Below are 57,255 nucleotides of genomic sequence, written 5' to 3'. Positions count from 1 at the left end.
TCCAGAACCTCGAGCCGGCCTGCGTAGCCAGCTGTTGGGACGTCCAAATCGACGTCCATTTTGCCGTCTGCTCCCACGTAGGCCCTCCGTCTCTCGCGATCGGAGGGATTCTTCGCACATTCACCTCATGCCCCGCACGAGGGGAGCGGCGTGGCGCTTACCAGGGATCGCGACCAGCAACGACATGAACTCGAAGCGATCTTATAGCCGCTCCCTAACGTGGGCCAGGAGGCCGACATTAGCAAATGCCTCGCCCAAATGCCAAAGCCGGTGGCGACCACTGCGACTAGAGCGAAATGAATTGAGGCTGAATCGGCGGGAGATTCCCTTAGACGCGCAAATCTGATTCAACCTTCTTGCTGGGCAAGGAGGTCAGCATGGATGGGCAAACCTTACTCGATGGATCTTCGCGAACGGGTTGTTGCATCGGTTGAGCAGGACGGGCTGTCACGACGGCAAGCCTCGGCGCGCTATGAGGTTGGTATCAGCACCGTGGTCAGATGGGTGAGCCGGTTCGCGAGACGAACAGTCTTGCGCCGGGCAAAATGGGTGGGCACAGGCCGAAGAAGATTGCTGGCCCGCATCGGGACTGGCTGCTGGTGCGCTGCCGAGCCGCCGATTTTACGCTGCGTGGACTGGTGGCCGAATTTGGCGAGCGCGGCTTGAAGGTCGATTACCGCTCGGTGTGGGAGTTCGTCCACGCCGACAAGCTCAGTCACAAAGGCGCAGCTGCCAAGCGAACGGTCGAGGCCGTCTGCGATGCCATTGGACATATCCCCGGCACCGGCACTTCAACCGAATGCAGAACTTACTTCATCGAGGCCGGCTATGCGCCAACCTAAATTCATCCCGGCTAGCCAAAACCGTCGCACTGCGGTCGGCGTCTGACGCCGATGAACGCCTTTCAATTAATCCTGTTGGAGTGATGCGACGCCTCAACATTCTTAAGCCAGCCAGGGTCCAAAGCCTTTCGTGCGTGTCCTTGTGTTGCTCGCGCCGACCGGCGGCACTGAGCTATCAAGCCAGGCTTCCATGCCCGCCGCCCATCCGGGTCCACGCCGCAGAGAGTATGCGCAGTCGCGTCGTTTAGTCGAGGCTCGTAAAGGGTGAGCGACGCGATCGAGCCGCAGCGTAGGTGCGCGGTGATCGTTCCGGCAATCGTCGATAAAGATCATCAATTAGCCGGGCCAGCAGCAACAGGCCACCATGGTTCTCCCAAGGAAAGGGGTTTCCATTTTCGTCGGCCATTTCCAGATCAAAATCCGAATCGCTCGTTGAGTCTTGACCCACCGAGCGCGGTAAACCGCGCCTCAATCTCCGGACTCCAGCAAGCCTCCCACGAAGTTCGCCTGCCGGAGAAGGTAAAGGTCTGCTCTCCAATAAGTTGGTTCAAGATCAGCTCCGGCTTCTGCGGTGACTGGATCTCGCAAAACTCAGCAATTTTGCGAATGGTCTCGAGCTGAACTTCGTGCCCTTGGTCACCTATGATCTGCTCATAGGTCAATCCAAGAACATCCTCCTCATCTGCCCACGGCACCAACGGGTGACAGCGTTCGTTGAAAATGAAAGGCGCAATCTCATCAAAGTACTTCAGCATTTTCTCGGGCCCGTTCGGCTCATGGCGCCACTTGATCTCAGCCCTCCCAGGCGGGCACCAGTCGCTGTTCCCGACATATCGCATCTGCGACACAATTGCCGCACGCATTTCACGCGAAAGGAAGATGACTTTGAAATCCGCCAAACAATGGCGAATGCCCATGTCGCACGGCAGATGCCCATAGCCAAACTGACCGGGCTGAATAAAGCGAGATGATATCTCGATCGGTATCCACAGGATGTTTTCAGAATGAGTGAACCGAGCTCTCTCGACATCCACAAAGCGGAAGTCTCCCAGATATTCTTTATTAAAGAACACATCGGACTGTTCAAGCCCGAGCATGGTTAGCAGACGGGCATATAGGTGGGTGCCCGCCTTCGGAATGGAACAAATCATAACCCGCGCGCTTGTGGCGCCGCCCGTCGGCTTAATTGACCAAGCTTCATTTGAGCAGGGGTAAAGCGGAAAATTTTGACCCGCGATAACGCGCAGCTCTTCTGGAAGCGGGTGGACCATTGCGTATCTTCTCACTTTTGCAAGGTGTTAAGCAATCAAGGTAGCAAATGCGGACTGTGGATACATTCGGAGACTGCCAGCTTGGCCCCAGGCAGTCGCGCCCTGTTGTCGCCGCCCATGAGTGACGGAATTATTGAGAGCGTCGGCCATGTGCGACGATTCTGGCCAGCTCGCTGCGCTGGTATTCCGATAACTGAGAGCGAAGGAGATCGGCACGCCGTTGGCTCGCCCCGCTTGGCGATCGTCGCTGAGAGACAATCATACGTCATGTCAAAACTCAGAGTCGCCCGAAGACGCCTACGAAAGCTGCCGATGAGCTAATTACCGACGACACTTCCGCGTTCACTAGGGATCTAGCCGGCTTTTCATTGTCCTGCCTCTGTCTTGGATCGGACCGTGAACTTCTTTCCAGGAGAAAGCAAGCAATCGGTGAATCTTGCCCGCCGAGTAGATGCTATGGGGGGAGCGGCGAGGGTGTGGCATCCTTCGCTGTTTCAACCACCATCAGAAGGAGGCGTCCCATGTCGCAATCTTTTGACACGAGCCGCTCCCTTACCGCTCTTGAACAGGATAACACGATCATCGCCGTCATCGAAATGAGCAAGGCGAAGTGGCTCGTCGCCGCGCTTATTCCAGGTCTCAAGCGCCAGCCCCTCAAGAAGATCGATGCCGTCGCGCCAGCACTGTTGAAGCTACTGCAGCGCTGGCGCGACGAAGCCGGCCGGGCTGGGCACACGGTCCAGCGGATCGCCGTCGCCTACGAGGCGGCCGGCGACGGCTTCTGGCTGGCGCGCTGGTTGCGGGCGCACGGCATCGAGGCCTATGCCATCCATCCCTCAAGCGTTCCGGTGTGCGCGAGCACCAGCGCGCCAAGACCGATCGTCTCGACACCGAGCTTTTGATGCGCGCTTTTCTCGGCTGGCTGCGTGGCGAGAAGCGCCATTGCTCCATGGCGGCAATCCCGACACTCGAAGAGGAGGACGCGCGGCGGCCGAACCGCGAGCGGGGGACCCTGGTCGGCGAGCAGACGCGGCTCATCAACCGCATCAAGGCGATCCTCGCCCGCTTCGGCGTCCGCAGCTTCCGGCTGAGCCTGCGCCAGGCGGCGGACAGGCTGGAGAGCATCCGAACGGCGGAGGGAACGCCGCTGCCGGACAACACCCGCGCCGAGCTCTACCGCTTCCTTGAGCGGCTCAACCTCGTGCGTGCGCAGATCCGCGCCATCGAACAGGAGCGCCTGCGCCGGCTGGCGGCGGCTCCGGCTGCGGCGAACGGCCCGCACGCGATGATTCGCCTGCTCGCGCGGATCATCGGCGTCGGCGTCGAGACCGCCGACATGCTGGTCAACGAGATGCTGTCGCGCAAGCTGCGCGACCGCCGCGCCGTGGCGCGCTACGCCGGCCTCACGGGGTCGCCGGACGAGAGCGGCAATACCCCTCGGGTCGGTTGAATACCCAGAAAATCAACGGCCCTCTCCACCAGTCGAGCCCAAAGTGCTGACTTCGCCGAGAGTACCAACTTTGAGACAGAGCCAGTCAAGGTGGCACGAGTTTTGAGCTGCCCGGGTACAAAGCAAGGGAAGCTGCCGAATAGCTTCCTGTGGTGCGAAACGCAACGGATGAAATGAAGGAAAGCAGACAGCATGTCAGATCTGATACGGATCCTTGTGAGGATAATTCTCACCACACAAACGCCGGTCACGAGTTTGAAGCCGCCTTTCTGAACTCAACGTGCCGAGGGTGTCACGGCACCCGGTTTTCCTCTCAGGGGCGAACTCTCAGCTCTTGAGCGTTCCGCCGTGGGCCGAGCCTCCGCTCGGACGCGTAAAAGCGATCGAAAGGTGGGTTGGTTCGGCTCTGCATTCGCGAGTGGCCGATGGCCGACACCACGATGAGGTTGGCGTCTGGAGGACTATATGAACAAGCATGGAAGCTTAGTCTCGGAAGCAAATGCAACGCGCATTCACCAGAACGACACTTCTCTCGCCCTCTTCGGAGGGATTCCTACAGTGCCGGCCGGGCGAGTTGTCCCTTGGCCAGCCGCCAAACGCAAGCATCTGAAGGCGCTCGCCAGTGTTGTCAAAAGCGGCAAATATCATCGAGTTAATCACCCTATTGTCACTGAGCTCGAAAAGCGCCTAGCGGAGTGGTCGGGCAACTGGTCTGTGCGCGCTGTTGGAAGCGGCACAGCCGCTATTCACGTGGCCCTCGACTACTACCGGAATCGAGGCCGCCGAGCTGTCACCTCGGCTTTGAACTGGCCAGGAGCCGTCGGCCCCATCGCGATCAGCGGACTCGAGCCGGTGTTTGTCGATGTAGAGCCAAACCTTGCGGGAGTTGATCAGAAGATGGCGGCCGCTCTCATCGAGCCCGGCGACGCGGTGGTGCTCATAACTCATCTGTTCGGAAATAACATTTTGGTTCCGGATCTTAGGCTGGCTGCGCGAGCGAGTGACGTGGCCATTATTGACGATGTTTGTCAATCGATTGGCGTTGCGAAAAACATTGTCAATGGATCTTACTTAGAGACCGACGCACTTGCTCTTTCAGGAAATGGGGCCAAACACCTCGGAGCGGGTGAGCTTGGGTTTGTTCTGACAAGGGACCCTGCTCTGATTCACCATGTCGATAAGGTTTCGCTGACAAGCTCGTCGCGATGTGGAGCTAGAATTTTCTCCCCGAGTTCGAAAGGCTACAATTACCGACCCAACGTATTCTCTGCTGCTATAGCCAATCACAGGCTCAAGCGCCTAGACCGGCAGCTCAAAAAGAGGCGAAGCAACGCAATGTTCCTCTGGCAGGAAATTGGCCATCTCTCAGGGCTTCTGCCTCTTTTCGATCCAGCAGTTGATCAACAATCAATGCTTAGTCTCCCGCTGCGTCTTGAGCCGGAAAAGCTCGGTTTTCTAGCTGGCCCTTCGGCCAGGGATTTCATCGTTAAGCTCCTTCAAGCCGAGGGAGTTCCGGTCATGGTTTGGCTAACGAAGCCCGTTTTTGACTATCTCCCGGATGTCAGCAAAAGATGGTCAAGGACCGATTTCCCAAACACGATGATGCTACTGAACACTATGTTTTGCGTGTCGGAGATCGCTCCGCCAAACGGCGCAGAAGTGATGAAATTGTACGCAGCCGCATTTCAAAAGGTCTGGGCAGCGCTTCCAAATCTAACCTCAAAATTCCCTTAGATCGTGTGTTTGGCCAGAGGGCAGGAGGGCGAGACGATGGACAGCTTAATAAAGGGCTTTCTGCCATATGGCTTTTCAATTGTTGTGAAATTCGGCGGGAGCATCATGCGTGATCTTGCGGTGTGTAAGCTTGCACTGGCTGAACTTGAGCGTCTCGCCGGTGACGGCCATCGAATACTACTTGTTCCGGGCGGCGGCATCCCAGACAAAGCAATTGAAATGATTGATGCGGCCAAGCCATTGGAGTCGTCTACGGCGCATCATGCGTGTGCGCTAGCACAGGACCAAACGGGGTATTTGCTTGCGGACGCCGCCTTCTCTTCCAAGCTTGTTCCATCGGCCAGCCTAGGTGAGTGCCGAACTCTCGCGAGAGTCGGAAAGATTCCAGTCCTGCTACCTTCCCGTTTGCTGTTTGCAGCTGATCCAGTGGAATGGAGTTGGGATGTTACATCCGACGCCGTTGCCGCGTGGGTCGCTTGGCTCACCGGAGCACCACGGCTGGTGATTTTGACAGATGTTGATGGCGTGTATCGTGGTGGAGCAACCGAAGATCCCGCTGCACTTATAGAGCAGATCGCTGCTCAAGATCTTGTCCTTCTCGGCCACACGTCGGTTGACGCGTGCGCGGTCCAGTTCATGGCACAGAAACGCCTCCCCGGCGTGGTGATTAACGCTCGTCATTCTTCTCGTCTCTCCGATTGGCTCGAAGGGAAGCGCGTTAAAGCGACCAATATCACCGTCGGAAGCAGGAAAGCCTATATCGGAACCGAGGATCTGGGGGGGGCGGCATGATGCCCTCCACGGCACTAGTAGTTTATGGCCCAGAAGTCGCTCGCTCCGGAATCACGTGGCTGCTCGACGAGTTTATTCGCAGGCGAACCGGCTTGGAACTCGCGGAGCGATTCTTTTCAATCCACAATCGTAGATCGATCGATGCGTTTTATACCCTGACACATTCCACCGGCGGGAACCATTGGCCATTGGTGCTGGACTTGTTCGACATGCGTCCGGTTTGCGCCACAATCTGGAGCGGACCTAATGCACTGCACCTATCGCAAGGACTAAAGGGTAATACACAGCCGGCCCATGCTAGAAGCGGCACCGTACGTAGTCTCTTTTTTTGCGACAATCCCGTGACCAACCTCCTCCATGTGAGCGACAGTCCAGAAGTAATGCAGGCCGAGCTGACAATACTTCGGCGCCAATTCTTGGGCAACGAAGTAGCCGCTTGGAATTCCCTCGATACCGGCCAAATCGCCCATTCATCTTTCCAGATGTTGTTACACGTTCTTGGCGACAGGGGATCTGTGCCGATGCCGGACAATGGGGGTGATGGTAGCGCCTTTGCTCACGCGAGATCAAGTTACGGCAAAGCACTCCTACTCGCATCAAAGAGGGGCCTGACAACGGCCGTCCACCGGTACCTTCAGGGGGATCGAGCCGGTCTAGAAGGTATTGTTCAGCATGCGTCTGTCCGCTCATCTTGGGATCGCCTCGTTCTTGAGGCCGGTCTGTTTTCAATGCCTCTTTGGCATTCCCTGCTGAAGCGAACCGTCGATGCCGTCGAGCCGGAATCAGGTAGCGACGACTACCGTATCCATCTGGGGGAGCACATATGAGCGAACTCGATAGTATCAGGACAATGCTTCGGACAAGCCAACAAGGCAACTTTCCGCGCCATTTGCAGGAATTCGGGCTTGATCTGATCGTACTGGAAGGGGTTTTTCCTCCTGAGAGTTTCGAGGGTTGGCGTTGGATCAGCGAGAATTTCCCCCCATTCGCCGGGAAGACCATATTGGAAATCGGCTGCGGCTTCGGTCTTCCCGGCCTTCTGTTGGCAAAAAGTGGTGCGCGGTCGTTAGTAGCTTGCGACATCAACCAGAGGGCGGTCGCGAACACATTGGAGAATGCGAAAAGAAACGGCATCAAGAACGTGGAAGCTATCGAAAGCGATTTATTCACAAACATCCCCCGTCGCAGGAGATTCGACATTGTATTTTGGAATTACCCGTCGAACTTCGCTGCAGAAGACTACAAGTATGTGGATGACATCGAATGTGGCGCGATTGATCCAGGGTATAATTTGCTCAAGCGCTTTTTGTCGGAAGGCCCAAATTTCCTTACAAAAACAGGTCGTATCGTTCTAGGATTCGGGACTAATGCCCGTGACGATCTCCTTGAACACATTGCGGCTTCGAATGATCTCACAACTGTGATGCTGCGGTCCGGAACCTATCCCCACGTGAAGGTAGTTTACAGGCTGTTCTCAATATCCAAGAAGGATATAAGGATATGATTTCCGACCTGATGCACACTGGATTTGTCGCTATTTCGCCCAATCGGTGCAAAGATAGTTGGGTGGCCGGCAGCAGCGTCCTTTCGCAATTCATCCATCGTGTGCCGAGTGATGTTGACATTCATCATGTCAATTTGGACGCATTTACGGAAGCTGTGGACAAGGATACAAGGGCTCTGGCGTACGCCGGGTTCTCCATCGCTTCACAGCGACCTGCCGGCGCGGAGTTGGAGATCGTGTTTTTGAGGTCGAACGGGACCTTGGCGCTGAATTGGGTTCTCGAAGAGGAACGACCAACGGCGTTAGTTGATGATCCGCTTCTTGGGACACGGGCGAGCTTCGCGGACGTCATCGCGCGAAAGATTGAGATGTACTTGGAGGACTATCATTCGAAGCATCGGGATGATCTGCTTGCACTCCTGGATCATTCCGCCTTAATGGCTCCCGAAATCAGCCGGGACAAATTGGTTGCTATGATTTCCGCGCTAGTCCAGGGCTCGCAGGACACGGGTCAAATCCAATCTTCTTGCCCGCACAGATGGATATCTGACCACATTTGGCCAGTCACGGAACGATCTTTCATAGACTAGACTAAGACTATACATGTGAACCTAAAGGTCGGCACATGAGGTCTGCTCGGCCGCTCTGACAGAACTCCTGACGGACGAGAGAACTTCGTCCACGGCTTGATCCGATAGCGGAACCTTCATCCATCATGTCGCTCACCGAACCATTCATTGGCTTTCCGGCTTTCCGCAAGCTTCCGGCTTCGCCAGATTGGGGCGCTCCCTTTTGCGTCGCCTCTTCCCCTTACGCGTGATCATATCTGCCGTTGACAAGAGCAGGGTGTTGCCGCCTGTTCGGCTCAGTCGGCGAACAATTCCCTGTAACCTGCGGTCGCCATCCAGTTCGCTCTCTCGAGATTGCTTCGCGCGGCTTTCCGCGCGCGCTCCGGTTCTTCCACCGGATCGATGCCGAGGATTCTGAGCCATCTCCTCATAGCTGGCGTTGTCGGCAGATGCATCGACAAACCTTAGATAGGTCCTGAAGTGCTCCCTATCGTAGGTGGTCAGGCTGTCGGACCAAGGGACTTCCTCTTTAAGGCCTGGTTCAACGTCTGGGTATTTCACCATCACATCGGGCTCCGGAAGTAAGAATCGGAAGTCGAGAATTTCCTTCGACACGCGGGCTAAGCGGAGAGGAAACATCGTCTCCAAGACGAGGTCCCGATTAAGGTCCGCAAGCCCCCGCTCGAGGCGATGTGCGCATCTGCGGGGCAAATCAGGCCCAGGTTAGAAAGGAATCGCAAAAGGCTCAATACCATGCGGCTGCACATCTGTTTTCGAGGACTGCTCGGACAGGGCTTCGTAAAGAACCTCCAACAGGATGAGAAGCGTAGTCGGTCCTGCGCAACCGCTCCCGCGAACTCGGAATCAGCTCAAAATCGTCTTTTGATCCGCGTCATGACGACGGGGCTTGACCAATCCCCGCTGCTTGACTCGCCGACCCATAGTGCAGATTGCCTGCGTGTTTCGGCAATTCCCGGACACAGCCCTGGAGTGTACCCCACCCCTGTCCGGCTTTTGCGAAATGCGCAGATTGCCGGCAATCGAAAAGGCCCGACAGCAGTTGACACCCTCTTTCGAGCCACGGCACGATCAACAAAGTGGTCGCTTCGCATCCTCGAGCTATTGCGCTGATGATACCGTCTGGACCCAGCACCGTTCCGGCTAGGCCGTGGCTTGCCAAATAGGCTAAAATGTCTGTTGCGGCGGGTGCTCGTCGAGTTTACTCACGCTCGTCCCCCTTGCCTGATCTCATCTCCGGTGCTGGGGGCTGGCAGCAAGCACCAGGTGGCGCGGCTCGACCTTCGCAGGAAACGCGGCGGTTCATGTTCGCCGCCTCTGGCTCGAGCACGTGCCCAAGGTGAGATTCGGGTATGGCGTCGAAACTGGCCGGATTAGCCTAGTCAGGCGTTCAAACTTCCCTCACCTGCAGACACTGGCAGAGATATTCGCTCAGCAATACAACAGGCGGAACATGCATCGCCGACCCGGACTGTGGCCAAGCTCCAGCCGAGGTAAACAAGACCGCCTCGTCGGCAGTCTGAGCGATCGGGCAGTCCGCGCGGGTCGTAATGGCAATCGTGTATGCTCCGGTTTTGCGCGCAATTGCCAGAAAAGCCCTGGTTTCCTCAGTGTGGCCAAGCGAGGAAACGCCAAGAGCAAGGCCCGACGAGCCAAGTCTCCGCGCAAGAGCGTGAGACATGGTGGCGGACCCCGAGGAATGCGCGGGGAACCCTAGCCAGATCAGCCGCATGGCCAAAATATCAGCGCAGACTGAAGACGGCCCCGCGCCAAACACTTCGACGCGACGGGCCGCTCGGACGCGGTTGGCAAGCCCAGTAATTTGAAGATCGTCAAAACCTCGAGCGGACGCGGCAATTGAGCTTTGTAAAGCAGTACTGAGAGCGGCGACCCCCGGTGCTACGTCTATATCTTCTGGTGCGGCGCGTTCAGCCAGCTCAATCAGCGTTACCCGCTCAATGTCGCCGCTGAGCGCAATCTTAAACTCGCGGAATCCCGAGAGTCCCAGCCTTCGGCAAAATCTTATTATTGAAGCAGGCCCAGTTGCGGTGTCGTGCGCTAGGTCGGCGATGGACATCGTTAGAACAGCCTTCGGATCTTGCTCAATATACAGAGCTATACGTGCGAGCGCATTCGGAGCCGTATTGATTACATCATGGATCATGTCTAGCAGTGATTGCTGTGTCCGTCGGGGCTCTTGCATACTGTCCTAAGGTGTGCGATTCAATTGGAACTCAACTCCCCTACCCGAAGGCAAGGGAAATCCCCTGAATAACTCGAGTCTGCTGCAGGTGCATTGACGCAGATCAAAGACAAGTTCGATGCCGGATTTCCGGCCTGCTTCGCTCGCGGCGGCAGCCATTCCGAGCACCACGCTTTAGATGTCAGTGCGGATTCCGACGACAACGGCGTTCCGACCCAAAAACCGGATTCTCCATCGGTGTCCGCGAATTTCTGGTACACGCATTCCAGCTGGAGCACAGGTTCATGCCGACCTGATGGCAAAGTTTGTGTAAGCCAGCCAAGGTGGCCCGCTGTGTGGCAGCCAGATCGACCAAACATCGCATTCTCCAGCGGCGCAAGTCCCCCGGACGAGGCCGGAGTCGCACCTTTCGGGGGCCAACCTGCTCCGCTGAGCCCTCCGTTGGTCCTAGCGCTTTAGGTCTTGTGCACTCTTACGATTGACTGGGTCTGAGCCACTCCCACGGCTACGAAGACGAACCCACCTTGGCGTTCTTCACCTATGTAACGCAGTATCGGCGCAGATTGGTTCAAGCTGCAAGATGGATGCGATTGCGCCCCGCCATCTTGGCGGAATAGAGAGCCGTATCAGCCCGAGCCAGCATATCTCGGTGGTGGTGTCGCCCGCGCGAGCAGTAGCGACTCCAGCCGAGAAGGTGTATCCAAATTCTAACTTCTCCCTGAGCGGCCGTGAGTTGTGAACACAGTTGAGCATCCTTGCGATGATCAGCTCCGCTGCAGCAGCTAATGTGTTTGGCAACACCAGGACGAATTCTTCTCCGCCCACGCGGCGAAACAGTCGGATCGTCTTACCTCTTTGTTCCCCCGGTCGACGAGTGCCGCCCTGAGACCCTCGATAAGGGATGCATCTTCGGAGTAAAGAGGACGCCCTATCGGCACCTACGCAAACTGTTGTTGAACGACCTGGCTGCAGCGCCGAGGCGCCCAAGATCGCCCCGCCGCCACCGGCGTGCGGCGGCTCTGCTTCCCTTGATGAGCCCAGTTGAGGGATGGAGGCCTGCGGCACGCGACCGCTTGAATTGCCGGTATCGCCGAGCGGTCCCGCAATGGCATATCGTTGAGCATGGCTGAGCGTCTTCTGCCTCTGCTCGCGCGACCAGTCGCAGCATGCGCCGAGCCGCTTGAGCTGCTTGAAGATCACACCGCCCGATTCCGCAGAACCAGGTTCGTACCGCGCAACTGGGAGAACACCTATTCAACTGACCGCCAAGCAGCACGCCGGTTTGGCCTTGTGCAGGGCCGTGGCGCCGGCCTGGATCAACAGGCGACCCGCGACTTCCCACATCGAAAAGGGGCCCATGCGAGCAGCATGAAGGCCGACGAGACGCCGCCGAGCACCGCGACGTTGCCTTGCCGAATGCGACAGCCAGTTCCTTGAGACGCATCGGCTGCCCGGCGGAACAAGCTCGACGGCGTGCGCCTGGTTGAAGATCGCTTGCAGATTTCTCCTGCCAAAACCACGGTCCCGCCGATGCCGAAGCGCTCGCCGACCGGCGCTCGGCCATGATGCCACGCATTCGCATCACCGAACTTCTGCACGAAGTCGCCCGCGAAACAGGCTTCATGACGGCGTTCACCAATCTGCGCACCGGCGAAAACTGTCCCAACGAGAGCGCACTGTTGGCCACCATCCTTGCCGATGCCACGAATCTCGGCCTGTCCCGCATGGCTGCCGCAAGTCAAGGAGTCACCTGCGACCAACTCGTCTGGACGCAGGATGCCTACGTCCGCGAAGAGCCGTGGTTTTGGCAGGAGAAATCTGCAAGCGATCTTCAACCAGGCGCACGCCGTCGAGCTTGTTCCGCTTGAGGCGGTGCGCAAACTTTTTCAGCCGCCAATCGAGCTTCCGGCCGCGCCGATCGAGCCATTCGTCGGCGGCTGACGGCAACCCAAGTTTCGAAACGATCGGTGCGGCCACCGGCTCGGGCAAGAGATAGCTGTCGAAACGACGGTACGCGGAAGACCGTTCCACCCACACGTCCCCAGAACGCAGCTTGTTGCGCAAATGGGCGAGCATTGCCGTTTCATAGAGCGGGCGATTGATCTTGCCATCCGGGCCGATCACCAGCTTGCGCCAGTCCTTCTTGAACGGCATCAGCGCATCGGGCGGAACATCGCGTTTGCCCGATCTCTTCAGTTCGCGGAGCATACGGATTCCGGCGATCGTGCGGGCGCTTCTCCGCCCGCCTTTGAATTCCAAGGCCTCGATCAGCGTCGAGGCGAACGCCAGATCGACCTGCTCAGTCTGGAAGAAAAGATCGATACATCCTCAGCCGCAGGCGAGCTCGTGTTCCGTGTATTCGGTGCGATCGCTCATTTCGAGCGACGGCTGATTTCCGAGCGCCACGAAAGATGGCGTGGCTGCAGCACGGGCGAAAGGGAGACAACCCGGTCGGCAACCGCTCGACATGTAAAAGGTCGAGGCCGCCATCAAGCTGATCAAGGCCAACATGTCGCCGACCGAAGCTGCGAGGCACTGGGTCTCGGCCGATCGACCGTTTATCGCCGAAATGAGGCGACTGGGCATCAGTCGGCCAGCGTAGTGAGCACTTCCGACGCTTTGCAAACTCTCGCTCTGGGAACTTCAAGGGCAAAGCGTGACCCGTTTTCGTCGTTGACTGCGGGCCTCTGGCAGCGGTTCGAGCAGATTTTCCGCAATTTCGGCTGGGATGTGATGATCCTGCGCCATGGTGCGCAGCAAGAGGCAGCCTTCACTGAGCCGGGGGGGCGAGAAGCTGCGTGAGTGGATCGAGCGGTGTCCCAACCAGCTCTATGCGGTGCTGGCTTCCAAGGGGGTGCTGCCTGGCGCAAGCGGCTCCTCGACGAGATCGGAGATCAGGGGCCGGTCGCCGCCCTGATTGAACGCCGCTCCGACGACGCGTTGCAGGCACTCATGACGAACCTTGGCGGGCATGACATGCCGAGCCTCCTCGAAGCCTTCGAAGCGGCTTCCAGCCATGACCGGCCCGTCTGCTTCATCTGCTACACCATCAAGGGCTACGGTCTACGATGGGCATAAGCCTGTAGGTGCGGCGCGTAACGCGCTTTACGACTTTGCAAAGCAGGTTGGCATATTAGAGGATGCGACCTCTGCGATGCAGTGGATTGCTACCTGCAAAGCGGGCACCGCAAAAGTCTAAATCCTATTCGCCGATGCGACTGGGGCGAGGCGCGAGTAACATTCGGTTTAGCATTCGGCCTGTCGCCGCAGACTGGCTGTCAAGGAGGGAAGGGGGAGGGGAGATGGCCGGCTCGAGCAGATTCGAAAGGCCAGTCATTGTGCAGGTCGGCCGCCATGGCTCAGAGCGTATCGTGCTCGACGTCAATGACGCCGCCGCTATCTTGCTGCGGGATATTGGTCGTCAGACCGAGAAGAGTAGGATAGCAATGGACGTGTGTCTGCAGGTGCTGCGTGGGAAGGCTCGGTCGCCAGCTGCTCGAGGCGCTTTCGTCGTGGCCGCACTCGAAGCAAAGATACTGCGCGGCGATTAAACCGAGCTCTGGCACGGGTCATCTCTTCGGCCTCTCGCTGCCTGGTACAGCCGTCGGATATGACCCATCAGAGCGCGGCAAGGGAGTTTGAAGCGCGTCGTCGCCGTGCTCGCGAGCGACCCGCAAGCCCAAGCGATAGGCCAACTGGCCAACTGCGCTGCGCCCTCGGCTCGCGTTGCCGCCTATCCTGTTTGCGGATTGAGACGCATACTCCTGGAGCGCCGGACAGCAGACTTTCTATTCGTTGGAGGCTGAGCGGGAGCCGGCGCAGCGCTGCGGCCCGATCCGGCGTGGAGAGCGCGGGCGGGGCTTGGCTTCTCAACGAAAGCACCGGCCCAAACTAAACTCATCACATACCGTCGCTATGTTATGGCAGCTGCACTATATCCCGCTTTCGCCGGCAAGGGGCTCGGAACGAAACTCCGGAGTAGCCGGGAACGGTCGAATCCGGCGCAAAGGTGTGGACGGAATCAGGCCGGCGTCACCACGGCTTCCTCAATGACGCCGTGATGAACTTATCCTACGGCATAGTCAGGAGCTCCTCGTCAGCGCGATGATCACCGCTCGGCACCATTCCCAGAACGTTCAAAGCAAATGTAGCCCTGCAAGTCGCTCTTGAGCGATATGCCGGTCAGGGCGATTTGATAGCTGCTTCAGGCCATCGCTTCGCGATGCGGTTTTGTTTTGTGTTGCCAGCCCCCGCTCGCGGGGTGGGCGACGCTCCTTTCTAAGCCCGCTGCGGCGTGCCGCAATGCCTGCTTGGCTCACATTCTCCACTCCGTTGCGGCCCTCCGGGTGCGGCCCGCCTCGTTCAGCGGGCCAAGCCAGTCGCTTTCTGCCGCCCACCCAACTCACGGGGGAAGGCGCGGGAGATTAGCGACCGGAAACGAAGATCATGCGCAGACCGGCAAGCGTGGTGCCCGTGGCGAAGTGGGCGGGAACAAGAACGAGGCTCCAAGGGCGAGCCTTTATTGCGAGATCACCGACCGCATCATCGCAGATCTGGAGCGGGGCTCGCTGCCTTGGGTCAAACCCTTCGGGCAGCGCCAAATCAGCTCTTGGCTTGCCGAAGAATGCCGCCACCGGTCGCAACGTTCCGGCATCAACATCCTGATCCTGTGGGGCGCGCTGATCGAGCGCGGCCACCCCGGCCAGAACTGGCTCACCTTCCGGCAGGCGCTTTCGCTTACGGCAATGTCGAAAAGGCGAGCACGGCTCGACTATCGTTCATGCCGATCGCTTCATCCCGAAGAACGAGAAGGAACGCGCTAGAAAAGAAGACACCGAGCCGCAGGCGGTGCCCTTCCTCAAGCGTTTCACCGTCTTCAATGTCGCGCAGTGCGAGGGCCTGCCCGAGCAGTTTTTACACCCAGTCTGAGCCGCTGCCCAAACGCGAAATCATCCCGCAGGCCGAGGCGTTCATCGCTCCCAGCGGCGCAGAAATTCGCATCGGCGGCAATCGCGCCTTCTACACGCCGGGCGGCGACTTCATCCAACTGCCGCCGCAGCCCGTTTGTTTGCCGAGGCCTCGCGGACAAGCGACAGGCAAGGTACGCGTTCAACCCAAATCCCTCCCTGGCCGAGCAGTTCGCCATACTGGCGGCATGACAGCGGCCGGTCTCGACCACCTTCATGACGCAGAAAAACTTTGCAACACAACCCATCCGCCGCCGCCAGCACCTGCTTGCGTGTCGCTTCGGAGGGTCGGCCGGTTCCCGAAAGCACGTAAGATGCCGTTGCGACCGACGCCTGCCACCGCCGCGACTTCCTTGATTCCGGACCGTTTCAGGGAATGTGCCGCCGGCCGGTAACGTCAAGCGGCAACGAGCCGCATGATCGTATCGATATTGAACTGGATGCGCTGCTCCAGGGCGTCCTTGGCCATCAGGTCCCGCTCGTAGATGATCGAACCGGTGAAGCGGTTTGTCAGGTAGTAGTAGCCGACGGCCGCGATGGTGATGTTGAGCTGCACGGGATCGATGCCGTCGCGGAGGACGCCCGCCTTCACCCCGCGCTCAAGGATGCTCGAGACCAAGTTCACGAGCTTCCTGCTGGAGACCTTGACGATCTCCGACTTTTTCAGGTGCTTGGCTCGATGGAGATTTTCGCTGTTGACGAGCGTCAGAAATTCCGGGTTCTTCAGGTAGTATTCCCAGGTGAAGCGCACCAGTTTTTCGAGCGCTGCCTTCGGGTCAAGATCTTCCAGGTGCAGCTTCTGCTCGGCGTTGCGAATATCGAGATAGGCCTCTTCGAGAATGGTCTGGAACAGGCCCTCCTTGCTCTCGAAATAGTGGTAGATCATGCGCTTGTTGGCCTTCGCCTTCTCTGCGATGTCGTCGACGCGCGCCCCACCCAAGCCTTTCTTTGCAAATTCTTTTTTTGCCGCCTCGAGGATGCGCGCTTTGGTGGCTTCCGCGTCGCGGATGCGCGGTTTTCGTCCCGGTTTTTCGTTTCGTTCGCCCGTCATGTTTTGCGCCTGCCCTCTGCCGCGGTCGGGATTTCTTCCCTGCAACTCATACACGCGCGTCGCCGTCCGTCACAGCCGTTCGACGCGATTGCTTGTCTTGTCTTGATCATACTGAAACCGCTTGACTTGGGCAAACTAAAAGAAGTAACTGGTTAGTGCGTTAAATGGCGTAGGTCACGCCGGAGCGCCTCGCCCGAAGGCAAGGCTCTCCTGTCGACAGCAGCGCCAGTCGTGACGCGCGAAGCGTTTCAATCGAGGATTGGGAGGAACCAATGTCGACCTTTATCAAGGATTTCATCGAGCGCGAGACGATCAGCCGTCGCAATTTCCTGTTCGCCGCGGCGGCAGGTATGGGTGCGGCTGCCGTTCCGGGGCCTTGGGGCGGTGGTGTGGCCCGCGCCGCTCTGACGGACCCGGCGATTGCCTGGAGCTACCGCGACCGCGCGTCGGCATACTGGAACTCTGTCGTCTCCGGCGGCGAGGCCTTCGTGGAATCGCTCGGCAAGCCGAAAAGTGCACTCATCAGCCTTATCAACGAGGGCTCGACGGAAAAGTCGCTCGCTGACATCAAGGCCTTCCTTGCCAAGAACAATGGCAATTGCGCCATTGCCTGCGATGCCAATGACAGCCCGAACGCCCGTCCGGTCGTCGAGGCCGTTCAAGCTGCCGGCGCCTATGTGTCGACGATCTGGAACAAGACCGACGACCTGCACCCCTGGGACTTCGGCGACAACTATGTCTCGCACATGACCTGGTCGGACGAAAAGCCGGCGGAAGAAACCGCCCGCATTCTCTTCAAAGCCATGGGCGGTGAGGGTGGCGTGGTCCATCTCGGCGGCATCGCAGCCAACAATCCGGCCGTCGAGCGCCTCAACGGCCTCAAGAACGCACTGAAGGACTTCCCGAAGGTCGAGCTGCTCGATGCCGAGCCGGCCGACTGGGACACCCAGAAGGGCGCGGCACTGATGGCCTCGTTCCTGACGCGCTACGGTGACAAGATCAAGGGCGTGCATTGCGCCAATGACAACATAGCCTACGGCGTCATCGAGGCGCTGCGTGCCGAGGGCATCGAGAACATGCCGATCGTCGCCTATGACGGCAATCCGGAAGCCGTGCAGATGGTCATGGATGGTCAGCTACTCGCCACCGTCTTCACCAATCCGCATTGGGGCGGCGGCATCAGCGCTGCACTCGCCTACCATGCCGCCATCGGCACCTTCAAACCTTCCGAGGAGCCGAAGGAGCATCGTGAATTCTATGGGCCGACGGTCCTCGTTACGGCGAAGGACGCGGCCGAATTCAAGGCGAAGTACCTCGATTCCGTGCCGACCTACGACTGGAAGGACTTCTGGGGCCCGTCCAACGGCCAGATCCAGTATAAGTCCTGATGATGGGTACGGCGGCAGCCCTACGCGCTGCCGCCACGTCTCCTACGAAATTCATTAGAGGGGTGTCTGACGTGACACGTCGCCTTTCGCGCGAAACCTTGATCAAGTGGGCGCCGTTACTGGTGCTGATCGCGCTGCTGATCTTTTTCACCGCACTCAACCCGACCTTCTTTTCCTTGCGGAACTTTGCCCGTATCGCGATCGCGGCGGCCCCGGCGCTCATGGTCGCCGTCGGCATCACCTTCATCATCGTCATGGGTTCGATCGACCTTTCCATGGAGGGAACGGTCTCGCTCACGGCGGTCTCCTTCGCCTTCATCTTCGCCCAGCTTGGCGGCACGCTCGCCGGCTTCGGCTGGATAGCCATTCCGCTTGTGCTCGTGCTCGGCGGCATGCTCGGGCTCTTGAACGGGCTGGTGCATGTGAAACTGAAGATCCCGTCCTTCATGGCAAGCCTCGCCATGGGCTTTGTCGGCACCGGTGCCGCGATCCTGCTGACCGGCGGTGATATCGTGAAGGTCAGCGATGCCACCTTCCGCGGCCTGCTCACGGTGCGCTGGCTCGGCTTCCCGCTGATGGTCTATGTCGCGGCCCTCTTCCTGTTCGTCGGCAGGTTCATCCAAACCCACACGACGCTCGGCCGCAATTTCTACGCTGTCGGCGGCGGCGAGGACCTCGCTCACGCCTCGGGCCTCAACGTCACCCGCGTCCGCGTCACCGGCTTTGCGCTCGCCGGCGTCTTCTACGCCATCGCCGCGATCCTCGTCGTCGCCCGCATCGGGCAGGCGGAATCTGTGACGGGCGCAAACTTCATGTTCGTCTCCATCACCTCTGTGGTGGTCGGCGGCGTTGCGCTCTGGGGCGGCATCGGCGGCGTGTGGAACGCGCTTGTCGGCGTGCTTATCGTCAACGTCATCGACAATGGCATGGTCGTCATCGGTCTGCCCGATTTCCTTCAGGACGGAGTGCTGGGCCTCCTCGTCATTCTTGCGGTGGTGCTTTCCACCGACCGCAAGATGGTTTCCTTCGTTAAGTGAGGAGCGCCATGTACGAGCTGAAAGCCGTCGACAAGAAATTCCCCGGCGTCCACGCGCTGAAGTCTATCAATTTCCACATCAAGCGCGGTGAGATCGTCGGTCTCGTCGGTGAGAACGGCGCCGGCAAATCCACGCTGATGAAGGTCATCTACGGCGCCTACCAGCCGGATGGCGGCCAGGTCCTCATCAACGGCGCGTCCGTCCGCTTCGCCAATCCGCGCCAGGCGATGGAAAAGGGCATCGGGATGGTGTTCCAGGAACAGTCCCTGATCCCGAACCTCTCTGTCATGGAGAACATCTTTCTCGGCTACGAGCGCCAGTTCGTCCGCTTCGGCGTGGTCGACTGGAAGGCGATGGCGAGCGCGGCCAAGGCGCAGCTCGCTAAGGTGAAGCTCGACATCGACCCGGTGACGGTGACCTCGAAGCTCTCCTTCGCCCAGCGCCAGCTTGTCGAACTCGCCAAGGTTCTGACACTGGAGGAGCGGGTGAAGGGCGACCTCGTCATCCTGCTCGACGAGCCGACCTCGGTTCTATCGAAGGAAGAGGTCGAGCTGCTCTTTAAGCTTGTGCGGGAGCTGACGACGCGCGCCTCCTTCATCTTCGTTTCGCATCGCATGGACGAGGTGATGGAGCTCTCCGACCGCATCTATGTCATGAAGGACGGCGAGGTGGTCGACGTGGTGGAGCGGGGCGGCGCGACGACGGAGGCCATCCAGCACAAGATGGTCGGCCGCAACGTCGACAAGCAATATTACCGAGAACACCTGCAGAAGCCGTTCGATGGCTCGAAGGTGCTGGTCGAGATGGCGGGCGTCGGACTGCCGGGCAGCATCCAGGATATCTCCTTCAAAGTGCATGCCGGTGAAGTCCTGTGTCTCGTCGGCACGGAAGGTTCCGGGCGCGAGGCGATCCTGCGCACGATCTACGGCATGCTGACGCCGGCGACCGGCCATCTCAAGATCAAGGGCGCTGACGCCAATCGCTATTCGCCGCGCCAGTCGGTCGCCCATGGCGTCGGCTATGTGCCCCGCGAACGCAAGATCGAAGGCATCGTCGCAGGCATGAACGTCTACGAGAACATGACGCTTTCGCAGATGCGAAACCATTCGAGCGGTGGGGTCTTGCGCGTTAGCGAGGAGCGGGCGCTGGCCCGCGACTGGATCAAGAAACTGTCGATCAAGGCACATTCGGAATTGGCTGATTGCGGCAATCTCTCGGGCGGCAATCAGCAAAAAGTCGTGCTCGCCAAATGGCGCTCGGGCGGCTCCGATATCATGCTGCTAGACCACCCGACCCGCGGTCTCGACATCGGGGCCAAGGAAGATGTCTACGATATGATCCGTGCCATAAGCGCCGCGGGCGTCGGCATCGTGCTGGTCGCTGATACGCTCGAAGAGGCGATCGGGCTGTCGCACACCATCATCGTCGTAAAGGACGGGCGAATCCAAAAGCAATTCGCCTGTAAGCCGGGCGCCAAGCCCACGCCCTTCGACCTGCTGCACTATATGATGTGAGGGAAGAGATGGATATTCAGCGCCTCAAACCGCACCTGCCCTGGATTACGCTGGTCATGCTGGTGGCGATCGTCGGCGTCAACGATCCCGGCTTCCTGCGCCCTTCGAACCTGCTCGGCATCGCCGGGGATATCGTGCCGCTCTTCATCATGGCGCTCGGGCTCACCTTTGCTATCTATATCGGCGGCATCGATCTTTCGGCCCAGTCCATGGCGAACATGGTGACGGTCGTCGCCTCGGTATATCTCGCCTCCATGGGGGGGTGGGTCGCCGTGCTGTGCGTGCTTGCCGGCTTCCTGCTCGGCATGCTCTCCGGTTATGTGACGACGCGGCTTTTCGTGCCGTCCTTTATCTCCACGCTCGCTGTCGGCGGTGTCGCCTTTTCTATTGCGCAATGGCTCTCCGGGCAGCGCGCACTCAACATGGATGCCACACAGCGCAACGAGACCTTCGGCTGGATGATCAGCCGTACCTGGGGCGTGCCGCATGAGCTGCTGATTGCCGCGGCGCTCGTCGCGATCTGCCTCTTCATCGAGCGACGCACGACGCTTGGCCGTGCCCTGAAGGCCGTCGGTGCCGGCGAACTCGCGGCCGCGGCCTCAGGCCTTAATGTCGCCCGCTACAAGATTCTTGCTTTCGCGATCTCGGGCGCACTCGCCGCCATTGCCGGCCTCCTCTTTGCGGTAAAGCTTTCGGGCGGTGCGCCGACGATCGCCAACGGCTTCCTGCTGCCGGCCATCGTTGCGGTGCTCGTCGGTGGTACGCCGCTGACAGGTGGCGTCGGCGGTGTCGTCAACACCGTGGTCGGTACGCTCATTGTTGCCGTCATCCGCGCCTCGATGCTCTATTTCGAGATCGACGCGACGCGCCAGCAGATGGTTTTCGGCGTCGTGCTGATCGTCGCCATCGCGCTGACCATCGACCGCGCAAAGCTGCGCACCGTGAAGTGAGGATCTGGCCATGAGCACCATGCGCGCCGCTGTCCTCACTGCGCCGAAGCGCTTCGAACTCCGCGACGTTCCGGTGCCGTCCGTCGGGCCGGATGATGTACTGGTGCGGGTAACGCGCACAGGCATTTGCGGCACGGATATCCATATCTTCAACGGCCACTACGCCGCTGACCAGTTGCCGCTGATCCCCGGCCATGAGTTCTGCGGCACGATTGCTGAGATGGGCACCAATGTGCGCCATCTGGCGCCTGGTACGCGCGTGGTCGTCGACATTAATATCGGCTGCGGCACATGCTTCTGGTGCCGGCGTAATGAGGTGTTGAACTGCGCCGAGGTCACCCAGGTCGGCATCGGCAGGGATGGGGCTTTCGCCGAATTCGTCGCCGTGCCCGCGCGCCTCGCGATCCCCGTTGAGGCTAACATCGCTGACGAAGTTCTCGTCCTCACCGAGCCGGTCGCCTGCGTCGTCCGCGCCGCGCGCAAGGCGAGGGCGACCTTCGGCCAGTCGGTCGTAATCTTCGGCGCAGGGCCGATCGGCAACCTGCATGTCCAGATGATGCGGCTCGTCGGCGCGGCCCCCATTATCGTCGCCGATCTGTCCGCCGAGCGCTCCCGGATGGCTCTCGAAGCCGGCGCGGATGCGGCGGTGTCCGATCCGGCCGAGCTCAAGAAAACCGTGCTGCGGATGACCGGCGGACGCGGCGCGGATCTGGTGGTCGAAAGCGTCGGCAACAGAAAGCTCTATGAACAGGCTTTCGACCTGACGCGCCGCGGCGGGCACATCGCCTTCTTCGGCATCACGTCGCGGGGCGAGACGGTCCCCCTCGATATCCTCCGCACGGTTCTGGAGGAGACGAGCCTCAAGGGCTCCGTCGCGGGCATGGGGGAGGATATGCATGACGCATTGACCCTTCTATCGCATGGCCGGTTCCGCACGGATGATTTCACGAAGGCGAGCTACTCTCTGGAGAATATCCAGGCGGCTTTCGACACCCTCGGGGAACGGCCGCACGACCTGAAGACGCAAATCGCCATTGCGGCGTAAGACCTATCGAAGTGGAGGTATCCCGTGGACCAGAAAAACCCGATCCTTTCTGCCCCGGCCGCAGCGCGCACCTTCGGCTTTTTCCTCGATGGCGAGTGGAAAGACGGCGCGCAATACTTCGAACGCACGTCGCCCGGCCACGGCACGCCTGTCACGCGCACGGTTCGTTGCACGGTCGATGATCTGAACGCCGCCGTCGCCGCGGCACGCCGCGCCTTCGAAGATCGCCGCTGGGCTGGCCTTTCGGGTGCGGCCCGCGGAAGCGTCCTGTTGCGCGTTGCTGAAATCTTGCGCCGCCGTCGCGACGAAATCGCCTATTGGGAGGCGCTGGAAAACGGCAAGCCGATCTCCCAAGCGCGAGGTGAAATCGATCACTGCATCGCCTGCTTCCAAACGGGCGCCGGTGCGGCGCGCATGCTGCACGGAGACAGCTTCAACTCGCTCGGCGACGATCTCTTCGGCATGGTGCTGCGCGAGCCGATCGGCGTCGTCGGCCTCATCACGCCCTGGAACTTCCCGTTCCTGATCCTCTGCGAGCGCGTGCCCTTCATCCTCGCCTCTGGCTGCACGATGATCGTGAAGCCGTCGGAAGTGACCGCTGCAACGACGCTGCTGCTCGCCGAAGTGCTGGCGGAAGCGGGCCTTCCGGCCGGTGTCTACAACGTCATCACCGGTGCCGGCCGCAGGATTGGCCAGGCGCTGTCCGAGCATCCTGACGTCGACATGCTGTCCTTCACCGGCTCGACAGCCGTCGGCCGCTCCTGCGTCCACGCGGCAGCCGACAGCAACTTCAAGAAGCTCGGCCTGGAGCTTGGCGGCAAGAACCCCATCATCGTCTTCGCCGATGCCGATCTGGAAGACGCCGCCGACGGCGCGGCCTTCGGCATCAGCTTTAACACCGGGCAATGCTGCGTCTCCTCCTCGCGCCTGATCGTCGAGCGCTCCATCGCCGCCGAATTCGAAAAGCTGCTCGTCGAAAAAATGAAGAAGATCCGCGTCGGCGATCCGCTGGACGAGGCGACTCAGGTCGGGGCCATTACGACAGAGGCGCAGAACGCCACGATCCTCGACTACATCGCGAAGGGCAAGGCCGAGGGCGCAAAACTTCTCACCGGCGGCGGGCCGATCAATCTTGGTCGCGGCCAGTATATCGCGCCGACGCTGTTCTCCGGGGTTTCCCGGGACATGGCGATTGCCCGCGACGAGATTTTCGGCCCCGTTCTGTGCGCCATGCATTTCGATACCTTGGAAGAAGCCGTTCAGCTCGCCAATGACACCGTCTACGGACTAGCGGCGAGTGTCTGGACGAAGAATATCGACAAGGCACTGATGGTGAGCCGCCGGGTTCGCGCCGGGCGCTTCTGGGTCAACACGATCATGGCCGGCGGTCCCGAAATGCCGCTCGGCGGCTTCAAGCAGTCCGGCTGGGGCCGCGAGGCGGGGATGTATGGGGTAGAGGAATATACGCAGGTGAAGTCCGTTCATGTCGAGATCGGCAAGCGCACGCATTGGATCGCATGATGGCCGCTGGCTATGACTATGTGATCGTCGGCGGCGGTACCTCCGGGTGCGTGCTGGCGGCGCGGCTTTCGGAAAACCCGTCCGCGCGAGTGTGCCTCATCGAGGCGGGCGGGCGCGATACCAATCCGCTCATCCACATGCCCGTTGGCTTCGCTAAGATGACGACGGGGCCGCTCACCTGGGGCCTGAAGACCGCGCCCCAGAAGCACGCCAACAACCGTGAGATCCTTTACGCGCAGGCCAAGGTGCTCGGGGGCGGGTCGTCGATCAATGCCGAGGTTTTCACGCGTGGTGTGCCCGCCGATTATGACCGCTGGGTCGAGGAAGGCGCGGAAGGGTGGGGCTTCAAAGACATCCAGAAATATTTCCTGCGATCGGAGGGCAATTCGATCCTCTCCGGTGCCTGGCATGGAACGGATGGCCCGCTCGGCGTCTCCAACATCCCCGAGCCGCAACGCATGACGCGCGCCTTCGTGCAGAGCTGCCAGGAGTTCGGCATTCCCTACAATCCGGATTTCAATGGCCCGGTGCAGGAGGGGGCGGGCGTCTACCAGACGACGACGCGCGACAACCGGCGCTGCTCGGCGGCCGTCGGCTATCTGCGTCCGGCCCTGAAGCGTCCGAACCTGACGGTCGTCACCGGTGCGCTTGTCCTGCGCATCGTCTTCGAAGGACTCCGTGCGGTGGGCGTCGAGTACGAGGCCGGCGGCAACCGCACGACGGCGCGGGCGGAAAGCGAGGTGATTCTTACCTCTGGCGCCATCGGCACGCCGAAGCTGATGATGCTCTCCGGCGTCGGGCCGGCCGATGCGCTCAACAGCCACGGCATCGAGGTGGTGCAGGACATGGCCGGCGTAGGGCAGAACCTCCAGGACCATTTTGGCGTCGACATCGTCGCGGAACTGAAGAACCACGATAGCCTCGACAAATACAACAAGTTGCACTGGTCGATCTGGGCAGGCATTCAGTACACGCTCTTCAAGTCCGGCCCCATCACCTCCAACCTCGTGGAGGGTGGGGCGTTCTGGTATGGCGACAAGGCGAGCCGCATCACCTCCAACGTCGTGCAGGGTGGGGCGTTCTGGTATGGCGACGAGGCGAGCCCGACCCCGGACCTGCAGTTCCACTTCCTTGCGGGCGCGGGGGCGGAGGCAGGCGTACCGAGCGTGCCGAAGGGCGCGTCCGGCATCACGCTCAACTCCTATACGCTTCGGCCGAAGTCGCGCGGAACCGTGACCTTGCGCTCGGCCGATCCGCGCGCCTTGCCCGTTATCGATCCGAACTTCCTCGGCGACCCCGACGATGTGAGGATTTCCGCTGAAGGCGTGAAGATCAGTCAGGAAATCTTTGGCCAGCCTTCCCTGCAGAAATGCATCAAAACGTTGCATTTTCCCGATAGAAACGTGCGCACGCAGGAAGACTATGTCGCCTATGCACGCCAATACGGGCGTACCTCCTATCACCCCACCTGCACCTGCAAGATGGGGCGGGACGAGATGTCTGTGGTCGACCCGCAACTGCGCGTCCACGGCCTCGATGGCATCCGCATCTGCGACAGTTCCATCATGCCGAGCCTCGTCGGTTCCAATACCAATGCGGTGACGATCATGATCGGCGAAAAGGCATCGGACATGATCCGCGGCAATGCCTGATCGATCGAGGCTTCTCAAGCAGAAGGGCGGCCTTGCGGCCGCCCTTCTGCGTCAGTCCCATTGGGGGACCCAGGGCAGTTGCCCCGGCTTGACAATGCGGTAACCGGTCGCGTTCAGGGCGTCGATCCTGTCCATGTCGATGGACGACAGCGTGAAATCCATGATGTCGAAATTCCGCCGGATGTTTTCCGGCTTCGTTGACATCGTGTTGAGCGGCACACCCTTCTGGAGAGTCCAGCGCAGCACGACCTGTGCAGCAGATTTTCCGTAAGTTTTGCCGATCTCGGCGAAAAGACCGTGCTTGAACACTTCGCCGCGGGCGATGGACGCGTAGGAGGAAAGCGGGATGCCCGTCTCCGATGCGGCGGCGAGGAGCTTCTGCTGGTTGACCAGCGGGTGAAACTCCACTTGGTTGGTGACGAGCGGTCCTTCGACCACGGCGCGCGCCACATGCATCATGCGTACGGTATAGTTCGAGACGCCGATGGCATCCGTAAGACCCCTGTCCCGGGCGGATTGCAGGAGGCGCAGGGATGGCGCGACGTCACCGTCTGCCGGCGGCCAGTGCAGGAGAAGCGCATCGACGCGATCGATCTGCAATGCCTTCAGGCTGGCCTCGACCGAGGGCAGGAATTTTTCTTCTGAATAGTTGTCCGGATGCACCTTCGTGGTAATGCAGAGCTCTTCCCGCGCGACGCCGCAGACTGCGAGTGCCGCACCCGTATCGGCCTCGTTGCCGTACATTTGCGCCGTATCGAACGCTCGGTAACCGGCGCCGATGGCGGCATCGATCGCGTGTCTGAGGTCGTCTCCCTTCAGCGGAAAGGTGCCGAAGCCGCGCTGAAAGTTCTTCTGGAAATAGATGTTCATGCCTCCTCCTTGGCTGTCTGGGAGCATCGATGGCGCCATGCGCGTCGACGCGAAAATCCTGCTTGCCCGATTGCCCAGGCCGTGTTTAATCTATAACTAGTTAGTTACTTAATGCGGAACGGAGGTGAAGTCGATGAAGAAGGTGAAGACGGCGGAGGAGGCGGCCCAACTCGTCAGGGATGGTGCGGTCGTCGCAGTCAACTCTTCGTCGGGCCTGTGTTGCCCTGACGCCGTTCTCAAGGCGCTAGGCGAACGCTTTGATCGCGAAGGCCATCCGCGCGGCCTCACCTCCATTCACCCGATCGCGGCCGGCGATTTCTTTGGCACCCGCGGCGTCGACCACATCGCCAAGCCGGGCATGCTGAAGAAGATCATCGGCGGCTCCTATCCCTCGGGGCCAAGCAATGCCGAGCCGCCGCTGGTCTGGCAGATGATCCTGAATGAGGAGCTCGCAGCCTGGAACGTGCCCTCCGGCATCGTCTTCGACATGCTCCGGGAGGGCGCCGCCAAGCGTCCCGGCGTGCTCACCAAAGTCGGCATGGAGACCTTCGTCGATCCCGATCAGGAAGGCTGCGCGATGAATGCGAGTGCGCGCGCCGAGCCGATCGTTCAGCGGGTTTCGTTCGCGGGAGAGGACTGGCTGCATTTCCCGGCGCTTCGCCCCGATGTTGCGATCATCCGCGCGACGACCTCCGACGAGAAGGGCAACCTGACCTTCGAACAGGAGGGCGCGACGCTAGGCGCTATGGAAATGGCGCTGGCGGCCCGCAATTCCGGCGGTCTGGTCATAGCGCAGGTCAAGCGGGTGGCGGCCAGCGGCACCCTGCGGCCCCATGACGTGCGCGTCCCCGGCATCCTCGTCGACGTCATCGTCGAGGCGCCCGATCAATTGCAGACGACGGCGACGCCCTATGACCCGGCGATTTCCGGCGAACTCTTCCGGCCACTCGAAACCTTCCGCCTGCCGGCCCTCGATGTTGGCAAGGTCATCGCCCGCCGCGTGGCGCGGGAACTGCAGGATGGCTGGGCCGTCAATATCGGCTTCGGCATCTCGGCCAACGTGCCGCGCATCCTCATCGAGGAAGGGCATCACGGCAAAATCACCTGGCTAATCGAGCAGGGCGCCGTCGGCGGCATCCCGCTTCTTGATTTCAAATTCGGCTGCGCTTCCAATGCCGAGGCCTTCGTCGCATCGCCGCACCAGTTCTGTTATTTCCAGGCTGGCGGCTTCGACTGCTCGCTCCTGTCCTTCCTGGAAATCGACGCCGAGGGCTCGGTCAATGTCAGCCGCCTGGCGGCAACGCCACACCGCACCGCTGGCGCCGGCGGTTTTGTCGACATCACGTCGCGTGCAAAAAAAATCGTCTTCTCCGGCAACTTCAATGCAGGCGCCAAGATGCACATCGAGGACGGCCGGTTGGTGATCGACATGGAGGGCCGCATCGCCAAGTTCGTGCCAAAAGTTGATCAGGTCAGTTTTTCCGGAAAACGTGCGCGCGCGCAGGGCCAGGACATCACCTATATCACGGAACGCTGCGTGATCCGCCTGGAGCAGGACGGACTGGTCGTCACCGAGATCGCCCCCGGGCTTCATCTCCAGCGCGATGTCCTCGACCGGGCGGCGACGCCGCTGCGTGTCTCCGAGACGCTCAAGACTATGGACGATGCGCTTTTCCGGCCGGAAGCCATGGGGCTCGCGCTGTGAGCGACCCGCGGATCGACCTCGTCATCGAGGGCCGCATCGCCCGGTTGACACTCCGCCGTCCGGAAAAGCTGAACGCGATCGACAGCGAGATGATCCACGCTCTTTTGCAGACTTGCCGCACTATCGAGGGCTCGGATGCGCGCGTGGCCATCCTGTCGGGCGAGGGGGCGCGGTCCTTCTGCGCGGGCGGCGACATCGAGGCGTGGAGCAGCCTTGATGCGGATGTTTTCTCGCGGCGCTGGCTCCGCGATGGGCATGATGCCTTCGATGCACTGGCACGTCTCACCGTGCCGCTGATCGCCGTTCTGAACGGACATGCGCTCGGCGGCGGGCTCGAGCTTGCGGCCTGCGCCGACCTTCGCATTGCCGAGGCGCATGTGAAGATCGGCCAGCCGGAGGCCGGCCTCGGGATTATTCCCGGCTGGTCCGGCACGCAGCGGGCCTCGCGCCGCTTCGGCACGCAGCTTGTCCGCAGCATGGCGTTTTTTGGCGAAGTCTACTCTGCTAAGCAGGCTTTCGCGCTCGGGCTCGTCGATCAGGTCGTGGCGACGGGCGAGGGTGGCGCCGCCGCAGAGGACGCCGCAGCCCGCGTGCTGAAGCGATCTCCGCGAGCAACGGAGCTGACGAAGATGCTGATCAACGCGGCCGAAGGCGAGGAAAGCGAGCGGGTCGTTGAGGCGCTGGCCGGCGCCGTGGCGGCAAAGTCCGACGATCTGGCCGAGGGGCTTGCCGCATACCGGCAGAGGCGACCGGCCCGTTTCGGCAAATAGCGCCCGATTGCCCGAAATCCTGAACTATGGCGGTCTAATGAAGCCCGAAGACAAAGACTTTCTCTCAGAGCTCTTTCGTGCCGCGGTTGAGGCTGCCGATCCGGAAAAGGTCTTGAGCGCATATCTGCCGGCGCTTCCCAAGGGAAGAACGGTCGTTATCGGCGCGGGCAAGGGCGCCGCGCAGCTTGCCGCGGCTTTCGAAAGGCTGTGGCAAGGCCCGCTGGAAGGCGTTGTGGTGACACGTTACGGCTACGCCGCGCCCTGCCGGAAGATCCGTGTGCTCGAAGCGGCCCATCCCGTTCCGGATGCTGCGGGACTTGAAGCCTCTCAAGCGCTTTTCGATGCTGTAAAAGGGCTGGCCGAGGATGATCTCGTGGTTGCTCTGATGTGTGGCGGCGGCTCGGCGCTTCTGCCTGCCCCGCCCGGGCCTCTGACGCTGGAGGATGAGGCGGCCCTGAACAGCGCGCTTCTTGCAAGCGGCGCGCCGATTTCCGTCATGAACGCCATCCGCAAACAGGTCTCCGGCATCAAGGGCGGACGGCTTGCCGCCGTCTGCCATCCCGCGAAGGTCGTGACGCTCGTCGTCTCTGATGTGCCGGGCGACGACCCGGCACAGGTCGCCAGTGGGCCGACCGTGCCGGACGGGAGCAATCGAGAAGAGGCGCGCGCGCTCGTCAAGACATGGGGCATCAAGCTGCCGGATCGGATCGAGTCCTGGCTTGGTGGAGATGAGGGGCAGTCGCCGTCGCCGGATGACCCGGTCTTTGCCGGTCATGACGTCCACGTCATCGCTTCCGCGCGTCTCTCCCTGGAGGCTGCGGCACGACGGGCGGAAGCGCTTGGCGTGCCCGCCGTCATCCTGTCGGATAGCATCGAGGGCGAGGCGCGCGACGTCGCGCGTGTTCACGCCGCCATCGCCCGCGAGGTCGCCAGCCGTGACCGCCCGTTCGTGCGCCCGGTCGCCATTCTCTCCGGCGGCGAAACGACCGTGACGATCAAGCGAGGTGGCAAGGGCGGGCGCAATACGGAGTTTTTGCTGTCGCTCGCGCTCGCTGGCGAAGGGGTTCCCTTCGCGGCACTTGCTGCCGATACGGATGGCATCGATGGCTCAGAGAACAATGCGGGTGCCTTTGCCGATGGCGCAAGCACGCAGCGGTTGCGGGAGCAAGGGGCCGATCCGGCCGTCTTGCTTGCCGGCAATGACGCCTGGACGGCTTTCCACCGTCTCGGCGACCTGTTCGTGCCCGGCCCGACGGGAACCAATATCAATGACTTCAGGGCAATCCTGATCCGTTAGAGGTTGCCCGCGCCGCTTGTTGCAGCGCGGGCTGATGCGAGCTCAGCCCGGAACGGGTGCGTCCTCGCGCAATAGGCCCTGCCTCTTGAGATCCGCCCAGAACTCTGCCGGGATCGGATGGGAGAACCAGGCAAGGTTCTGGTCAAGCTGTTCGACCGTGCGCGTCCCCGCCATGAAAGAGGGTACGGCAGGATGGGCGAGCACGAATTGCAGTGCGGCGGCGGCCAGCGGCACGCCATGCGCCGCACAGACCACCTCGATCTTCGCGACCTTTTCCAGGATGTCGCGCGGCGCCGGCGCGTAATTGTACTTCGCCCCTTCCTTCGCGCCGGTGGCAAGGATTCCCGAATTGAAGCCGCCGCCCACGACGACCGCCGCGCCACGTGCCTCGCACAGCGGAAGGAACGCGTCGAGCGCGTCCTGTTCGAGGAGGGTGTAGCGGCCGGCCAGCAGGAAGCAGTCGAAATCGTGACGGCGGAGGGCCTCATGGCAGACCTGCCATTCGTTGACGCCGACGCCGATCGCCTTCACGACCTTTTCCGAGCGCAGCCGCTCCAGCGCGCGCCAGGCGCCGTCCATCGCCTGCTCGAACACTTCCGGCTGCTCGCTCCCGCGTGTGAAAACGTCGATGTCATGGATGAAACACATGTCCATCCGCTCCAACCCCAGCCGCTGCAGGCTGTCCTCGAAGGCGCGCATCGTGCCGTCGTAACTGTAGTCGAAATGCATGGTGAAGGGCGCAGCATTCGTCCACGGCGCAAAATCGATGGTGTCGCGCCGTGCCGGTCGCAGCAGGCGCCCGACCTTGGAGGAGAGGACGAGATCGTCTCGCTCCTTCCAGCGCAGGGCGTGGCTCGTGCGCAGTTCGGCAAGCCCGTGGCCATACATCGGCGCGGTGTCGAAGAACCGTACGCCGGCGGCCCATGCGCGTTCGAACATAGCCCCGGATGTGGCTTCGTCGATCTCGCGGAAAATGTTGCCGAGGGGCGCGGTCCCAAAGCCGAACGTCGTGACGTCAAGTTCTGTTCGGCCGAATTTCCTCTTTTCGCCAGGGTGCATGGTTCTCCTCCATAAGTAACCAGATGGTGAATAAATAAGCACGGACCAAACCCCTGTGCAAGCAGCTTCCTTCCCGGTCGCAGATTTTTCCGCCTTGACGTCTTGCGGCCGGAGAATGTATATAACCGGATAGTTACTAGGCGAGAGGCGAGGGCCATGTATCTCACTGAAACGCAGGAGCAGGTGCGAGAGATGGCGCGCGCCTTTGCCGACGAAATGATCCGGCCCGTGGCCGAGGAACTGGACCGCGAGGAACGCTTCCCGGCGGCTCTTTACGACGAAATGGCAAAGCTCGGCCTATTCGGCATAGGCGTGCCGGAAGCCCTCGGCGGGCCGGGCTTCGACACGCTGACCTATGCCCTTGTGATGGAGGAGTTGAGCCGCGGATATGCTTCCGTCGCGGACCAGTGCGGCCTGGTCGAACTGATTTCAAGCCTGTTGGTGCGCCACGGTACTGAAAGCCAGCAGGCCCTGCTGCCGGAAATACTCGGCATGCGCTCGAAGGTCGCCTACTGCATCACCGAGCCGGAGGCGGGCACTGATGTTTCGGGCATCCGCACGACGGCCGAGCGCGACGGCGACGGCTGGCGTTTGAACGGCGGCAAGATCTGGATCCACAATGCGCCGGTGGCCGACTACGGTTTCGTGCTGGCGCGAACCGACAAGCAAGCCGGCAATCGCGGCATGTCGATCTTCATCGTCGACCTGCATGCGGCCGGCGTCGAGAAGGGGCCGAAGGAGCACAAGATGGGCCAGCGCGCCAGCCAGGTCGGCGCGCTGAACTTCACCGATGTGCGCCTTCGGGCAGATGCCCTGCTCGGCACCGAGGGGCGCGGTTTCCACATGATGATGTCGGTCCTCGACAAGGGGCGCGTCGGCATTGCGTCACTCGCCGTCGGTATCGCACAGGCCGGCCTGGAGGCCGCCCTCGACTATGCCGGGATGCGCAAACAGTTCGGCAAGGCGATCGCCGACTTCCAGGGCGTGCAATGGCTTCTGGCCGACATGGCGAAGGACATCGAGGCCGCACGCCTGCTCGTCCATTCTGCCGCTTCGAAAATCGACAGCGGCGCGGATGCGACCAAAGCCTGCTCCATCGCCAAGTGCTTTGCCGGCGACATGGCTGTACAGCGTACCGCCGATGCCGTGCAGGTCTTTGGCGGCTCCGGCTATATCCGCGGCTTCGAGGTGGAGCGGCTCTACCGCGATGCAAAGATCACGCAGATCTATGAAGGCACGAACCAGATCCAGCGCATGATCATCGCGCGCGAACTCCTGAAGAAAGGCGCTAGGGCATGAGCGCCGCGTCTGCCCGGCCGGTCGCGCTCGTCACCGGCTCCTCGCGCGGCATCGGCCTTGCCGTTGCTGAAGCTCTGGCGAAGGAAGGATTTGCGGTCGCCGTCAACGGGCCGGCTGAGGACGCCGAACTTGCCGCCGCGGTCGAGCGCGCCGCCGCCCATGGCGTCCCCGTCGTCGCCGCCGCGTTCGATGTCGCTGCGATCGGCGGTCACGGTGCGGCGATCGATGCGGTCGAGGAAAAGCTCGGGCCGCTTACCACGCTCGTCAACAATGCCGGTGTCGGCGTGCTCAAGCGCGGAGACATGATGGAGGTCTCCGAGGAGAGCTGGGACCGGTGCTTTGCCGTCAACACGAAGGCTATGTTCTTCCTGAGCCAGGCCTTCGCGCGTCGTCTGCTTGCACGCGCGCGGCCGCCACTCTTCCATTCGATCGTCAATGTCACGTCTTCGAATGCGGTCGCGGTGGCGGAGCAGCGCTCGGAATACTGCGCCTCGAAGGCCGCCGCCGCCATGATCTCCAAGACTCTCGCCGTCCGTCTCGGGCGCGAGAACATTGCCGTCTATGACGTCCAGCCGGGCCTGATTGCCACCGAGATGACCGCGCAGGTTATCGAGGCCTATCGCGAACGGGCCGCGCAGGGCCTCACGCTTTTCCCGCGTGTCGGCGAGCCGGAGGAGGTCGGTGCGCTGATTGCCTCGCTTGCGACAGGCCGGCTTCCCTACACAACCGGACTGTCGATCCCAGCCGATGCCGGCATGCTCGTCCCGCGCTTCTGAGGGTTTTCATGAAAATCGCCCTTCCCGATACCGCTGGCCGCCTTGCGGACTATGCCCTGACCGGAAAGCCAATCGCCGCCGCCACGCGTGGCATGAACCCGGCGCGAACAGTCTACTCGGCCGCCCACGTCGTCGCCGATCCCTTCACTGCGAACGATCCGTCGGGTCGCGCCAAGGTCGACTGGGCCAAGACGATGGAGTTTCGCCGTCATCTCGCCGGCCTCGGCCTCGGCATTGCCGAGGCGATGGATACGGCGCAGCGCGGCATGGGTCTCGACTGGCCGGGCGCACTGGAGCTGATCCGCCGCACCCGCGAGGAACTGCCGGATGCGGTGGTCGCCAATGGCTGCGGCACGGATCATCTCGACCCCGCGGCAGTGGCGAGTCTGGACGATGTGCGCCGGGCCTATCTGGAACAGGCGGAAGCCATTCAGAAGCTCGGCGGCCGCCTCATCCTCATGGCCTCCCGTGCTCTGGTGCGCGTCGCAAAAAACCCGGAAGACTACGTCAGGATGTATTCCGATGTGCTCGCCGCCTGCGACGAGCCGGTGATCCTGCACTGGCTCGGCGATATGTTCGATCCGCAGCTCGCCGGTTATTGGGGCGACGCGGCGTTTGAACCCGCCATGCAGACGGCGCTCGCCGTCATCGAAGCGAACACGGCCAAGGTTGACGGCATCAAGATCTCACTTCTCGACAAGGAAAAGGAGGTCGTCATGCGCCGTCGTCTGCCCGCCGGCGTGAAAATGTATACGGGCGACGACTTCAACTATCCGGAACTCATCGAAGGTGACAGCGAGGGCTTTTCGCACGCCCTTCTCGGCATCTTCGACCCGCTCGCGCCGGCCGCCGCCTATGCGGTGGAGCGGCTGGGCGACGGCGACAAGGCGGGCTTCCGTGCAACGCTCGACCCGACCGTGCCGCTCGCTCGCCTGATCTTCCGCGCGCCCACCCAATACTACAAGACCGGCGTCGTCTTCCTCGCCTGGCTGAACGGCTTCCAGGATCACTTCGTGATGCTGAACGGCGCCCAGGCGATGCGGCCGCTGCCGTATTTCGTCGAGGTGTTCCGTCAGGCGGACCAGTGCGGCCTGCTGCGCGATCCCGACCGCGCCGTCGAGCGCATGAAGAAGTTGCTCGCTGTTTACGGGGCGTAGGCGATGCGCGATTTCTCGACGGACCATTTGGCGCTCGCGCTCAACACCGCCAGCCTCGGACACAACTTGAATGGCCACGGTGCAGGCTGGTCACCGGAGCGGGTGATCGATGCGTGTGCTGCCCGTGGTTTCGGCTCGATCGTCTTCTGGCGCCGCGAAGTCGGTGCGCGGGCGAACGAGATTGGCGAGCGGGTGCGCTCGGCAGGCCTTTCCGTCGCCGGGCTTTGCCGCACACCGTTCCTTGTCGGCACCGAAGCGATCGACAGGACAGCGGTTCTCGATGAGGCGAGGGCGTCCATCGATATGGCTGCCGGTCTGGGTGCCACTGTGCTGACGATTGTGGTGGGCGGCGTACATCCCGGCAGCAAGGGCACTGCCGAGAGCTTGAAGATTGTCGCTGAACGTGTTGCCGACCTCGCACTCTATGCGGCGGACCGCAATGTCAAGCTGGCGCTGGAACCTCTCAATCCCGTCTACGCCGGGAACCGCTCCTGCCTGACGACTGTGCGTGACGCTGTTGATATCTGCGGGGCGGTCGATGCGCCGAATCTGGGCGTTGCCGTCGATGTCTACCATGTCTGGTGGGACCGCGACCTTGACACCCAGTTGCGGCGCGCCGGCAAGGAGAGGATTTTCGGCTATCACCTTTGCGATTGGCTTGCCGACACGCGCGACGTGCTGCTGGACCGCGGCATGATGGGCGACGGTGTTGCCGATCTCAAGGCGATCCGCGCGAGTGTCGAAGGCACCGGCTACACCGGTCCCTGCGAGGTCGAGATTTTCTCCGCTAACAATTGGTGGAAGCGTGACCCCGGCGAGGTGCTTGACGTCATCGTCGAACGTTTCCGCGCCCTCTGCTGACGAATCTTGGAGGTTGAGCCATGAAGATCTTGGTCCCAGTTAAGCGCGTTGTTGATTACAACGTAAAGATCCGCGTGAAGGCGGATGGCTCCGGGGTCGAGCTTACGAATGTCAAGATGTCGATGAACCCGTTTGACGAGATTTCGATTGAGGAAGCGCTACGCCTCAAGGAAGCCGGCAAGGCTGATGAAGTGGTTGTGGTGTCGATCGGTCCTGCGAAAGCCGAAGAGACGCTGCGCACCGCGCTCGCGATGGGCGCCGATCGCGCCTTGCTGGTTGAGACGGACGACGCCGTCGAGCCGCTCGCCGTCGCCAAGATCCTCAAGGGTGTCACCGAGGCCGAACAGCCCGGCCTCGTCATCGTCGGCAAGCAGGCGATCGACGACGACAGCAGCCAGACCGGCCAGATGCTCTCGGCCCTTCTTGGTTGGGCGCAGGCGACGTTTGCTTCCAAGGTCGAGATCGGCGACGGCAAGGCGCCAGAGGGCACCGCCAGGGTGACGCGCGAAGTCGACGGTGGTCTCCAGACGATCGACGTGAAGCTTCCGGCCGTCGTTACGACCGACCTTCGCCTCAACGAGCCGCGTTATGCGTCGCTGCCGAACATCATGAAGGCCAAAAAGAAGCCGCTCGACAAGAAGACGCCGGTCGACTTCGGCGTCGACACCGCCCCGCGCCTCAAGGTGCTGAAAACCCAGGAACCGTTCGGCCGCAAGGCAGGCGTCAAGGTTAAGTCGGTCGCCGAACTGGTTGAAAAGCTCAAGACCGAAGCCGGCGTGCTCTAACGTCGGAAAGGGAGACTAAACCATGGCCATTCTTCTTCTGGCAGATCACGACAATGAAACCCTTTCCGACCAGACCGCAAAGGCGCTGACGGCCGCTTCGAAGATCGGTTCCGACGTGCATGTGCTCGTCGCCGGCTCCGGCGTCAAGGCTGCGGCCGATGCGGCTGCAAAACTCTCCGGCGTTTCCAAGGTGCTGCTTGCCGACGACGCCAGTCTTGCCAACAATCTCGCAGAACCGCTGGCGGCGCTCATCGTGTCGATCGCCGGCAATTACGATGCGGTCATCTCGGCCGCGACCTCGGTCGGCAAAAACATCCTGCCGCGCGTTGCCGCGCTGCTCGATGTCGCGCAGATCTCGGAAATCGTCGAGGTCGTCTCTGCCGACACATTCAAACGGCCGATCTATGCCGGCAATGCCATCCAGGTGGTGCAGTCGACTGACGCCAAGAAGGTGATCACCGTACGCACGGCGTCCTTTTCCCACGCCTCCCAAGGCCCATCTGCTGTCGTCGAGGAAATCTCGACGGCAGCCTTTTCTTCAGAGCTTTCGACCTTTGTGTCGAACGCACTTTCGACCTCGGACCGACCGGAGCTGACCTCGGCGAAGATCATCATCTCCGGCGGTCGGGCGCTCGGCTCGTCGGAGAAATTCAAAGAAGTCATCCTCCCCATTGCGGACAAGCTTGGCGCCGCCGTCGGTGCGTCGCGTGCGGCCGTCGATGCTGGCTATGCACCCAACGACTGGCAGGTCGGCCAGACCGGCAAGGTGGTCGCCCCGGACCTTTACATCGCCTGCGGCATCTCCGGGGCCATCCAGCATCTGGCCGGCATGAAGGATTCGAAGGTCATCGTCGCGATCAATAAGGACGAGGAGGCGCCTATTTTCCAAGTTGCCGACTACGGTCTCGTTGCGGATCTCTTCGAGGCCCTGCCGGAACTTGAAAAGGCGCTTTGAGGACTTAGCTGTTTCGATGACGATCGAACTCTCCGAACGCGAGAGCATGGAATTCGACGTCGTGATCGTCGGCGCGGGGCCTGCGGGCCGGCGGCGATCCGGTTGAAGCAGGTCAATCCTGATCTCACCGTCCTCATGCTGGAAAAGGGCTCCGGAAGTCGGCGCCCATATCCTGTCGGGCGCCGTTGTCGATCCCATCGGCATCGACCGCCTGCTGCCTGACTGGCGCGTGGACGATAGCCATCCGTTCAAGACCACGGTGACGGACGACCATTTCTTGCTGCTCGGCCCGGCCGGCTCGATCCACCTGCCGAACTTCGCCATGCCGCCCTTGATGAACAATCCTGGCAACTACATCGTATCGCTCGGCAATGTCTGTCGCTGACTGGCGACCAAGGCGGAAGAGCTCGGCGTCGAGATCTATCCCGGCTTTGCCGCAACCGAAGTGCTCTACAACGACGAGGGCGCGGTGATCGGTGTCGCCACCGGCGACCAGCACGGAAAGATGGTTAGTCCTCTGTTGCGATAGACCATCATCGGGTTACCTCCTTCCGAGAGTTCCCATTCTGTCAGCCTAAAATCCCCTTCGCTTTTCGAACGAAAAGCCAATCCAGAACCCCACAGCCATTCTCCGCCAATCACTGCCGGGACTGTGGTGGGCGATCAGGGAAAGAGTGAAGAGTCAGCGACGCCTTGAAGGGCGGTCCAACGCCAACGTGGACCAACGCGGCCAATTTTTTCTTCTTTGCACCAGATCCGCGCCCTCTGTCGGCTTTGTCGGGTCCGTGACACACAGTCTCTTTATCGGGTCCGTCACACACAGTCTTGTTTAGCCGATTTTTTGTTCCTTTGGCTAAATAGCTGTAAAGCAACCACAAAGTTTTTTCTTCGGCTCGATCAGCCAAATTGGCACGAGTTTTGTGTCTCTTCGTGAGGAGTGGCGGCAGCAACTGCCGACCAGCATTGATGGCGCGGTCAGCCGCGATGGATGAAACAAGAAGGAGATCTGCGTCAGATCGCATTCTGTGGGAAGGGCGCATCGCCAAGTCCACCAGAAAGCGACGCTCGCATTCCAGTCGACCTCGGCTAGAGGATCCTCGTTGTCCGCTGTGATTGGCCAAGACGTGGTTCGCTTCGGCCCTGATGGATGGCCCCCCTGTGCAATTCCTTGGCAACCGCGGTCGCCGGCGACCCCTCAGATTCATTCGGAGAGACGATCATGCCCAAAGTGGCATTCATTTTCGGTACTCGTCCTGAGGCGATTAAATGCGCCCCAGTCATCAACGCAATGAAGCTCGACCGCAGGTTCGAGCCACTCGTTGTTTCCACGGGGCAGCATCGCGAGATGCTTGATATCACTTTAACGGAATTCGGTATTCGACCGGACATCGAACTAAACGTCATGCAACCTCGCCAGACCTTGTCGCAGGTCACACATCGAATACTGGAAATGCTCTCCATGCAAATGGAACAATGGGGAATGGACGCGGTGATTGTTCATGGCGATACCGCGAGCACCCTGGCAGGCGCCCTGGCCGCCTTCCAGCACCGAATCCCCATCATCCATCTCGAGGCGGGCTTACGTAGCGGCAACATTGCATCGCCATTTCCAGAGGAGGCCAATCGGCGCCTCGTCGCCCAGATAACGGATCTCCACCTGGCGCCGACCATCCGGAGCAGCAAGAACCTCATCCGCGAAGGTGCCCGTGAGGATCGTATCACTGTCACCGGCAACACGGTCGTCGATGCACTTCACTGGGCGGCCGAAAATGCTCCCGCCTTCGCCGAGCCCGCACTTGCCGACCTTAAGAACGATACGCGGCGAATCGTGGTCGCCTCAGCACATCGACGCGAGTCGTGGGGTGCACCGATGCACGAGATCGCAAGGGCTCTGGTGCAGCTCTCATCCCAGGAGAACGTGCGTGTCATCATCCCATTGCACAAAAACCTGGCAGTGCGCGAAGTCATGTTGCCCTATCTGAGCAACCAGGCGAATATTACGGTGGTGGATCCGCTACCGTACCGGAATTTCTGCAGCCTTATGCTGCGCTCGCACATCATCATCTCGGACAGCAGCGGCGCAGAGGAAGAAGGCCCTTCACTGGGCAAACCGACGCTTGTTTTAAGGGACATCACCGAGCGGCCGGAGGCTGTCGAAGCTGGCACGGCGCGCCTTGTGGGCCGCAGCACCGCCCGCATCCTGAGTGAAGCGACCCGACTGCTGCGCGATCCGGACGAATATTCACGAATGGCCCACCCCGTGGATGCCTACGGCGATGGAAAGGCGACAACTCGGGTTATCGATGCAATCGCGAGATATTTCGCTGCACAGACGGCACGCGAGGCGCGGCTGGCCAGCTGATGGGCCCAGATGTCAGCGGCGTGGCGCGCACCGATCTTTGGATTTCGCTGCGATCCACGCCCTCCCACGAACACCACCATGTCCCTGTCGGACGGACCGGACCGGGCGACGATGGCAAGAGAGGAAGCTCATGGCTAGGCGTAACAATCGGCGAGATCTCAATTTCTCCAACGCTGTGGTTGACGCCGAACTGATTGAGGGCGCTTCGTCATTCGCACTTCACGGGCGCAATATCGTCTTCAACATCGGTGATACCGTCGTTGAGATCGCTGGTAAGCCTCGGCAAACAATCCAGCCATTTTCATCGACCACGCTCATCGACGCGGTCATCGAGAACGCACAGGCAATGATTGTGATCCGTGTTCTCGAGACAGTAGGCGCCAGGGCGAGCACTCTAGGGTGGCCGCGATATGCGGAGACGATCACCGACCCGACCGCGGAAATTCTCGGACTGCCGCTCTACCGCTCATCGCAGGACGACCTTATTGAAATTCGTCTGAGCGGTGCAGCGGCAATGCTTGCCGGGAACCCGGAGACCGACGGCATGACTTTTGCCGCGAAAGCCAATCTTTGGTTTGCTCCGGAAGCGACGGACTGCCTGATCCACAATCTGCATCCATTCATCGAGACCCATGTGCAGATCATGGGAGTGGGACGGATGCAGAAGTTTCAGACGCAGCAGCGGGAAACACTGACCGAAGAAATCCTGATGGCTCCGGGCTTCGCCCAGCCATTCTTCGATTGCACAAGTGATAGTATTGGCGGGTTTCTCTACCCATGGCATCAGTATTACGCGGATACGGATTGCATGTGGCTAGCTTTGGAGCTTCATCCGTTCGCTGGATCACATGATTGACGTCGGCTCCATCCACAACGGAGGTTGACCACTGCCTTATGAAAGGACGTCAGTCGGAGAATGGCCGTGGCAGAGAGGAAGGTGATCCAGTCGATCGATCGCGCCGTGGTTTGGGACAGCATCCATCTATAGCAGCTCAATGTGCACACGGTTCGCTACGGCGCCTGGGAAAGGAAAGGAAAATGTCGATCTGCTTTCGGCCGGGACATGAACGTTCGTTTGGAACATATCCGCTCAAGGGCGAGGATTTGGAGAAGGCATTTGCCGCTGCGTACGAGGTCGGCTATCGATCATTCGACACAGCTCAACTGTACGGAAACGAGGCCGACTTGGGCGCGGCCATCCGCCAGGCTAACGTCTCGACAGACGACCTTCTCATCACCACGAAAGTGCATCCCGAGAACTACACCGAGGAACAGTTCCTGAAATCGGTGGAGGCGAGTCTGAACGCTCTTGGCGTGTCGAAGGTCGCCCTTCTGCTCCTTCATTGGCCGGATCCGTCCGGGGACAATCGCAAGTCTCTCGCCCTACTTCGGGACGCGAAGCGTAAGGGACTCGCGACCGAGATCGGCGTCTCTAATTTCACGGCCTCAATGATGCGGGACGCGCAATCATTCACCAATGGCGAAATCGCGATCAACCAGGTTGAATTCCACCCGCTTCTCGATCAGTCAATTCTGCTCGACATGTCCTTTCAGACGGGCGTTCCGCTGGCTTCGTTCTCTTCGGTCGCGAGGGGGGAGGTTTTCAAATATCCGCAATTTGGCCAGATCGGCATAGCCTACGGAAAGTCGGCTGCGCAGGTGGTGTTGAGATGGATTCTGCAGAAAGGCGTCGCCGTCAATACAATGTCAACCAAGCCGGAAAACATGCGGTCGAACTTCGACGTCATGGATTTCGTTCTATCTAGCGTCGACATGAAGCGGATCGACGCTCTCACATGCACGAACTTCAGGTGCGTGGACAAGAACAAGGTGCCGTGGACGCCGGAATGGGATTGACCGATTGCATGAGTATGCCATGAGCAACCGCTCTCTGCTTCCTGTCTCTCTGCAAAATCTCCCTGCTCGGTCCCAAAGTTTTTTCTGCGTCATGAAGGTGGTCGAGACCGGCCGCTGTCATGCCGCCAGCATGGCGAACTGCTCGGCCAGGGAGGGATTTGGATTGAATGCGTACTTGCCTGTCGCTTGCGCATCATGTGAAGCATTTCGATCCCGGACAGGATGATGCTGGCGGTGGCCGGCGACTTGAAGGCCAGCATCGGCCGCACACGGCGATTGAATGCGCCGATGGTCCTGCTCGATCCTGTTGTTCAAGTATCGACTTTTCCTGATCGTGATCGGTTTCAGCCAGCGTACTGGGCACCACCGACAAGGGCTGATCAATGACTGTTCGCCGGGCCGGGCAATGTCGGCGAAACCATCAAGTCCGGCGACGGCAAGGTGCTTGGCCATTCCGACGTGGCAACTCTGGTCGCGGCCATGGTTGGTTTGGATCCGGCAACGTCGCCCACGGGGATCCGGCATCCAACCCAACGATGCGCGGTTTGGCGACGCCTAGCAGGTTGGAACCATCGCTGCGGCAATGCAGCAGTCCTGGATGGCTAATGAAAACAAGTCCAAGATGCCGGAGGTGCGCTTACACCGCACCACGGGGTCTTCGCCGGAGCCAAATGCAGAAAAATCCAGGCGCGTGCTGAAATATCGTGAGGAATTCGATTTGGATTATGTCAGCTGATAAAACGACCCGAATTCAAATTCGATCGATCAATCAGCGCCCTTCGCCGGGGGGCTGTCGGTCCGCATCGCGCCTGACGGTATGCCGGTGCTCCTACGGCCGCCCTGTTGGCGAGGGCTTTCGGGTCATCGCACTGTCACGCTTCGGCTATCCGCCTTACCCCTCATGCTCAGCCCTACTCGATGCGGTGGACGCCCCCCCAACGGCATCGCGATGTGCTGTCGTTTCCGACTCTGACACCATGGTTCAAACCCCCGCAGTTTACTGAGAGATTCTACAACTTCGTAAGTTGCGGCAGGAGAGAAAAAGCAACAGCTAGAAAACCGCCACCGAGTTCCATAATATGCGTTGCAACTTTTTAAGATGTCCTGATCTGGCAAAATAGGAATGTCGCTCCTGCTTGTGCCTTGCCACTCTCTCGCCTTCGAGAGCGGGGAGATTGCATCTTGGGACTGAAATCGCATTGAGATCTTGTCGATGTTATAGAGCGGCGGATGACGAGCGTTGCCGCCGCAAGCGTGTTGGGAATTACTGCTCGGCAAGTCCAACGATTGATGAAGACATTCCTGGGCGACGGCGCGGCGGCTCTCGACAAAAGGCGCGGGGGCGACGCTCCAACAATCGCATCATCAATGGCATTCGCGACTTCGCTTTGGAGCTGATCCGCGAACACTATGTCGACTTCGGTCCGACGCTTGCCCACGAAGAGTGATCGAGCGGCATCAAATCGCCGTCAGCAGAGACGCTGCGCAAATGGATGACGGAGGCCGGGATCTGGACATCGGGCCGTGAACGCAAGCGCCGCGTGCACCAGCCGCGCGGACGGCGCGACTGTCTCGGCGAGATGGTGCAGATCGACGGCTCGCATCACTGGTGGTTCGAGAATCGTGGCCCCAAATGCGCCATGCTCGTCTTCATAGACGACGCGACCGGCAAGCTGCTGCATCTGCGCTTGCGGGGTCGGAGAACACCTTCGACTATTTTCATGCCGCAAGGCGCTGGGGCAAGCCGCTTTCTTTCTACAGGGACAAGCATGGCGTCTTCCGGACGACACATGTTCGGAGAAGGATAGAAGCAGTGGCCTGACGCAGTTCGGCCGGGCTCTCTGCGAGCTCAACATCCACATCATCTGCGCCAACTCCCCACAGGCAAAAGGTCGTGTTAAGCGCCCATCAGACGCTGCAGGACCGGCTTATGAAGGAACTGCGCCTTCACGGCATCAACACCATCGAGGCGGCCAACGCCTTTGCGCCGGCATTCATGGCGGACTTTAACGCACGTTTTCGCAAAGAACCACGCAACCCGAAGGACATGCGCCGCCCCGATCACGAGAATCTGGTCGGCGCCATGTGCCGCAAGGAGGTCCGCACGCTGTCTCAGGCCCTGACACTGCGCTACGACAAGGTGCTGTTCATTCTCGATCCGACCGATACCGCGAGGCGACTTGCCCGCAAAAAGGTCGTCGTCTGCGACTACCCCGATGGTCGCCTCGAGGTCATACACGACGGCATTCCCCTGCCTCCTGTCCCGCCATCCCGATGTCTGCCTGGATACGAACTGAGTGGCCGGACCGTGAACTCGGTGGACGAAGGTTTCGACCTTGCCCTTCGCGCGATGGGGCGCCGTGGCCCAGTGCCAGGCTGATGGCGCTTTACATCGCTTCGCGCCGTTTAGCTTAATCAAGCTGTTTGGAAAGGAGCCGAACCCAACAAGCTCACGACGATCCGTATGCGCCGTGATGATAGATCAGCGCCGGGCCGGGCTCTCCGCTCACCACATGCCGGACGCTGCAGAGGATCAGCGCGTGGCTGTGGCGAATAATCGTGTCCTCGACCGTACAGTCGACCGCGGCGAGCGCGCTGTCGAGTGCCAATGCGCCGCTTGTAAGGCTAGACCAGCGGGCTCCATCGTAACGCGCCGCCCCCCTCAGGTCACCGCGTCCGGCGAAACGGTCGGCAATCGCCATCTGGTCGGCACGCAGCACATTCACGCAGAAATGCCCATGCCGGCTGATGGCTGCCCAGGTAGACGAGTTCAGGTTGATGCTCACAACCATCACCTCTGGTTCGACCGATAGGGAATGGGCGGTGGTAACGGTTGCGCCCGTCCGTTCGTCGCCAACACCGGCGGTCACCACGGAGACAGCTCCGGCCAGGTGTCGCATCGCAAATTTCAGGGGAATCCGGGTTTCCACTGGGGGAACGCGTTCGGTCAGTGTCATCTGGATAGCCTCATCGTGTTTGCAGCTTCATGACACCTTGTGGCGCAACGCCGTTTGATATCCAAGCCATTCGTCGATTTCAGCGGCGATGCGCTCGGCATGCGCGGTGACTTCGGGAATTCCCATCAATTCGCCAACGCTGCCGCGCGCCAGTGGCCCGCTGACGAAAATGCTGTCGGTCGGGCGCCCGGATGTGCCGACCGCACGGCCTTGACTGTCGGTCTCCAAACCAAGACCAATCGGGTCGAGCCGGACCAATCCCATCCGCTCGAGCGCCGCAATCGCTGTGTTGGTCCGCAACATCGGCGTGCGCCGGTCCGGTCGTCACGATCACACTGTCGAAAGCATCGACAACGAGGCTGCGTTGGCCACGCAGCCGCTGCCGCACGCGAATGCATCCGTCTGCCTGTTCGGCGCCGACAATCGATGCGGCGCGATAGGCAAGCCTGCCCTCGGCAACGCGGCGATCGAGCACGGCCGCGATCTGTGGCGCGATGCGGAAGCGATGCACATCCCACAGCGCACGAAGATGACGCACCACGCGGCGCTGCTCCGCTAGCGGCAAGGCCTGCCAGATGGCCTGTCCCCGACGCCGGACGGCATCAAGCACCGGGTGCCAGTCCCCTGACGCTTGGCATCATCGTGGCCCGGATGCGCCTTCCTCACCACACACAGCCTTCTTCAATGTGCCCCGCGCAGATGCCAACATTTCTGCAACCAAACCGCGTACCTGGCACGCCGATAGGTTGCTGCGGCGGATTTTCGCTGTTCGCAGCTGAACAATACCTATCAACCTTGTCATCGCACCTAGTCGCACGTAGAGGCCGTTCGAATTCTCATCGCTCGGCGCGATGTTTGGTCCGTCTGCCCAGAAGAGCGGAGCAAGCCATTGACACCCACGAAGTTGCTGATTGGGCAGATCGCTGTCGTATTCGCAATTGTCATTCTTGGCGTGTGGACTGCAACCCAATGGTGCGCCCACATGCTCTCCTATCAGCCGCCACTCGGCGCGCCATGGTTTGTCGCGGCGGCCTGGCCGGTCTACAAGCCGTGGAAACTGTTCGAATGGTGGTTTCAATTCGACGCCTATGCGCCTGAGGTTTTCGACAAGGCCGGCATGCTTGCTGGAGCCAGTGGGTTCCTAGGCTGTGCCGCCGCGATAGCTGGCTCCCTCTGGCGCGCGCGGCAGCGCGGATTGGTCACCACCTATGGTTCCTCACGGTGGGCCGCGACTCGGGAGATCGAGAAGGCAGGGCTGTTTCAGCCGGCCGGCGTTTTGCTTGGCGAACTGAAGGATCGCTATCTGCGCCATGACGGACCAGAACACGTCATGGCCTTTGCGCCGACACGTTCGGGCAAGGGCGTCGGACTCGTTGTTCCAACCCTTCTTTCCTGGACCGGCTCGGCCGTCATTCACGACATCAAAGGCGAGAACTGGCAGCTGACCTCCGGCTGGCGGTCGAAGTTCTCGTACTCCCTTTTGTTCAATCCCACCGATCCGAGATCGGCGCGGTACAACCCGCTGCTGGAAGTGCGCAAAGGTCCAGATGAGGTCCGCGACGTTCAGAACATCGCAGACATTCTCGTCGATCCGGAAGGCGCGCTGGAGCGGCGGAACCATTGGGAGAAGACCAGTCATTCACTCCTAGTTGGCGCCATCTTGCACGTGCTCTACGCCGAAGAGGAAAAGACGCTTGCCCGCGTCGCCACCTTCCTGTCGAACCCACAACGCTCATTTGTCGCGACACTGCAGCAGATGATGATGACCAACCACCTCGGCGCGGCGGACAAGCCTGAGGCCCATCCCGTTGTGGCGTCGGCGGCCCGTGAGGTGCTGAACAAATCAGAGAACGAGCGTTCAGGCGTTCTCTCGACCGCCATGTCGTTTCTCGGGCTCTATCGTGATCCAACCGTGGCCGCGGCAACATCGGCCTGCGACTGGCGCATTGCCGACCTTGTGGATGCCGAGCGACCGATGTCGCTCTATCTGGTCGTCCCGCCGTCGGATATCTCGCGCACCAAGCCACTGGTGCGATTGGTGCTCAATCAAATCGGCCGGCGGCTGACCGAGCGGCTGGAGGGCGATGCAAAGAAGAGCCGCAAGCATCAGCTCCTGATGATGCTGGATGAATTCCCGGCGCTCGGTCGGCTCGACTTCTTCGAGACTGCGCTCGCCTTCATGGCAGGCTACGGCATCCGCGCTTATCTGATCGCGCAATCGTTGAACCAAATCTCCAAGGCCTATGGCGAGAACAACGCCATTCTCGACAATTGCCATGTGCGGATTGCCTTTTCCTCCAATGACGAGCGCACGGCCAAGCGTATCTCGGACGCGCTCGGTACGGCGACGGAGCTCAGATCCATGCGCAACTATGCCGGCCATCGGCTGGCGCCCTGGCTTTCGCACGTCATGGTGAGCCGCCAGGAAACCGCACGGCCGTTGCTGACGCCGGGCGAGGTGATGCAGCTGCCGCAGGAAGACGAATTGATACTGGTTTCGGGGTTGCCGCCGATCCGCGCGAAGAAACTGCGCTATTACCAGGATCAGAATTTCACCGAACGGGTGCTGCCTTCGCCGGCGCTACGCGAGGGTCCCTACGCGGACTCCCCTGCGTCACGCCCGGACGATTGGGTCGGACAGGTGCGCGGCGTTGACCGCCGTCTTGCTGCCGAGGGCGACAGCACCGGCGCAGCAATCGAAGAGGACGGCGGTCTCCAGCAGCAGCCTCATCCAGGTCTGCCCGAAGACCATCCCCTCCTTGCCCAAGAGCCTGATCAGGAGGATTTGCTCAAGCCTGCTGACGATGATAGCGAGGCGGCTGCCGACCAACGCGTGATGGACCGGATTTCCACCGCAGCACGTGCGTACGGCCTCAACGAGGGAATGGGCGACGACAAGGACATCGTGCCCGGCTTCTGAACGGCGCTCAAAGGCAGAGCGCATCTCAGCGTAGATAACGGCCATAAGCAATTTGGGGTGTCTGGCCGATGCTTGTTCCTGCCGCTGGCGCATCAGCGTCGGTCAGTTGGAACGAGCTTCATGAAGCCCCACCGCATTCGCCACCAGTTTCTGCTCGAACTCGAGTTGAGCAAGAGGCTGGATAAACTCAGTCGTGATCCCTCGACCACGAAATCCGCGATCGTGGCAAAGGCGGTCGAGGCCTTCATCGAGCGGCGCGGTGAGAACGAGCTCGATCAGCGCTACGGTGTGAGGCTCGACCGTCTTTCCCGCGACCTCGGCCATGTCAGGCGCGATGTCGAGGTGATCCTGGAGAGCTTGGCGCTCTTCATCCGCTTTTCGATCACGCTTCATGCGCACACGCCGGTCCCGGACAGGGCGACGCAGGCGATTGCCCAGGAGCGTTTCGACAAATTTGTCGAACAGGTCGGCCACCAGCTCGCTTCTGGGAAACGGTCTCTTGGCAAAGACAATCGTGGGGGAGGGGAAGGATGAGTTCTCATCCAGAAGCCGAGCATCGCCGCCGCGCCATGCTGCGCACCGCCATGGGCCCGGCGATCACCGAAGCCCTTGCCGATCCGACCGTCATTGAGGTGATGGTCAATCCCGACGGTGCGCTGTGGCTCGACCGGTTGGGTGAAGGCCGGGGCGATACCAGCGTGCATATGCACCCGTCCGAGGCGGAACGCATCATTCGCCTGGTCGCGTCACACGTGCGCGACGAGGCGCATGCGGACAATCCGATTGTCAGTGCCGAACTTCCGTCGGGCGAGCGCTTTGAGGGTCTGCTGCCGCCGGTCGTGCTGGCGCCATGCTTCGCCATCCGAAAGCCTGCGGCAAAACTCTACACGTTGGCCGACTATGTCGCCGATGGCATCATGCTGCAGGTGCAGGCCGATGCCCTGAGGAAGGCGGTGCGCGAGCGGCGCAACATCCTGGTCGCCGGCGGCACGTCGTCGGGCAAGACAACACTTGCCAATGCGCTGCTGGCACAAGTCGCCGATTGCGACGAGCGGGTGATCCTGATCGAGGACACGCGCGAACTGCAATGCGCGGCGAAGGATTGCGTCGCCTTGAGGACGAGGCGGGGGTCGGTCACGCTCGCCGATCTCGTGCGCTCGACGCTGCGGCTCAGACCCGACCGCATCATCGTGGGCGAAGTCAGGGGCGCGGAGGCCCTGGACATGCTGAAGGCATGGAACACCGGGCATCCCGGCGGCATCGCGACGGTTCACGCCAATTCGGCGCGCTCCGCTCTCTACCGTATCGAGCAGCTCGCCCAGGAAGCCGTCGTCACCGTTCCCCGCCGCCTCATCGCTGATGCGGTAGATCTGATCGTCTTCATCGCTGGGCGCGGATCCTCGCGCCGCATTGACGCGATCGCTGAGGTCACTGGTCTCGACAGCAGCGGTGATTACGCCGTCACCCCGCTCACGCTTCCGCAACTCCAGCAGTTTTGAAAGGTCACTCATGCGCAAGAAGCTTCGCTTCCTTTCGTCCACCGCGCTCGCGTTTCTTCTCACCGTCCCGGCCCACGCAGCGGGCTCCGGCATGCCTTGGGAACAGCCGCTGCAGCAGATCCTTGAGTCGGTGCAGGGACCGGTCGCCAAGATCGTCGCGGTGATCATCATCATCACCACCGGCCTGACCCTTGCTTTCGGTGACACGGCAGGCGGTTTTCGCCGGCTGATCCAGATTGTCTTCGGCCTGTCGATCGCCTTCGCGGCATCGAGCTTCTTTCTCTCCTTCTTCTCCTTCGGCGGCGGGGCACTCGTTTGATGGCCACCGGAGAGCAGCATATCGAGGGTTTCGAAGTCCCCGTTCACAGGGCATTGACTGAGCCGATCCTGCTGGGCGGCGCGCCGCGAGCGGTGGCGATCCTCAACGGCACGGTGGCCGCGGCAATAGGCCTTGGCCTGCAGCAGTGGATCGCCGGACTGGCGCTCTGGATCGCCGGCCACACGCTCGCGGTCTTTGCCGCTCGCCGCGATCCGGACTTCGCCAGCGTGCTTGTCCGTCATCTTCGCCTGAAGGGGTGGCTTGCATGCTGAACCTTTCGGAGTATCGCGGCAAAGCCGATCGGCTTGCCGATCATCTGCCCTGGGCCGCTTTGGTCGCGCCCGGCATTGTGCTCAATAAAGACGGTAGCTTCCAGCGAACCTTCCGGTTCCGTGGCCCCGACCTTGAAAGCGCTACCGAAGCCGAATTGGTCGGCATCTGCGCACGAGCCAACAATGCGCTACGAAGGTTGGGCTCCGGATGGGGGTTGTTTTTCGAGGCCGAGCGCGTTGAAGCGCTGGGCTATCCGAGCTCGGCTTTTCCCGATGCTGCCTCATGGCTGGTCGATGAGGAACGGCGCGCGGCCTTCGAGGGCAAGGTCGCGCACTTCGAGAGTCGCTATCATCTGACCTTGGTCTTCATGCCGGCGCCAGATGGCCAGGCGCGGGCGGAAAGCGCACTGGTCGACTCGCATCACTCGGGAGGGGCTAGAGACTGGCGCCAGGAGGTGGCGTGGTTTCGCGACGAGACCGACCGCGTCCTGGATTTGCTGTCCGGCTTCATGCCGGAAGTGCGCGCCCTCGATGATGCCGAGACGCTAACCTATCTGCACGGCACAATCTCGACCTACCGCCATCCGGTCGCCATGCCGGAAACGCCAATGTATCTCGACGGTGTTCTGGTTGACGCGCCGCTTACCGGCGGCCTGGAGCCGATGCTGGGTGAGCAGCATCTGTGCACCCTCACCATCCTTGGTTTCCCGAACGTCACCCGGCCAGGGATCCTCGACGCGCTCAACCATCAGGATTTCGCCTATCGCTGGATGACGCGCTTCATCCCGCTCGACAAGACGGAAGCCACAAAGACACTGACCCGGTTGCGGCGGCAGTGGTTTGCCAAGCGCAAATCGATCGTCGCGATCCTCCGCGAGGTTGTGACCAACGAACCGGTCCCGCTCGTCGACAGCGATGCCGACAACAAGGCGCTTGATGCCGACGAAGCACTTCAGGCGTTGGGCGGCGATCATGTCGGCTTCGGCTATCTCACCACTACCGTGACGGTGTGGGACGAGGATCGCCAAGCCGCCGCGGAGAAACTTCGCGCCGTCGAGCGCATCGTCAACGGACTCGGCTTCACCACAATCCGTGAAAGCATCAATGCGGTCGAGGCGTGGCTCGGCTCGTTGCCCGGTCATGTCTACGCTAACGTTCGCCAGCCGCTCGTTCACACGCTGAATCTTGCCCATGTCATGCCGCTGTCGTCGGCGTGGGCCGGTCCGGTGGATAACGAGCATCTCGCCAACGTGACTGGGACCGAATCCCCGCCGCTTCTCTTCGCAGAGACCAACGGGTCGACACCGTTTCGGCTTTCCACCCACGTCGGCGATGTCGGCCACATGCTGGTCGTTGGGCCGACCGGTGCCGGCAAGTCGGTTCTGCTCGCGCTAGTCGCTCTGCAGTTTCGACGCTATGCCGGGGCGCAGGTCTATGTCTTCGACAAGGGCAATTCGGCTCGTGCGGCAACACTGGCCATGGGCGGAGAACACCACGCGCTGGGCGCGGATGGTGCGCTTGCCTTCCAGCCACTGAGCAATATCGGCGACCAGGCTACTCGCAGCTGGGCGGCGGAATGGATCGCCGGCCTCGTTGCCCATGAGAATGTCAGCGTTACGCCGGAGGTAAAGGAGGCGATCTGGTCGGCACTCATCAGCCTTGCCACTGCGCCGGTGCAGGAACGCACGCTGACGGGCCTGTCGGTTCTGCTTCAGTCCAATGGGCTCAAGGCCGCGTTGATGCCCTACACGCTCGACGGTCCCTTCGGCCGGCTGCTCGATGCCGATGAAGATCGGCTGGCTTTGTCGGATGTGCAGTGTTTCGAGACCGAAGAGCTGATGCACAGCCAAGGCGCTGTGCTCCCGGTGCTCACCTATCTGTTCCATCGTCTCGAGGAGCGGTTCGACGGACGGCCGACGCTGCTGATGCTCGACGAGGCGTGGGTCTATCTCGACAACCCTCTCTTTGCCGCCCGCATCCGTGAATGGCTGAAGGTGCTGCGAAAGAAGAACGTGTCGGTGATCTTTGCCACGCAGTCGCTTGCCGACATCGCTGGCTCTTCCATCGCGCCGGCGATCATCGAGAGCTGCCCACAGCGCATTTTTCTCCCCAATGACCGTGCCGTGGAACCGCAGGCGCGGGTGGCCTATGAGCGATTTGGTCTGAACGAGCGGCAGATCGAATTGGTCGCCCATGCCACATCGAAGCGCCAGTATTATGTGCAGTCGCGCCGCGGCAACCGCCTCTTCGAGCTCGGGCTCGGCCCGATCGCTCTTGCGCTCTGCGGCGCCTCTGATCCGGCCACGCAAGCTTTGATCGACAGCGTCCTGTCAGAGCACGGGCAGGACAGCTTTGCCTCCCGGTTCCTGAGTGCGCGCGGCCTCGATTGGGCTGCCGAGCTTCTCCAGCAATTCCCTCAACCAGACAAGGAGCAATCGTCATGATGCGGCGCCGCCTTCTCACCAGCCTGATCACCGTTTCCCTAATCGCAAAACCGATGGCCGACTACGTCCAGCCGGCCCACGCCCTAATCGTGTTCGATCCGTCGAATTATGCGCAGAACGTGCTGACAGCGGCACGTTCCCTGGAGCAGATAAACAACCAGATCCAGTCGCTCCAGAACCAGGCGACGATGCTGCAGAACATGGCGCGCAACCTTCAGCGCCTGGATTTTTCTTCCGTCGGCCAGCTCACAGGTTCGCTCCAACGGATCGACGGCCTGATGACCCAGGTCAGCGGCCTGAGCTTCGATCTCGACAAGCTTCAGAACCAGTGGCGTTTGCAATATCCGGAAAGCTACGACGCCACAATCAAGGTCAGCGATGTGGCGAGCGCCGCGCGCGAGCGCTGGCAAAACGCCATGCAGGCGTTCCGCCAAACCATGAGCGCGCAGTCGCAGATCGTGGAGAACGTGCGGGCCGACGGCGACCTGCTTACCGATCTCGTCAACCGCAGTCAGGGCGCGGCAGGTGCCCTTGAGGCAAGCCAGGCCACCAATCAGCTGATCGCGCTTTCGACCAAGCAGCAGATCCAGATCCAGACGCTGCTCGCGACCCAGTTCCGGGCTGAAGCCGAAGATGCTGCCCGCAAGGCGCAGTCCGAGGAAGCCGCCCGCGAGACGACGAAGCGTTTCCTGGGCACCGGTATGGCCTATCCCGGCAACTGATCAGCAGTTCTTCAAGACAACGAGGAAGGCGGCGACATGAATGACCTCGGCGTCATTGATCGCTTCATGGAGACTTTTACCCGCTATGTTGATAGCGGATTCGGTCTGCTTTCGGGCGACGTCGCCTTTCTCACCACCATCCTGATCGGCATCGACATCACGCTGACAGGCCTGGTCTGGGCGTTCGGCGGCGAGCCCAATGTTCTTGGCCGGCTTGTCCGAAAAGTGCTCTATGTCGGCGCCTTCGCCTTCATCCTGAACAATTTTAAGAACCTCGCCGACATCATCTACCATTCCTTTGCCGGACTCGGCATCAACGCATCGGCCGGCAATCTGTCCGCCGACAGTCTCCTGCGGCCAGGCCGCATTGCCGCGGCCGGCTTCGAGGGCGCCTGGCCGCTGCTCAATCAAGCGAGCCAGCTAGTCGGCTTCCCCGAGATCTTTGGCAACGCGCTGACCATCTTCGTGCTGCTTCTCGCCTGGTTTGTGGTCCTCATCGCCTTCTTCATTCTTTCAATTCAGCTCTTCATCACCATCTTGGAGTTCAAACTCACCACATTGGCCGGTTTTGTTCTGGTGCCCTTCGCGCTCTGGAACCGCTCGGCGTTTCTGGCCGAGCGCGTGCTCGGCAATGTGATCTCGTCGGGCATTAAGGTCATGGTGCTTGCTGTCATCGTCGGCATCGGCTCCACGCTCTTCGGCGAGTTCGCTTCCGCGCTGCAAGGCAAGGAGCCGGACTTGGCCGCAGCCATGTCACAGGTACTGGGCGCGTTGGCGCTGCTTGGGCTCGGCATTTTCGGGCCGGGAATTGCCTCGGGTCTTGTCTCGGGCGCGCCGCAGCTTGGCGCGGGAGCCGCACTCGGAACCACCGCGGCGGCCGCCGGATCAACGCTCGTTGCCGGAGGTGCGGCGCTTGCCGGCGCGCGCATGGCAACCGGCGGCGGTCTCGCCGCCGTTCGAGCCGGCACGGCCATGGGATCGGCTGCTTCCACAGCTTGGCAGATGGGGCGTGCAACATCGCCCGAGTCCGGCCTCTCCGGCGTAGCGGCTGGACTGCAGGGCGTTGCCGGCGCAGCTGGCGGCGCCGCGATGCGGGGAATGCGATCTGCAACAGAACCATTCCGGCGCAGCGCCGATGCCGGCCGCGATGCCGCCTGGACCGCGACGGGCGGCACGCCGACCGCATCAATGACCGGAAACCCTGCCGCGTCAGGTGCCAATGCCGCGCCGGCGTGGGCGAGGCGCTTACGTTCCGAACAGACCGCGTGCGCCCATCGCCACGCCGCCACGCAGGCCGTCCGCGATGGCGATCGGGGTGGAAGCGGCGCCAACCCCTCTCTCAACGATAAGGAAGACTAGATGCTCTTCAAGCGACCAGTTCAACGTTACGGGAAGACGCCCCACCCCGTCACACCATACCAGAAGGCCGCCCAACTTTGGGACGAGCGCATCGGCACTGCGCGCGTGCAGGCAAGGAACTGGCGCCTGATGGCCTTTGGCTGCCTCGCTCTGGCCACCGGGCTCTCTGGTGGACTCTTGTGGCAGTCGATGCAGGGCCGCGTTGTGCCTTATGTTGTCGAGGTCGACCGCTTCGGTGAGACACGGGCTGTGGCGCCGGCAATCCAAACCTACGAGCCCACCGATGCCCAGATCGCCTGGCATCTCGGCCGCTTCATCCAGAATGTCCGCTCCGTCTCCACCGATGCGGTGCTGGTGCGGCAGAATTGGCTCTCGGCCTACGACTTCGCCACCGACCGTGCAGCCCTCTTTCTCAATGAGTACGCTAAGGCCAATGACCCGTTCGGCAAGATCGGCACGCGCAGCGTCTCGGTGCAGGTGACGAGCGTGGTTCGAGCGTCCGACAACTCCTTTCAAGTCAAATGGACCGAGCAGGTCTTTGAGCGCGGCAGCCTCGCCAGCACAACGCGTTGGACCGGGATCCTCACTATTGTGATCCGGCCGCCGAACAATACCGATCAGCTGCGCAAAAACCCGCTCGGCGTCTTCATCAATGCCATCGACTGGTCGCGCGAGCTGGACAGCGCCGCGCCGACAACCGTTTCCCCGAAGGAGCCCGCCAATGATAAATAGACTCTCGTCGCTCCGCACTGCGCTGATCCTGTCTGCGTCGGCTGCGGTCATTTCCGCCTGTGCCTCGAAGCCGGTGCCGCCGCCGCAGATTTCCTATGACCATGCTGACTTCAAGCCGGCCGCGATTGAGAAGGCGCCGGGGAAGCCCGTCAAAGTCGTGGAAGTGCCGAAACCGCTGCCGCTGCCCGGCCAGTTGCAGCCCGAGCCGGGCAAGGCTGCTGAAGACAAGCGCTCGCCTGAAGAACGTGTCGCCGATGCCAACAAGGCGGCGACGCAGCAACCCACCAAATATGGCTATGTGAATGCGGTGCAGGTTTACCCCTTTGCCGAAGGCGCGCTCTACCAGCTCTATGCCGCACCGGAGCGCGTCAGCGATATCGCTCTGCAGTCAGGCGAGAAACTCCAATCCGTGTCGGCCGGCGATACAGTGCGCTGGGTAATTGGCGACACCGTCAGTGGCTCCGGCGATGACCAGCGCACCCATGTGCTGGTGAAGCCCTTCGCGCCAGGACTTGCCACCAATCTGGTGATCACCACGGACCGGCGAAGCTATCACCTGCAGCTTCAAAGCACGGATAAGACCGCCATGGCGGCCATCTCCTGGACTTACAGCGAGGACCAGATCATCGCGCTACGCCGGCGCAATGCGCAGGCCGACGCCGCTATGCCAGTGGCGTCGAATGTGGCTCTCGAAAATATTCGCTTCCGCTATTCGATTACCGGCGACATGCCGCCCTGGAGGCCGACGCGCGCGTTCGATGATGGCAGCAAGGTCTACATCGAGTTCCCGCGCCGCATCGATCAGGGCGAGGCCCCGCCACTCTTCATCGTCGGTGCTGACGGGGACAACCAGCTCGTCAACTACCGCATACGGGGCAACTATTACATCGTCGATCGCCTCTTCGCCGCGGCCGAACTGCGCCTCGGCGCCAAGCAGCAGCAGGTGGTGCGCATCACGAGGACCGACGGCAGGCAAGCGCCGCGGCGGATATTGCTCTTTTCGCGTTCCAGCAGGTGAGGGACGGCCCATGACGGATACTCCCCGCTCCGATGCTCCACCGAAACTCGATCCAGAACAGCTGCAGCTGCGGGCCTCGCCTCGCCGCGCTGTGCGCTTCAAGCGCGGCATTATTGTCGCCATTGCTGCTGTTGGTTCCGGCACCGTTCTAGGCGTCACCATGATGGCGCTGCAGGGACCGGCGCTGCGCATCAAAGAGCAGGCTGAAGAGCTTTACAACACTGAGCGGAAGCCAACCGCGGAGGCAATTGAACGGCTGCCTAAGGACTATTCCGGGATCAAGCCCAAGCCTCCGGTGCTTGGACCACCGCTGCCCGGCGACCTCGGCCGCCCCATCCTTGAGCACCAACGCCAGCTGGGCATCACGCCGGGCCAGGAGGTTTCGGCGGAGGAGCAGCGCCTTGCACAGCAGGCGGTCGAAGCACGCGAATCGCAAGTCTTCTTCCGGATCGAAAATCGACCCCGGCAAGCGGAGATCGCCGGCAACGGGCAGGGCGGGCGTCCACCCTTTGAGGCAACGGCTCCACAATCCGATGCCGCACGCGATTTAGCTTCCGTTGCACCGGCCGAGGGCGACCAAAACAATCAACAGCGCAAGCTCGATTTTGTCAGCCAGCGTAACACAAGTGGAATCTACAATCTGCATGCACTGCAGACGCCGGCTTCGCCGTATCAGCTGATGGCCGGCAGCGTCATCGCAGCGAGCCTGATCACTGGCATCAATTCCGACTTGCCCGGCCTCGTCGTCGCACAGGTCACCGAGAATGTGCACGACACAGTCAGCGGCAGCACCTTGCTCATTCCGCAAGGCTCTCGCCTGATTGGCACCTATGACAGCGTTGTTGCCTTTGGACAAAGGCGCGCGCTGCTGGTCTGGCAACGGATACTGCTGCCCGACGGCTCTTCGATCGAAATCGACAATCTGCCGGCGACGGATACCGCCGGCTATGCGGGGCTTGAGGACAAGGTGGATTTCCACACCTGGCAGCTGATCAAAGGCGTTGCGCTGGCCACGTTGCTAGGGGTCGGCACCGAGCTGAGCCTCGGGGAAGACGAAAGCGACCTGGTCAAAGCAATCCGCGAATCCGCTCAGCAGAACGTCAGTCGAGCTGGCCAGCGCATCACCGAGAAGAACCTCAATATCCAACCCACCATCACTGTCCGGCCCGGTTGGCCACTGCGCGTCATCGTGCACAAGGATCTTGTGCTGCGGCCGTACCCGGATTGACTGGAGTCATCATGACCAATCTGAAACTCGGCAAACTTCCGGATCGGACACCTTCGAAGATCACCATAAGCGTAAGTGCAGACCTGAACCAAGCACTGAAGGACTATGCGGCGCTTTATCGTCAGACCTATGGCGAGTCCGAATCGGTAGCGGAACTGATCCCGTTCATGCTGGCGGAGTTCCTGGAGAGCGATCGAGCGTTTGCCAAGGCCAGAAAGGAATCGCTCCCTGTCGTCGACAAGTCAGAGAAATCGCGGCGGCAGCCAATTTCAGGGTCCGAATAAGTGACAGCGACCAGTGAGTCCGAGGGGGCACCTTTCTAGGCGGGCAAATGCATTGAAGCAATTTGCCGGCGGCAAGCCGAAACATAGGGCACAATAGACGAGCTGATCTGCCCCGAACCAATGCCGGCTCTGCGCCCAATGCACGAACCCGCTTCGCGGGAGGGTCGCCTGGTTCTGAGATGACGCGTATTCATAGGCCTTGAGCAGGTAAAGCCTGCGATCCGACCATGGAGTTCCCTT

Annotated in this window: 48 protein-coding genes and 11 pseudogenes; 48 read left to right on the top strand and 11 right to left on the bottom strand. The window is 61.1% G+C overall.

The genetic code is table 11. The features are described 5' to 3' along the window. Nucleotides 1-381: 381 nt before the first annotated feature. Nucleotides 382-722 (top strand): annotated as a pseudogene (locus NKJ94_RS25930) (IS630 transposase-related protein); the annotation flags it as partial. A 533-nt stretch (nt 723-1,255) separates the two neighbouring features. Here NKJ94_RS25930 and NKJ94_RS25925 read toward each other — a convergent pair. Continuing rightward, nucleotides 1,256-2,113, bottom strand: a complete 858-nt coding sequence (locus tag NKJ94_RS25925; RefSeq protein ID WP_352529071.1) for a sulfotransferase domain-containing protein — start codon at nt 2,111-2,113, stop codon at nt 1,256-1,258. Between the two features lie 521 nt (nt 2,114-2,634). On the opposite strand from NKJ94_RS25925, the gene NKJ94_RS25920 reads away from it, so the two are divergent. From NKJ94_RS25920 to NKJ94_RS25890, 7 genes are all read left to right on the top strand, one after another. Further along, complete coding sequence (locus tag NKJ94_RS25920) at nt 2,635-3,015, top strand: hypothetical protein (RefSeq protein ID WP_352529069.1); 381 nt, start codon at nt 2,635-2,637, stop codon at nt 3,013-3,015. Beyond that, the gene (locus tag NKJ94_RS25915) at nt 2,964-3,563 is read left to right on the top strand and encodes a transposase (protein ID WP_352529067.1); all 600 of its coding nucleotides are present in this window, start codon (nt 2,964-2,966) and stop codon (nt 3,561-3,563) included. Before NKJ94_RS25920 ends, NKJ94_RS25915 begins: the two co-directional genes overlap by 52 nt. Before the next feature lie 465 nt (nt 3,564-4,028). Continuing rightward, entirely contained in the window at nt 4,029-5,297 is a 1,269-nt protein-coding gene (locus NKJ94_RS25910; protein ID WP_352529065.1) for a DegT/DnrJ/EryC1/StrS family aminotransferase, read from the top strand. 36 nt (nt 5,298-5,333) lie between these two features. After that, complete coding sequence (locus NKJ94_RS25905; RefSeq protein ID WP_352529063.1) at nt 5,334-6,089, top strand: amino acid kinase family protein; 756 nt, start codon at nt 5,334-5,336, stop codon at nt 6,087-6,089. Beyond that, nucleotides 6,086-6,916, top strand: coding sequence for a nucleoside-diphosphate kinase (locus NKJ94_RS25900; protein WP_352529061.1), 831 nt, complete (start codon nt 6,086-6,088; stop codon nt 6,914-6,916). Before NKJ94_RS25905 ends, NKJ94_RS25900 begins: the two co-directional genes overlap by 4 nt. Then, nucleotides 6,913-7,593, top strand: a complete 681-nt coding sequence (locus tag NKJ94_RS25895; protein WP_352529059.1) for a methyltransferase — start codon at nt 6,913-6,915, stop codon at nt 7,591-7,593. Before NKJ94_RS25900 ends, NKJ94_RS25895 begins: the two co-directional genes overlap by 4 nt. After that, nucleotides 7,590-8,183 (top strand): hypothetical protein, encoded by a 594-nt coding sequence (locus tag NKJ94_RS25890; protein WP_352529057.1) that lies wholly within the window; start codon nt 7,590-7,592, stop codon nt 8,181-8,183. Before NKJ94_RS25895 ends, NKJ94_RS25890 begins: the two co-directional genes overlap by 4 nt. Before the next feature lie 275 nt (nt 8,184-8,458). Here NKJ94_RS25890 and NKJ94_RS25885 read toward each other — a convergent pair. Beyond that, nucleotides 8,459-8,726: pseudogene (locus NKJ94_RS25885) on the bottom strand (DNA -binding domain-containing protein). Between the two features lie 844 nt (nt 8,727-9,570). Further along, complete coding sequence (locus NKJ94_RS25880; protein WP_352529055.1) at nt 9,571-10,344, bottom strand: MurR/RpiR family transcriptional regulator; 774 nt, start codon at nt 10,342-10,344, stop codon at nt 9,571-9,573. 1,500 nt (nt 10,345-11,844) lie between these two features. Here NKJ94_RS25880 and NKJ94_RS25875 point away from each other — a divergent pair. After that, nucleotides 11,845-12,185, top strand: a pseudogene (locus NKJ94_RS25875) (Tn3 family transposase); the annotation flags it as partial. Here the strand turns inward: NKJ94_RS25875 and NKJ94_RS25870 are convergent. Next, nucleotides 12,178-12,666, bottom strand: a pseudogene (locus tag NKJ94_RS25870) (Tn3 family transposase); the annotation flags it as partial. The pseudogenes NKJ94_RS25875 and NKJ94_RS25870 overlap by 8 nt on opposite strands. Nucleotides 12,667-12,672: 6 nt before the next feature. Here NKJ94_RS25870 and NKJ94_RS37620 point away from each other — a divergent pair. The 5 genes and pseudogenes from NKJ94_RS37620 to NKJ94_RS25845 form a co-directional block, all read left to right on the top strand. After that, nucleotides 12,673-12,732 (top strand): annotated as a pseudogene (locus NKJ94_RS37620) (recombinase family protein); the annotation flags it as partial. Between the two features lie 333 nt (nt 12,733-13,065). Beyond that, nucleotides 13,066-13,449: pseudogene (locus NKJ94_RS25860) on the top strand (transketolase); the annotation flags it as partial. Between the two features lie 74 nt (nt 13,450-13,523). Beyond that, nucleotides 13,524-13,934, top strand: coding sequence for a DUF982 domain-containing protein (locus tag NKJ94_RS25855; protein WP_352529051.1), 411 nt, complete (start codon nt 13,524-13,526; stop codon nt 13,932-13,934). 795 nt (nt 13,935-14,729) lie between these two features. Continuing rightward, a pseudogene (locus NKJ94_RS25850) lies at nt 14,730-15,312 on the top strand (ArdC-like ssDNA-binding domain-containing protein). Then, nucleotides 15,263-15,394, top strand: a pseudogene (locus NKJ94_RS25845) (hypothetical protein); the annotation flags it as partial. The pseudogenes NKJ94_RS25850 and NKJ94_RS25845, both read left to right, overlap by 50 nt. Nucleotides 15,395-15,747: 353 nt before the next feature. On the opposite strand, the gene NKJ94_RS25840 reads toward NKJ94_RS25845, so the two are convergent. Beyond that, complete coding sequence (locus tag NKJ94_RS25840) at nt 15,748-16,401, bottom strand: TetR/AcrR family transcriptional regulator (protein ID WP_352517369.1); 654 nt, start codon at nt 16,399-16,401, stop codon at nt 15,748-15,750. Between the two features lie 272 nt (nt 16,402-16,673). Between NKJ94_RS25840 and NKJ94_RS25835 the strand changes: the two genes are divergently transcribed. The 7 genes from NKJ94_RS25835 (at nt 16,674) to NKJ94_RS25805 (ending at nt 25,508) form a co-directional block, all read left to right on the top strand. Beyond that, a complete protein-coding gene (locus tag NKJ94_RS25835) occupies nt 16,674-17,789 on the top strand; it encodes a sugar ABC transporter substrate-binding protein (RefSeq protein WP_352529049.1) in 1,116 nt (371 codons plus the stop codon). Between the two features lie 71 nt (nt 17,790-17,860). Further along, nucleotides 17,861-18,826, top strand: a complete 966-nt coding sequence (locus tag NKJ94_RS25830; RefSeq protein WP_352529047.1) for an ABC transporter permease — start codon at nt 17,861-17,863, stop codon at nt 18,824-18,826. An 8-nt stretch (nt 18,827-18,834) separates the two neighbouring features. Then, nucleotides 18,835-20,340, top strand: coding sequence for a sugar ABC transporter ATP-binding protein (locus tag NKJ94_RS25825; RefSeq protein WP_352529045.1), 1,506 nt, complete (start codon nt 18,835-18,837; stop codon nt 20,338-20,340). A gap of 8 nt (nt 20,341-20,348) precedes the next feature. Continuing rightward, nucleotides 20,349-21,290, top strand: coding sequence for an ABC transporter permease (locus NKJ94_RS25820; protein WP_352529043.1), 942 nt, complete (start codon nt 20,349-20,351; stop codon nt 21,288-21,290). A 73-nt stretch (nt 21,291-21,363) separates the two neighbouring features. After that, nucleotides 21,364-22,335, top strand: coding sequence for a zinc-dependent alcohol dehydrogenase (locus tag NKJ94_RS25815; protein ID WP_352529041.1), 972 nt, complete (start codon nt 21,364-21,366; stop codon nt 22,333-22,335). Between the two features lie 24 nt (nt 22,336-22,359). Continuing rightward, nucleotides 22,360-23,856, top strand: coding sequence for an aldehyde dehydrogenase family protein (locus NKJ94_RS25810; RefSeq protein WP_352529039.1), 1,497 nt, complete (start codon nt 22,360-22,362; stop codon nt 23,854-23,856). After that, nucleotides 23,856-25,508: a GMC family oxidoreductase gene (locus NKJ94_RS25805; protein ID WP_352529075.1), complete on the top strand. Its 1,653-nt coding sequence runs from the start codon at nt 23,856-23,858 to the stop codon at nt 25,506-25,508. The genes NKJ94_RS25810 and NKJ94_RS25805 overlap by 1 nt, the downstream gene beginning before the upstream one ends. A 51-nt stretch (nt 25,509-25,559) precedes the next feature. On the opposite strand, the gene NKJ94_RS25800 is transcribed toward NKJ94_RS25805, so the two are convergent. Further along, nucleotides 25,560-26,378: an aldo/keto reductase gene (locus tag NKJ94_RS25800; RefSeq protein WP_352529037.1), complete on the bottom strand. Its 819-nt coding sequence runs from the start codon at nt 26,376-26,378 to the stop codon at nt 25,560-25,562. A gap of 133 nt (nt 26,379-26,511) precedes the next feature. On the opposite strand from NKJ94_RS25800, the gene NKJ94_RS25795 reads away from it, so the two are divergent. From NKJ94_RS25795 to NKJ94_RS25785, 3 genes are read left to right on the top strand one after another with little or no spacing between them, the layout of a single operon-like run. Beyond that, nucleotides 26,512-28,083, top strand: coding sequence for an acyl CoA:acetate/3-ketoacid CoA transferase (locus NKJ94_RS25795; protein WP_352529035.1), 1,572 nt, complete (start codon nt 26,512-26,514; stop codon nt 28,081-28,083). Next, nucleotides 28,080-28,853 (top strand): enoyl-CoA hydratase/isomerase family protein, encoded by a 774-nt coding sequence (locus NKJ94_RS25790; protein ID WP_352529033.1) that lies wholly within the window; start codon nt 28,080-28,082, stop codon nt 28,851-28,853. Before NKJ94_RS25795 ends, NKJ94_RS25790 begins: the two co-directional genes overlap by 4 nt. 37 nt (nt 28,854-28,890) lie before the next feature. Beyond that, nucleotides 28,891-30,150 (top strand): glycerate kinase type-2 family protein, encoded by a 1,260-nt coding sequence (locus NKJ94_RS25785; RefSeq protein WP_352529031.1) that lies wholly within the window; start codon nt 28,891-28,893, stop codon nt 30,148-30,150. A gap of 42 nt (nt 30,151-30,192) precedes the next feature. Here NKJ94_RS25785 and NKJ94_RS25780 read toward each other — a convergent pair whose 3' ends face one another. Continuing rightward, nucleotides 30,193-31,209 (bottom strand): aldo/keto reductase, encoded by a 1,017-nt coding sequence (locus tag NKJ94_RS25780; protein WP_352529029.1) that lies wholly within the window; start codon nt 31,207-31,209, stop codon nt 30,193-30,195. Between the two features lie 156 nt (nt 31,210-31,365). Between NKJ94_RS25780 and NKJ94_RS25775 the strand changes: the two genes are divergently transcribed. The 10 genes and pseudogenes from NKJ94_RS25775 to NKJ94_RS25730 all read left to right on the top strand — a co-directional run bounded on the left by NKJ94_RS25775 (nt 31,366) and on the right by NKJ94_RS25730 (nt 41,261). Next, nucleotides 31,366-32,508, top strand: coding sequence for an acyl-CoA dehydrogenase family protein (locus tag NKJ94_RS25775; protein ID WP_352529027.1), 1,143 nt, complete (start codon nt 31,366-31,368; stop codon nt 32,506-32,508). Then, the gene (locus NKJ94_RS25770; protein WP_352529025.1) at nt 32,505-33,284 is read left to right on the top strand and encodes a 3-ketoacyl-ACP reductase; all 780 of its coding nucleotides are present in this window, start codon (nt 32,505-32,507) and stop codon (nt 33,282-33,284) included. Before NKJ94_RS25775 ends, NKJ94_RS25770 begins: the two co-directional genes overlap by 4 nt. Before the next feature lie 8 nt (nt 33,285-33,292). Then, nucleotides 33,293-34,441 carry a dihydrodipicolinate synthase family protein gene (locus tag NKJ94_RS25765; protein ID WP_352529023.1) on the top strand — a complete coding sequence of 383 codons (1,149 nt, stop codon included), beginning with the start codon at nt 33,293-33,295 and terminating at the stop codon, nt 34,439-34,441. Between the two features lie 3 nt (nt 34,442-34,444). Continuing rightward, entirely contained in the window at nt 34,445-35,302 is an 858-nt protein-coding gene (locus NKJ94_RS25760) for a sugar phosphate isomerase/epimerase family protein (RefSeq protein WP_352529021.1), read from the top strand. A gap of 20 nt (nt 35,303-35,322) precedes the next feature. Beyond that, complete coding sequence (locus NKJ94_RS25755; RefSeq protein WP_352529019.1) at nt 35,323-36,087, top strand: electron transfer flavoprotein subunit beta/FixA family protein; 765 nt, start codon at nt 35,323-35,325, stop codon at nt 36,085-36,087. Nucleotides 36,088-36,109: 22 nt separating this feature from the next. After that, nucleotides 36,110-37,042: an electron transfer flavoprotein subunit alpha/FixB family protein gene (locus NKJ94_RS25750; protein ID WP_352529017.1), complete on the top strand. Its 933-nt coding sequence runs from the start codon at nt 36,110-36,112 to the stop codon at nt 37,040-37,042. A 16-nt stretch (nt 37,043-37,058) separates the two neighbouring features. Continuing rightward, nucleotides 37,059-37,535: pseudogene (locus tag NKJ94_RS25745) on the top strand (NAD(P)/FAD-dependent oxidoreductase); the annotation flags it as partial. A 726-nt stretch (nt 37,536-38,261) separates the two neighbouring features. Beyond that, nucleotides 38,262-39,404, top strand: a complete 1,143-nt coding sequence (gene wecB / locus NKJ94_RS25740; protein ID WP_352529015.1) for a non-hydrolyzing UDP-N-acetylglucosamine 2-epimerase — start codon at nt 38,262-38,264, stop codon at nt 39,402-39,404. Between the two features lie 130 nt (nt 39,405-39,534). Beyond that, the gene (locus NKJ94_RS25735) at nt 39,535-40,260 is read left to right on the top strand and encodes a hypothetical protein (protein ID WP_352517354.1); all 726 of its coding nucleotides are present in this window, start codon (nt 39,535-39,537) and stop codon (nt 40,258-40,260) included. Between the two features lie 182 nt (nt 40,261-40,442). After that, entirely contained in the window at nt 40,443-41,261 is an 819-nt protein-coding gene (locus NKJ94_RS25730; protein WP_352529013.1) for an aldo/keto reductase, read from the top strand. Nucleotides 41,262-41,378: 117 nt separating this feature from the next. On the opposite strand, the pseudogene NKJ94_RS25725 reads toward NKJ94_RS25730, so the two are convergent. Beyond that, nucleotides 41,379-41,606 (bottom strand): annotated as a pseudogene (locus NKJ94_RS25725) (DDE-type integrase/transposase/recombinase); the annotation flags it as partial. Nucleotides 41,607-41,859: 253 nt separating this feature from the next. Between NKJ94_RS25725 and NKJ94_RS25720 the strand changes: the two are divergent. Both NKJ94_RS25720 and NKJ94_RS25715 read left to right on the top strand, forming a co-directional pair. Next, entirely contained in the window at nt 41,860-41,997 is a 138-nt protein-coding gene (locus NKJ94_RS25720; protein ID WP_352529011.1) for a hypothetical protein, read from the top strand. A 482-nt stretch (nt 41,998-42,479) separates the two neighbouring features. Next, nucleotides 42,480-43,518, top strand: a pseudogene (locus tag NKJ94_RS25715) (ISNCY family transposase); the annotation flags it as partial. 193 nt (nt 43,519-43,711) lie between these two features. On the opposite strand, the gene NKJ94_RS25710 reads toward NKJ94_RS25715, so the two are convergent. Beyond that, entirely contained in the window at nt 43,712-44,218 is a 507-nt protein-coding gene (locus NKJ94_RS25710) for a flavin reductase family protein (protein ID WP_352529009.1), read from the bottom strand. A 27-nt stretch (nt 44,219-44,245) separates the two neighbouring features. Beyond that, nucleotides 44,246-44,476: a hypothetical protein gene (locus tag NKJ94_RS25705; protein ID WP_352529007.1), complete on the bottom strand. Its 231-nt coding sequence runs from the start codon at nt 44,474-44,476 to the stop codon at nt 44,246-44,248. A gap of 31 nt (nt 44,477-44,507) precedes the next feature. Between NKJ94_RS25705 and NKJ94_RS25700 the strand changes: the two genes are divergently transcribed. Then, nucleotides 44,508-44,777, top strand: coding sequence for a hypothetical protein (locus NKJ94_RS25700; protein WP_352529005.1), 270 nt, complete (start codon nt 44,508-44,510; stop codon nt 44,775-44,777). A gap of 330 nt (nt 44,778-45,107) precedes the next feature. Next, the gene (locus NKJ94_RS25695; protein WP_352529003.1) at nt 45,108-47,138 is read left to right on the top strand and encodes a conjugal transfer protein TraG; all 2,031 of its coding nucleotides are present in this window, start codon (nt 45,108-45,110) and stop codon (nt 47,136-47,138) included. A gap of 102 nt (nt 47,139-47,240) precedes the next feature. Here NKJ94_RS25695 and NKJ94_RS25690 read toward each other — a convergent pair whose 3' ends face one another. Next, the gene (locus NKJ94_RS25690; protein WP_352529001.1) at nt 47,241-47,612 is read right to left on the bottom strand and encodes a hypothetical protein; all 372 of its coding nucleotides are present in this window, start codon (nt 47,610-47,612) and stop codon (nt 47,241-47,243) included. 56 nt (nt 47,613-47,668) lie between these two features. Here NKJ94_RS25690 and trbB point away from each other — a divergent pair, with 56 nt between their 5' ends. From trbB to NKJ94_RS25640, 10 genes are read left to right on the top strand one after another with little or no spacing between them, the layout of a single operon-like run. After that, nucleotides 47,669-48,637, top strand: a complete 969-nt coding sequence (trbB, locus tag NKJ94_RS25685; RefSeq protein ID WP_352528999.1) for a P-type conjugative transfer ATPase TrbB — start codon at nt 47,669-47,671, stop codon at nt 48,635-48,637. A gap of 10 nt (nt 48,638-48,647) precedes the next feature. Beyond that, nucleotides 48,648-48,956 (top strand): TrbC/VirB2 family type IV secretion system protein, encoded by a 309-nt coding sequence (locus tag NKJ94_RS25680; RefSeq protein WP_352528997.1) that lies wholly within the window; start codon nt 48,648-48,650, stop codon nt 48,954-48,956. Then, nucleotides 48,956-49,228, top strand: a complete 273-nt coding sequence (locus NKJ94_RS25675; protein ID WP_023680309.1) for a VirB3 family type IV secretion system protein — start codon at nt 48,956-48,958, stop codon at nt 49,226-49,228. The genes NKJ94_RS25680 and NKJ94_RS25675 overlap by 1 nt, the downstream gene beginning before the upstream one ends. Next, nucleotides 49,222-51,672 carry a conjugal transfer protein TrbE gene (gene trbE, locus NKJ94_RS25670; protein ID WP_352528995.1) on the top strand — a complete coding sequence of 817 codons (2,451 nt, stop codon included), beginning with the start codon at nt 49,222-49,224 and terminating at the stop codon, nt 51,670-51,672. The genes NKJ94_RS25675 and trbE overlap by 7 nt, the downstream gene beginning before the upstream one ends. Next, complete coding sequence (gene trbJ, locus NKJ94_RS25665; RefSeq protein WP_352528993.1) at nt 51,669-52,394, top strand: P-type conjugative transfer protein TrbJ; 726 nt, start codon at nt 51,669-51,671, stop codon at nt 52,392-52,394. The genes trbE and trbJ overlap by 4 nt, the downstream gene beginning before the upstream one ends. Nucleotides 52,395-52,430: 36 nt before the next feature. Next, nucleotides 52,431-53,753: a P-type conjugative transfer protein TrbL gene (gene trbL / locus NKJ94_RS25660; protein WP_352528991.1), complete on the top strand. Its 1,323-nt coding sequence runs from the start codon at nt 52,431-52,433 to the stop codon at nt 53,751-53,753. Then, nucleotides 53,754-54,485 carry a conjugal transfer protein TrbF gene (gene trbF / locus NKJ94_RS25655; RefSeq protein WP_352528989.1) on the top strand — a complete coding sequence of 244 codons (732 nt, stop codon included), beginning with the start codon at nt 53,754-53,756 and terminating at the stop codon, nt 54,483-54,485. It begins immediately after the preceding gene. After that, nucleotides 54,475-55,503 (top strand): P-type conjugative transfer protein TrbG, encoded by a 1,029-nt coding sequence (trbG, locus tag NKJ94_RS25650; protein WP_352528987.1) that lies wholly within the window; start codon nt 54,475-54,477, stop codon nt 55,501-55,503. The genes trbF and trbG overlap by 11 nt, the downstream gene beginning before the upstream one ends. A gap of 10 nt (nt 55,504-55,513) precedes the next feature. Further along, entirely contained in the window at nt 55,514-56,731 is a 1,218-nt protein-coding gene (locus tag NKJ94_RS25645; protein WP_352529073.1) for a TraB/TrbI/VirB10 family type IV secretion system protein, read from the top strand. An 11-nt stretch (nt 56,732-56,742) separates the two neighbouring features. Next, nucleotides 56,743-57,015 (top strand): DUF2274 domain-containing protein, encoded by a 273-nt coding sequence (locus tag NKJ94_RS25640; RefSeq protein WP_352528985.1) that lies wholly within the window; start codon nt 56,743-56,745, stop codon nt 57,013-57,015. Nucleotides 57,016-57,255 lie beyond the last annotated feature (240 nt).

The sequence above is a fragment of the Mesorhizobium sp. M0060 genome, from assembly GCF_040323155.1.
Taxonomy (GTDB): domain Bacteria; phylum Pseudomonadota; class Alphaproteobacteria; order Rhizobiales; family Rhizobiaceae; genus Mesorhizobium.
This window is presented reverse-complemented; position numbering and strand designations above follow the sequence as displayed.

Coding starts and splice junctions, on each gene's coding strand:
- NKJ94_RS25925 (WP_352529071.1), bottom strand. CDS start 2,113: ATGGTCCACCCGCTTCCAGAAGAGCTGCGCGTTATCGCGGGTCAAAAT.
- NKJ94_RS25920 (WP_352529069.1), top strand. CDS start 2,635: ATGTCGCAATCTTTTGACACGAGCCGCTCCCTTACCGCTCTTGAACAG.
- NKJ94_RS25910 (WP_352529065.1), top strand. CDS start 4,029: ATGAACAAGCATGGAAGCTTAGTCTCGGAAGCAAATGCAACGCGCATT.
- NKJ94_RS25905 (WP_352529063.1), top strand. CDS start 5,334: ATGGACAGCTTAATAAAGGGCTTTCTGCCATATGGCTTTTCAATTGTT.
- NKJ94_RS25900 (WP_352529061.1), top strand. CDS start 6,086: ATGATGCCCTCCACGGCACTAGTAGTTTATGGCCCAGAAGTCGCTCGC.
- NKJ94_RS25895 (WP_352529059.1), top strand. CDS start 6,913: ATGAGCGAACTCGATAGTATCAGGACAATGCTTCGGACAAGCCAACAA.
- NKJ94_RS25890 (WP_352529057.1), top strand. CDS start 7,590: ATGATTTCCGACCTGATGCACACTGGATTTGTCGCTATTTCGCCCAAT.
- NKJ94_RS25880 (WP_352529055.1), bottom strand. CDS start 10,344: ATGATCCATGATGTAATCAATACGGCTCCGAATGCGCTCGCACGTATA.
- NKJ94_RS25855 (WP_352529051.1), top strand. CDS start 13,524: ATGCGACCTCTGCGATGCAGTGGATTGCTACCTGCAAAGCGGGCACCG.
- NKJ94_RS25840 (WP_352517369.1), bottom strand. CDS start 16,401: ATGACGGGCGAACGAAACGAAAAACCGGGACGAAAACCGCGCATCCGC.
- NKJ94_RS25835 (WP_352529049.1), top strand. CDS start 16,674: ATGTCGACCTTTATCAAGGATTTCATCGAGCGCGAGACGATCAGCCGT.
- NKJ94_RS25825 (WP_352529045.1), top strand. CDS start 18,835: ATGTACGAGCTGAAAGCCGTCGACAAGAAATTCCCCGGCGTCCACGCG.
- NKJ94_RS25820 (WP_352529043.1), top strand. CDS start 20,349: ATGGATATTCAGCGCCTCAAACCGCACCTGCCCTGGATTACGCTGGTC.
- NKJ94_RS25805 (WP_352529075.1), top strand. CDS start 23,856: ATGGCCGCTGGCTATGACTATGTGATCGTCGGCGGCGGTACCTCCGGG.
- NKJ94_RS25800 (WP_352529037.1), bottom strand. CDS start 26,378: ATGAACATCTATTTCCAGAAGAACTTTCAGCGCGGCTTCGGCACCTTT.
- NKJ94_RS25795 (WP_352529035.1), top strand. CDS start 26,512: ATGAAGAAGGTGAAGACGGCGGAGGAGGCGGCCCAACTCGTCAGGGAT.
- NKJ94_RS25785 (WP_352529031.1), top strand. CDS start 28,891: ATGAAGCCCGAAGACAAAGACTTTCTCTCAGAGCTCTTTCGTGCCGCG.
- NKJ94_RS25780 (WP_352529029.1), bottom strand. CDS start 31,209: ATGCACCCTGGCGAAAAGAGGAAATTCGGCCGAACAGAACTTGACGTC.
- NKJ94_RS25775 (WP_352529027.1), top strand. CDS start 31,366: ATGTATCTCACTGAAACGCAGGAGCAGGTGCGAGAGATGGCGCGCGCC.
- NKJ94_RS25770 (WP_352529025.1), top strand. CDS start 32,505: ATGAGCGCCGCGTCTGCCCGGCCGGTCGCGCTCGTCACCGGCTCCTCG.
- NKJ94_RS25765 (WP_352529023.1), top strand. CDS start 33,293: ATGAAAATCGCCCTTCCCGATACCGCTGGCCGCCTTGCGGACTATGCC.
- NKJ94_RS25760 (WP_352529021.1), top strand. CDS start 34,445: ATGCGCGATTTCTCGACGGACCATTTGGCGCTCGCGCTCAACACCGCC.
- NKJ94_RS25755 (WP_352529019.1), top strand. CDS start 35,323: ATGAAGATCTTGGTCCCAGTTAAGCGCGTTGTTGATTACAACGTAAAG.
- NKJ94_RS25750 (WP_352529017.1), top strand. CDS start 36,110: ATGGCCATTCTTCTTCTGGCAGATCACGACAATGAAACCCTTTCCGAC.
- wecB (WP_352529015.1), top strand. CDS start 38,262: ATGCCCAAAGTGGCATTCATTTTCGGTACTCGTCCTGAGGCGATTAAA.
- NKJ94_RS25735 (WP_352517354.1), top strand. CDS start 39,535: ATGGCTAGGCGTAACAATCGGCGAGATCTCAATTTCTCCAACGCTGTG.
- NKJ94_RS25730 (WP_352529013.1), top strand. CDS start 40,443: ATGTCGATCTGCTTTCGGCCGGGACATGAACGTTCGTTTGGAACATAT.
- NKJ94_RS25720 (WP_352529011.1), top strand. CDS start 41,860: ATGGCTAATGAAAACAAGTCCAAGATGCCGGAGGTGCGCTTACACCGC.
- NKJ94_RS25710 (WP_352529009.1), bottom strand. CDS start 44,218: ATGACACTGACCGAACGCGTTCCCCCAGTGGAAACCCGGATTCCCCTG.
- trbB (WP_352528999.1), top strand. CDS start 47,669: ATGAGTTCTCATCCAGAAGCCGAGCATCGCCGCCGCGCCATGCTGCGC.
- NKJ94_RS25680 (WP_352528997.1), top strand. CDS start 48,648: ATGCGCAAGAAGCTTCGCTTCCTTTCGTCCACCGCGCTCGCGTTTCTT.
- NKJ94_RS25675 (WP_023680309.1), top strand. CDS start 48,956: ATGGCCACCGGAGAGCAGCATATCGAGGGTTTCGAAGTCCCCGTTCAC.
- trbE (WP_352528995.1), top strand. CDS start 49,222: ATGCTGAACCTTTCGGAGTATCGCGGCAAAGCCGATCGGCTTGCCGAT.
- trbJ (WP_352528993.1), top strand. CDS start 51,669: ATGATGCGGCGCCGCCTTCTCACCAGCCTGATCACCGTTTCCCTAATC.
- trbL (WP_352528991.1), top strand. CDS start 52,431: ATGAATGACCTCGGCGTCATTGATCGCTTCATGGAGACTTTTACCCGC.
- trbF (WP_352528989.1), top strand. CDS start 53,754: ATGCTCTTCAAGCGACCAGTTCAACGTTACGGGAAGACGCCCCACCCC.
- trbG (WP_352528987.1), top strand. CDS start 54,475: ATGATAAATAGACTCTCGTCGCTCCGCACTGCGCTGATCCTGTCTGCG.
- NKJ94_RS25645 (WP_352529073.1), top strand. CDS start 55,514: ATGACGGATACTCCCCGCTCCGATGCTCCACCGAAACTCGATCCAGAA.
- NKJ94_RS25640 (WP_352528985.1), top strand. CDS start 56,743: ATGACCAATCTGAAACTCGGCAAACTTCCGGATCGGACACCTTCGAAG.